General features: G+C 54.4%; 45 protein-coding genes and 4 tRNA genes (2 of these 49 cut by a window edge). 17 read left to right on the top strand and 32 right to left on the bottom strand.

Going from position 1 to position 57,671, the window contains the following annotated elements; all coding sequences use genetic code 11:
• Both Q3Y58_RS09705 and Q3Y58_RS09700 read right to left on the bottom strand, forming a co-directional pair.
• Positions 1-904 carry the 5' portion of an HlyD family type I secretion periplasmic adaptor subunit gene (locus Q3Y58_RS09705; RefSeq protein ID WP_274216938.1) on the bottom strand. 413 nt of this gene lie to the left of the window's left edge, so 904 of the gene's 1,317 nt are visible here — the first part of the coding sequence; the start codon lies at positions 902-904; the stop codon falls past the left edge of the window.
• Positions 891-2,633 (bottom strand): type I secretion system permease/ATPase, encoded by a 1,743-nt coding sequence (locus Q3Y58_RS09700; RefSeq protein ID WP_319622073.1) that lies wholly within the window; start codon positions 2,631-2,633, stop codon positions 891-893. The genes Q3Y58_RS09705 and Q3Y58_RS09700 overlap by 14 nt, the downstream gene beginning before the upstream one ends.
• An 855-nt stretch (positions 2,634-3,488) precedes the next feature.
• On the opposite strand from Q3Y58_RS09700, the gene Q3Y58_RS09695 reads away from it, so the two are divergent.
• From Q3Y58_RS09695 to Q3Y58_RS09675, 5 genes are all read left to right on the top strand, one after another.
• Complete coding sequence (locus Q3Y58_RS09695) at positions 3,489-4,478, top strand: sulfurtransferase (RefSeq protein WP_319622072.1); 990 nt, start codon at positions 3,489-3,491, stop codon at positions 4,476-4,478.
• Positions 4,479-4,544: 66 nt separating this feature from the next.
• A complete protein-coding gene (locus tag Q3Y58_RS09690) occupies positions 4,545-6,338 on the top strand; it encodes an FAD-dependent oxidoreductase (protein ID WP_319622071.1) in 1,794 nt (597 codons plus the stop codon).
• Positions 6,339-6,340: 2 nt separating this feature from the next.
• Positions 6,341-7,111, top strand: coding sequence for a (Fe-S)-binding protein (locus Q3Y58_RS09685; RefSeq protein ID WP_319622070.1), 771 nt, complete (start codon positions 6,341-6,343; stop codon positions 7,109-7,111).
• A 103-nt stretch (positions 7,112-7,214) separates the two neighbouring features.
• Positions 7,215-7,892 carry a TVP38/TMEM64 family protein gene (locus Q3Y58_RS09680; RefSeq protein ID WP_274216943.1) on the top strand — a complete coding sequence of 226 codons (678 nt, stop codon included), beginning with the start codon at positions 7,215-7,217 and terminating at the stop codon, positions 7,890-7,892.
• A gap of 98 nt (positions 7,893-7,990) precedes the next feature.
• Positions 7,991-8,632 (top strand): tyrosine-type recombinase/integrase, encoded by a 642-nt coding sequence (locus tag Q3Y58_RS09675; RefSeq protein ID WP_319622069.1) that lies wholly within the window; start codon positions 7,991-7,993, stop codon positions 8,630-8,632.
• 96 nt (positions 8,633-8,728) lie between these two features.
• Here the strand turns inward: Q3Y58_RS09675 and Q3Y58_RS09670 are convergent.
• Together Q3Y58_RS09670 and Q3Y58_RS09665 are read right to left on the bottom strand one after the other, a co-directional pair.
• A tRNA-Arg gene (locus tag Q3Y58_RS09670) sits at positions 8,729-8,805 on the bottom strand.
• Positions 8,806-8,891: 86 nt separating this feature from the next.
• The gene (locus Q3Y58_RS09665; RefSeq protein WP_274216944.1) at positions 8,892-9,197 is read right to left on the bottom strand and encodes an ETC complex I subunit; all 306 of its coding nucleotides are present in this window, start codon (positions 9,195-9,197) and stop codon (positions 8,892-8,894) included.
• A 424-nt stretch (positions 9,198-9,621) separates the two neighbouring features.
• Here Q3Y58_RS09665 and Q3Y58_RS09660 point away from each other — a divergent pair, with 424 nt between their 5' ends.
• The gene (locus Q3Y58_RS09660) at positions 9,622-11,109 is read left to right on the top strand and encodes an inorganic phosphate transporter (protein ID WP_319622068.1); all 1,488 of its coding nucleotides are present in this window, start codon (positions 9,622-9,624) and stop codon (positions 11,107-11,109) included.
• A 159-nt stretch (positions 11,110-11,268) separates the two neighbouring features.
• On the opposite strand, the gene Q3Y58_RS09655 is transcribed toward Q3Y58_RS09660, so the two are convergent.
• From Q3Y58_RS09655 to Q3Y58_RS09640, 4 genes are all read right to left on the bottom strand, one after another.
• A tRNA-Pro gene (locus Q3Y58_RS09655) sits at positions 11,269-11,345 on the bottom strand.
• A gap of 20 nt (positions 11,346-11,365) precedes the next feature.
• Positions 11,366-11,442, bottom strand: a tRNA-Pro gene (locus Q3Y58_RS09650).
• Positions 11,443-11,462: 20 nt separating this feature from the next.
• Positions 11,463-11,539: transfer RNA gene (locus tag Q3Y58_RS09645), tRNA-Pro, on the bottom strand.
• A gap of 352 nt (positions 11,540-11,891) precedes the next feature.
• Entirely contained in the window at positions 11,892-12,734 is an 843-nt protein-coding gene (locus tag Q3Y58_RS09640; protein WP_274216946.1) for a tetratricopeptide repeat protein, read from the bottom strand.
• A 671-nt stretch (positions 12,735-13,405) separates the two neighbouring features.
• Here Q3Y58_RS09640 and parE point away from each other — a divergent pair.
• From parE to Q3Y58_RS09620, 4 genes are all read left to right on the top strand, one after another.
• Entirely contained in the window at positions 13,406-15,490 is a 2,085-nt protein-coding gene (parE, locus tag Q3Y58_RS09635; protein ID WP_274216947.1) for a DNA topoisomerase IV subunit B, read from the top strand.
• A gap of 73 nt (positions 15,491-15,563) precedes the next feature.
• Entirely contained in the window at positions 15,564-16,289 is a 726-nt protein-coding gene (locus Q3Y58_RS09630; protein WP_274216948.1) for a sulfotransferase family 2 domain-containing protein, read from the top strand.
• A 183-nt stretch (positions 16,290-16,472) separates the two neighbouring features.
• Positions 16,473-17,918, top strand: coding sequence for a DEAD/DEAH box helicase (locus tag Q3Y58_RS09625; protein WP_319622067.1), 1,446 nt, complete (start codon positions 16,473-16,475; stop codon positions 17,916-17,918).
• A gap of 116 nt (positions 17,919-18,034) precedes the next feature.
• Positions 18,035-19,096, top strand: a complete 1,062-nt coding sequence (locus tag Q3Y58_RS09620) for a GGDEF domain-containing protein (protein WP_274216950.1) — start codon at positions 18,035-18,037, stop codon at positions 19,094-19,096.
• Here the strand turns inward: Q3Y58_RS09620 and Q3Y58_RS09615 are convergent, their stop codons facing one another.
• From Q3Y58_RS09615 to Q3Y58_RS09570, 10 genes are all read right to left on the bottom strand, one after another.
• Complete coding sequence (locus Q3Y58_RS09615) at positions 19,097-19,483, bottom strand: TfoX/Sxy family protein (RefSeq protein WP_274216951.1); 387 nt, start codon at positions 19,481-19,483, stop codon at positions 19,097-19,099.
• Positions 19,484-19,589: 106 nt separating this feature from the next.
• On the bottom strand, positions 19,590-20,261 hold the full coding sequence (gene tenA, locus Q3Y58_RS09610) for a thiaminase II (protein WP_319622127.1): 672 nt from the start codon (positions 20,259-20,261) through the stop codon (positions 19,590-19,592).
• Positions 20,262-20,266: 5 nt separating this feature from the next.
• Entirely contained in the window at positions 20,267-20,641 is a 375-nt protein-coding gene (locus tag Q3Y58_RS09605; protein WP_274216953.1) for a HesB/IscA family protein, read from the bottom strand.
• A 39-nt stretch (positions 20,642-20,680) separates the two neighbouring features.
• Positions 20,681-21,076, bottom strand: coding sequence for an SUF system Fe-S cluster assembly protein (locus Q3Y58_RS09600; RefSeq protein WP_274216954.1), 396 nt, complete (start codon positions 21,074-21,076; stop codon positions 20,681-20,683).
• Positions 21,077-21,084: 8 nt separating this feature from the next.
• Positions 21,085-22,332: a cysteine desulfurase gene (locus Q3Y58_RS09595; RefSeq protein WP_319622066.1), complete on the bottom strand. Its 1,248-nt coding sequence runs from the start codon at positions 22,330-22,332 to the stop codon at positions 21,085-21,087.
• Positions 22,333-22,336: 4 nt separating this feature from the next.
• Entirely contained in the window at positions 22,337-23,605 is a 1,269-nt protein-coding gene (gene sufD / locus Q3Y58_RS09590) for a Fe-S cluster assembly protein SufD (protein WP_319622065.1), read from the bottom strand.
• 16 nt (positions 23,606-23,621) lie between these two features.
• Positions 23,622-24,374 (bottom strand): Fe-S cluster assembly ATPase SufC, encoded by a 753-nt coding sequence (gene sufC, locus Q3Y58_RS09585; protein WP_274216957.1) that lies wholly within the window; start codon positions 24,372-24,374, stop codon positions 23,622-23,624.
• Between the two features lie 33 nt (positions 24,375-24,407).
• Entirely contained in the window at positions 24,408-24,899 is a 492-nt protein-coding gene (locus Q3Y58_RS09580) for a cupin domain-containing protein (RefSeq protein WP_274216958.1), read from the bottom strand.
• Positions 24,899-26,371 (bottom strand): Fe-S cluster assembly protein SufB, encoded by a 1,473-nt coding sequence (gene sufB, locus Q3Y58_RS09575; RefSeq protein WP_274216959.1) that lies wholly within the window; start codon positions 26,369-26,371, stop codon positions 24,899-24,901. The genes Q3Y58_RS09580 and sufB overlap by 1 nt, the downstream gene beginning before the upstream one ends.
• 126 nt (positions 26,372-26,497) lie before the next feature.
• Positions 26,498-27,670: a cysteine desulfurase family protein gene (locus Q3Y58_RS09570; RefSeq protein WP_319622064.1), complete on the bottom strand. Its 1,173-nt coding sequence runs from the start codon at positions 27,668-27,670 to the stop codon at positions 26,498-26,500.
• Positions 27,671-27,980: 310 nt separating this feature from the next.
• On the opposite strand from Q3Y58_RS09570, the gene Q3Y58_RS09565 reads away from it, so the two are divergent.
• Positions 27,981-28,637: an alpha/beta hydrolase gene (locus tag Q3Y58_RS09565; protein WP_274216961.1), complete on the top strand. Its 657-nt coding sequence runs from the start codon at positions 27,981-27,983 to the stop codon at positions 28,635-28,637.
• Positions 28,638-28,715: 78 nt separating this feature from the next.
• Here Q3Y58_RS09565 and Q3Y58_RS09560 read toward each other — a convergent pair whose 3' ends face one another.
• Positions 28,716-29,102: an NADH:ubiquinone oxidoreductase subunit NDUFA12 gene (locus tag Q3Y58_RS09560; RefSeq protein WP_274216962.1), complete on the bottom strand. Its 387-nt coding sequence runs from the start codon at positions 29,100-29,102 to the stop codon at positions 28,716-28,718.
• Positions 29,103-29,203: 101 nt separating this feature from the next.
• Positions 29,204-29,884, bottom strand: a complete 681-nt coding sequence (locus tag Q3Y58_RS09555; RefSeq protein ID WP_319622126.1) for a response regulator — start codon at positions 29,882-29,884, stop codon at positions 29,204-29,206.
• Positions 29,885-30,600: 716 nt separating this feature from the next.
• Between Q3Y58_RS09555 and Q3Y58_RS09550 the strand changes: the two genes are divergently transcribed.
• The gene (locus tag Q3Y58_RS09550) at positions 30,601-34,272 is read left to right on the top strand and encodes a vitamin B12-dependent ribonucleotide reductase (RefSeq protein WP_319622062.1); all 3,672 of its coding nucleotides are present in this window, start codon (positions 30,601-30,603) and stop codon (positions 34,270-34,272) included.
• 549 nt (positions 34,273-34,821) lie between these two features.
• On the opposite strand, the gene Q3Y58_RS09545 is transcribed toward Q3Y58_RS09550, so the two are convergent.
• The 4 genes from Q3Y58_RS09545 to Q3Y58_RS09530 form a co-directional block, all read right to left on the bottom strand.
• On the bottom strand, positions 34,822-35,847 hold the full coding sequence (locus tag Q3Y58_RS09545) for a DUF1254 domain-containing protein (RefSeq protein WP_319622060.1): 1,026 nt from the start codon (positions 35,845-35,847) through the stop codon (positions 34,822-34,824).
• Positions 35,848-35,876: 29 nt separating this feature from the next.
• Positions 35,877-37,364 (bottom strand): DUF1254 domain-containing protein, encoded by a 1,488-nt coding sequence (locus Q3Y58_RS09540; protein ID WP_319622059.1) that lies wholly within the window; start codon positions 37,362-37,364, stop codon positions 35,877-35,879.
• Positions 37,365-37,557: 193 nt separating this feature from the next.
• Entirely contained in the window at positions 37,558-37,881 is a 324-nt protein-coding gene (locus Q3Y58_RS09535) for a hypothetical protein (RefSeq protein ID WP_319622057.1), read from the bottom strand.
• Between the two features lie 225 nt (positions 37,882-38,106).
• The gene (locus Q3Y58_RS09530) at positions 38,107-39,000 is read right to left on the bottom strand and encodes a DMT family transporter (protein ID WP_319622056.1); all 894 of its coding nucleotides are present in this window, start codon (positions 38,998-39,000) and stop codon (positions 38,107-38,109) included.
• A gap of 260 nt (positions 39,001-39,260) precedes the next feature.
• Between Q3Y58_RS09530 and Q3Y58_RS09525 the strand changes: the two genes are divergently transcribed.
• On the top strand, positions 39,261-40,928 hold the full coding sequence (locus tag Q3Y58_RS09525; RefSeq protein WP_319622055.1) for a formate--tetrahydrofolate ligase: 1,668 nt from the start codon (positions 39,261-39,263) through the stop codon (positions 40,926-40,928).
• A gap of 30 nt (positions 40,929-40,958) precedes the next feature.
• Here Q3Y58_RS09525 and Q3Y58_RS09520 read toward each other — a convergent pair whose 3' ends face one another.
• The 4 genes from Q3Y58_RS09520 to Q3Y58_RS09505 all read right to left on the bottom strand — a co-directional run bounded on the left by Q3Y58_RS09520 (position 40,959) and on the right by Q3Y58_RS09505 (position 45,638).
• Complete coding sequence (locus Q3Y58_RS09520; protein ID WP_319622054.1) at positions 40,959-42,023, bottom strand: heparin lyase I family protein; 1,065 nt, start codon at positions 42,021-42,023, stop codon at positions 40,959-40,961.
• 123 nt (positions 42,024-42,146) lie between these two features.
• Positions 42,147-42,683, bottom strand: coding sequence for a regulatory protein RecX (locus Q3Y58_RS09515; RefSeq protein WP_319622053.1), 537 nt, complete (start codon positions 42,681-42,683; stop codon positions 42,147-42,149).
• A gap of 71 nt (positions 42,684-42,754) precedes the next feature.
• Positions 42,755-43,567 (bottom strand): ferredoxin--NADP reductase, encoded by an 813-nt coding sequence (locus tag Q3Y58_RS09510; protein WP_413697802.1) that lies wholly within the window; start codon positions 43,565-43,567, stop codon positions 42,755-42,757.
• A gap of 430 nt (positions 43,568-43,997) precedes the next feature.
• Positions 43,998-45,638: an EAL domain-containing protein gene (locus tag Q3Y58_RS09505; RefSeq protein ID WP_319622052.1), complete on the bottom strand. Its 1,641-nt coding sequence runs from the start codon at positions 45,636-45,638 to the stop codon at positions 43,998-44,000.
• 163 nt (positions 45,639-45,801) lie between these two features.
• On the opposite strand from Q3Y58_RS09505, the gene Q3Y58_RS09500 reads away from it, so the two are divergent.
• The 3 genes from Q3Y58_RS09500 (at position 45,802) to Q3Y58_RS09490 (ending at position 50,040) form a co-directional block, all read left to right on the top strand.
• A complete protein-coding gene (locus tag Q3Y58_RS09500; protein ID WP_319622051.1) occupies positions 45,802-46,722 on the top strand; it encodes a sugar kinase in 921 nt (306 codons plus the stop codon).
• A gap of 93 nt (positions 46,723-46,815) precedes the next feature.
• Entirely contained in the window at positions 46,816-47,988 is a 1,173-nt protein-coding gene (locus tag Q3Y58_RS09495) for a hypothetical protein (protein WP_319622050.1), read from the top strand.
• A 39-nt stretch (positions 47,989-48,027) separates the two neighbouring features.
• Positions 48,028-50,040: a hypothetical protein gene (locus Q3Y58_RS09490; protein ID WP_319622049.1), complete on the top strand. Its 2,013-nt coding sequence runs from the start codon at positions 48,028-48,030 to the stop codon at positions 50,038-50,040.
• An 87-nt stretch (positions 50,041-50,127) separates the two neighbouring features.
• Here the strand turns inward: Q3Y58_RS09490 and Q3Y58_RS09485 are convergent, their stop codons facing one another.
• Both Q3Y58_RS09485 and aspS read right to left on the bottom strand, forming a co-directional pair.
• Positions 50,128-51,909 carry an ABC transporter ATP-binding protein gene (locus tag Q3Y58_RS09485; protein ID WP_274216972.1) on the bottom strand — a complete coding sequence of 594 codons (1,782 nt, stop codon included), beginning with the start codon at positions 51,907-51,909 and terminating at the stop codon, positions 50,128-50,130.
• Between the two features lie 127 nt (positions 51,910-52,036).
• Positions 52,037-53,821, bottom strand: a complete 1,785-nt coding sequence (gene aspS / locus Q3Y58_RS09480) for an aspartate--tRNA ligase (protein WP_319622048.1) — start codon at positions 53,819-53,821, stop codon at positions 52,037-52,039.
• 291 nt (positions 53,822-54,112) lie between these two features.
• On the opposite strand from aspS, the gene rnd reads away from it, so the two are divergent.
• Positions 54,113-55,357, top strand: coding sequence for a ribonuclease D (rnd, locus tag Q3Y58_RS09475; RefSeq protein ID WP_319622124.1), 1,245 nt, complete (start codon positions 54,113-54,115; stop codon positions 55,355-55,357).
• A gap of 52 nt (positions 55,358-55,409) precedes the next feature.
• Here rnd and Q3Y58_RS09470 read toward each other — a convergent pair whose 3' ends face one another.
• Positions 55,410-56,936, bottom strand: coding sequence for a Ppx/GppA family phosphatase (locus Q3Y58_RS09470; protein ID WP_319622047.1), 1,527 nt, complete (start codon positions 56,934-56,936; stop codon positions 55,410-55,412).
• On the bottom strand, positions 56,929-57,671 hold the 3' end of the coding sequence (locus Q3Y58_RS09465) for an RNA degradosome polyphosphate kinase (RefSeq protein WP_413697801.1). Its footprint extends 1,474 nt past the window's final position; the window shows 743 of its 2,217 coding nt (coding positions 1,475-2,217); the start codon falls outside the window, past its right edge; it ends in the stop codon at positions 56,929-56,931. Before Q3Y58_RS09465 ends, Q3Y58_RS09470 begins: the two co-directional genes overlap by 8 nt.

Here is a 57,671-nt window from a genome sequence, read left to right as displayed (position 1 = left end):
CCAACTGGTGAACCAGTCCTGATGTTGGAGAGATGATCTCGATGCGGTTCAGCCGGTCTTCAGCTGCGGTTTTCTGTTCTTCCAACTGGGCAATTTGGGAACGGGTATCCTGCAGTTCGGACAGAACATTTTCAAGAAAGCTTTCATCCAACTGAAGGATTTGAATGCGGCGCTCGCTGATCCCTTCTTTGGTTTGGGCAATCTGGGAAATCAAAGCCCCTCGATCACCAACCAACTCAGCTCTGTCACGCTTGATCGCGGTCACCTGAGAGGCATTGACCAAACGCTTTTCCATGAGCGTTTCAAAGTCTGCGAGCTGGTCTGAGATCAGCGCAATGCTTTCAGCCTTTGCATCTCGCTGCACTTCAAGCCCCTTGATCTGCTCTTCAAGCTGAGAGATCTGCTCTACCAACTGGCGCTTCCGCCCTTCCAAAGCCCGTGCGCGGGCCTCAAACAAGGCTCTTTCACCATTGACCGCCGTCGCTGCGTTTGGGCTCGTGAGTTCCCGCGCTGTCAGGTGGAGTGGGAACTTGACTTCATCCAGCTGCTGCCACTCGGCATTCAGGCGCGCTTCACGTGCATAGAGTTGGTCCAGTTGCTTGGAGGAAATCTCCAAGTTCGCCCGCACGACCGTGTCATCGAGGCGCACCAACAAGTCACCCGCCTCAACACGGTCGCCCTCTTCCACATAGATTTTGCCAACAATGCCGCCTTCCTGATGCTGAACCTTTCTCGGTTGCCCTTCGACGACCACAGAGCCAGAGGCAATCACGGCACCGCTGATTTCTGCAACGGCTGACCAGCCGCCAAGCCCACCAACAAGAACACCGACCATGGCGAGGCCGAGCCAAGTATGCTTGCGCCGGGAGGCACGTGCTTTTTCAAGAGCCCTATTTTCTGTCATGAGCAACGGCCCCCACTGGTGCTGGCTTTCCTACGCTCGCACCAACCTTTTGTAGTACTTCATCTTTCGGTCCAAACGCCACTTGCTGACCTTCTTTGATCACCAAGAGGTAGTCCACCGTCGCAATTGCACTCGGTCGATGCGCGACCACGATCACGATACTGCCCTTTTCACGAAGCGCCTTGATGGCTTCCATAAGCGCGGCTTCACCCTCTGAATCGAGGTTCGAATTGGGCTCATCCAAAACAACCAGAAAGGGCTCTCCGTAGAGTGCCCGCGCCAAACCGATGCGCTGTCTTTGCCCCGCAGAAAGACGGGCTCCCCCATCCCCCACTTGAGTGTCGTAGCCATCCGGCAGACTTGTGATGAGATCATGAACATTGGCCATTCGAGCGGCACGCAGAACATCCTCATCCTGACGCTGAGCGCTAAAACGGGCGATATTGTCAGCAATGCTGCCATCAAACAACTCGACATCTTGAGGCAGATAGCCGATCGCTGCGCCAAGACGCTCCTCACTCCACTGAGTGGGCTCAGCCCCATCAAACCGAACGGATCCGCGCAAGATGGGCCAGACGCCGATAAGCGCCCGTATCATGCTTGTCTTTCCGCTGCCAGACGGGCCGATCACGCCCAAGCCATCCCCTGCGCGCAGCTGGAACGTTGCCCCCTTGAAGGTGAGCACCTTCTCGCCGGGCGCTGCGGTGGCAAGATTTTCAACGGCAAGATTGTCCTTGGGGAGTGGCAGTTCGGTCTGCGGCTCCTCCTCATCCATGGCCTGCAACGCTTGTTCGAGCCGGGTACGACTTTGACGAGAGGCCAGAAACCCGCGCCAATGAGCAACTGCCTGTTCAACAGGTGCAAGCGCACGCGATGTAATGATCGAGGCTGCAATCATTACACCGGGAGAAACTTCTTGCTTGATGGCCAGCCAAGCCCCTACGCCAAGCACAGCAGATTGAAGGATGAAACGCAGGGCTTTGATGACTGTTGCAAAGAATGACTGCCGGTCCGCCGCCTTCGACTGGACGTCATAGTAGTCTTCATTGGAGCGCTGCCATTGTTCCACCAGAGTTTGGTTCATGCCCATGGCCCGGATCACCTCCGCATTTCTGCGGGTGCCGTTTACAAAGCCGCTACGCTGGCCGTTCATAATACTTAGGGCGCGGCTAGGCTCACGTGAGAGAAGCTCATTCGCGATCACCAAAGCCAGAATGACCACGGCGCCTCCAAGGGCAAGTATTCCAAGCCAGAAGTGAAGCGCGAAGACGATGGCCAGATAAACTGGCATCCACGGCACATCGAAGATTGCCGATGGTCCCTGACCGCCCCAGAACTGGCGCATGGTTTCAAGATCCCGGACCGGATCCACGTTCTTGCCTTGCGCACCGAGCCGCAGAGGAAGCTTCAAGCTGGCAGCATAAGAGGCTGCGGAAAGCTGCGCATCGATCTCCTGAGACACGCGGTTCAAGCTTCGTGCCCTGATGCCCTCCAGCAAAGCAAAGAAGACATAGAGCACACCTGCGAACACTGCGATGACGATGAGTGTGGGGACGCTGGCACTGGACAGCACCCGGTCATAGATCTGCAACATGAAGATCGGGCCTGTCAGCATCAACAGGTTGATGACCAGACTGATAGCCCCGATTGACAGGTATGCAGAGCGGCAGGACTTGAAAGCCTCTGTTATGGGAGAGCGCTTTGACCTACGGGAAACTGATTGAAGCATCAAACAACTCAAATCGATAAAAGATGGGGCAAACAATAGCCAGAAGATGCCTATAACGCCATGATATTCCTATTACACATCTGTATAAGTCATGGCTTGTACCCGCTGCCCACAGACTACCGCAAGCTGCTGGAGTTCATTGGTTAAAATTAGAGTGTTCGAGCCAGTATCCAAAACACTCGGCAATGCTGCACATCAGAACTATCCTAGGACAGATGGCCGGTTATTGTTGCCCGCCAGTTCTGTCACTCTGAGCTAGAAAGTTGCATGGCGTTTTTGCGCTTCAGTGGATGTTCGATCCGTGATGTGGGTCTCAAACTCTTCTTGCCATGCACTTCGGTTCCCCGAACCTCATGCATCCATGCTGGCTTTAGGTGCGCCCCGCAAAGACCGCAGAGGATCGCCTGCCGGATTAAACGTTAAACCCTTCCCTGAATTCAACTCAGAGAAACGGTGTAGGAGGCCCTATCTGCGGCAAACGACTTCTGCATCACAACTGCAACTCACTCGCATTTTCAAATAGTAATAAATAAATCATCCAAAAAGAAAATATTCGTAAGTAATAACCGAAACGGCTATCAACAGAGGCCAAACAAATCAGTAGTTTTTATATTTTACAAATCAAAAAAGCCAATAATTTCAATATAGTAGTGTCTATTACTTATATTGCCAATATCATATATCTCATCGCAATATCCAGAAGGAGCTAACACCAGGCACGGAGTGAACCAAGAGCCTATCCATGAACCGCATTGCAGCATGTTGGTCTGGGTCTCTTGGTAAAGCCTGTTAGTGAGGGAGTTTTGGGGTTTTCTGGATTTGGAGCAGGCCCCATCAAAAAAAGGCGAGATCATCATGTTCAAATCCACTACAAGCAAACTGGCATTGGGGGTCGTTGCACTGGTCGTAGTCGCGGGCTATCCAGCTTACCGCTACATCTTCGGGGCAACTGTTGTAGACGTTGATTCAACAGAACAAGCGCAAAAGATTGAAGACTACGCAAATCCAGCAGCATTTACGACACCACTTCAACTCGCAAAGATGATGAAGGAAGACGACAAGCTGATCGTCATTGGCGCGTTGAACCCTGCAAAGGGCGATACCCCGATCAGTGGATCCTTTACATTCTGGCGGGGCGATTACTCTGCGCAAAAGAGCGCCTATGACTACGGCGGAATGCGCAATACAGCAGACGAAATGGAAGACCTGCTGAGCCGAATTGGCGCCACTCCAGACAGCCCGATTGTAGTATATGCAGCCAACAAGCATCATGACGCCGCCCGCCTCTACTGGCAGCTCGGCCTGCTTGGCCATGAAAACGTAAAGTACCTTGACGGCGGCCTAAACGCATGGCTTGGCGCAGAGCTTCCTGTCGGCAATGCAAATCCAACAGTTGAGGCGACGGACTACGTGGCCCCAAACAAGAATGAAACCAAGCTTGCCACCATCGAAATGGTACGGAATGCGATTACAGATGATGACTGGGTCATCATCGATACCCGCGGTACCGACGAGTTTGATGGCACAAGCGTCAAGTCCGGTGCATATGGCCCAGGCGCCATTCCGGGCGCTGTCCACATCAACTGGACCAAAGCCGTCAACGAAGACAGTACCTTGAAGACCGCTGCCGAGTTGAAAGCTCTTTACGGTGATCTCATCAAGGGCAAGAAGGTCATTTCCTACTGTCAGTCTGGTGTTCGGTCTGCCCACACGACAATGGTTCTGGAAGAAGTGCTGGGAGCAGCAGACGTCTACAACTACGACGGATCCTGGATTGAATGGAGCCACGCTTTTTATGAGGAAGGCCGCGAAGGCATAGAAATCATGAATGGCGGGAAGAGCTGATCCCAAGAACAGGGGCATCTCTAACGAAGAGATGCCCTTTCCTCCTCATTCAAGGGAACGGTAGAAATGAAACACGTCAACTTCAGTCAGCCTCTTTATGACACGGCTCAAGAAATCGTGGAGGGCTGCATGGGTGATGCAGCTCCCGCCTGCCAGAGCGCATGCCCTATGCACACTGACGTGAAACAGTATGTGAAACTGGCCGCCGAGGGCGAATACCAGCAAGCTGTCGACGTCATCAGACAAAAGATTTTCATGCCGCAGGTGCTTGGCCGCATTTGCGCGCATCCTTGCGAGGCTGCGTGCCGTCGCAATGAAGAGTTCTCGCAGCCGATCAGCGTTGCCGCGATCAAGCGATTTGTAGCTGAAAAAGCGGACAAGAAAGAGAACTGGAACCTCACTCAAGCTCCAGCAACGGGCAAAAAGGTTGCCGTTGTTGGTGCCGGACCGGCTGGTGCACAGGCCGCTGTTGAGCTGCGCCGTCAAGGCCATGCCGTGACCATCTTCGAGAAACTCAAGGTGTTTGGCGGCATGATGCGTGTGGGCATTCCTGAGTACCGCCTACCGCGAGATGTGATCGACTTCGAATATGGCTATCTGGACATGATGGGCGTTGAGGTGAAGTTTGGCGTTGAGGTTGGCAAGGACATCACCTTTGCTGAACTGCGCAGCGACCATGACGCGGTCATTCTGGCTCATGGTGCCCATGTGGGCTCCATCATCCCGATCAAAGGTCACGAGGCCGAGGGCGTCTATTCGGCCGTTGAGTACCTCAAGGAAATCTCCGAGACACGGGCGTTCCCGCGCGCTGGCAAGCGGATCCTCGTCATTGGCGGTGGCGACGTTGCCATGGACTGCGCCCGCTCCTCTTGGCGCATTGGTGCCGATGAGGTTCATCAGTGTTCTTTGGAGGAAATGGAGGCCCTGCCCGCCAGTCAGGTTGAAATTGACGAGGCATTGGAAGAACGCGTTGCTTTCAACGCTGGTTGGGGGCCGAAGGAAATCCTTGTTGAAGATGGCAAGGTGGTCGGCGTGGTTCTTCAAAAGGTGTTGCGCATCTTTGATGAAGACGGAAATTTCTCACCGGCTTACAGCGATGAAACCCGAAAGGTCGCTGTAGATACAGTGATCTTCGCAACCGGACAGGTTGTCGCCGACATTACAGACGGTGCTCTGGAACAAGGACGCGGGGGCCGCTATGTGGTCAACAAGGATACCCTTGCCACATCCCTGCCAGATGTTTTCGTTGCCGGCGATGCCTCTGGCGGTGCCATTGTGGTTGAAGCCATGGCACTTGGCCGCAAAGCTGCCCTCAGCATCGAACGCTTGTTTACTGAACGCGCTTTGGAGGCGGATCGGAACCTTGAAGAGGAAGGCGCCTATAAGACCCGCCTTGATGTTCCTCTGCCGGAAGGTACCGTTGACACGCCGCGCATTCACCACAACACCCGTCCGGCCGAAGAACGCAAGCGGGACTTCATTCAGGTAGATTTGGGGCTCACCGAAGAGCAGGTCACGAGCGAAGGGGATCGCTGCCTCCAGTGTGAATGCAAGCTCTGCATGAAAGAGTGCGTGATGATGAACGATTTTGGCGATTGCCCAAAATCTCTGTTCAGCGACTTCATCGAGAAAAAAGAGATGGAGCCGTTGCTGGCATACTCATGCAACGCATGCGATCAGTGTACGATTGTCTGCCCAAGAGACTTCCCGATGAAGAGCATCTTCATGGGAGCCCGCGCAGACTTCGTGAAAGCCAACAATGGCCACTCGCCTATTCCGGGCCACAAGGCCATCGAGATGCACCAGAAACTTGGTTTTTCTCGGTTCTTCACAATGGCAAAGAAAGCAGTGGGGCGGTAACGATGACAAACAAGATATTCATGCCGGGCTGCAGCCTGCCCTCTTACAATCCAGAGGCCGTCTCCAAAACAGCTGCCTATCTGAAGTCCGTCTACCCAGACATGGGTGCCGTGCAAAAGTGCTGCGGCAAGCCAACGGCGGCAATTGGTCAAACAGAGAAGTTCAAGGAACGCTTCGCTGACCTGCAGAAGGATTTCGACAAGGTCGAAGCAGAAGAAGTGATTGTGGCCTGCCAGAGCTGCTTTGGCATGATCACGAAGAACGCCAGCGGCCAAAAGCCGGTATCTCTCTGGGCGCTGCTGCCGCAGATCGGCCTGCCGCCTGAGCTGGTAGGTAAAGCAAAGAATAGTGACGTGACTTTCACGATTCACGATTCCTGTTCCACCCGTTTTGAAACCGAGCTTCAGGATGGTATTCGCTGGGTCCTCCAGGAACTTGGCTACAAGGTCGTGGAACCCAAACACACGCGCGAGAATGCCCGTTGCTGCGGCTTTGGCGGCATGGTTGTTCCGGCGAATCCCGATCTTGCAGATCGCGTCATTAAACGCCGTGTAGAAGAGTTTGAAACCGACTACGTGGTGGTTTACTGCGCGGCCTGCCGTGCCTCCATGATGGGCATTGGGACGAAGTCCTGGCACATTCTGGACCTTCTGTGGGGGCCTGTGGTGATGCAGGGCGACGAGCCTCCTGCCAACGTACTGGCCAGCCCCGTCAAATCCTGGATGAACCGATATCGCAGCAAGGTTGGCCTCAACCGCTGCATGGCTTGCTAAGCCAAGTGATAACCGGAGCGCCCGTGGGGAGGAAATGGGCGCTCTGGCTGCTTGAACCAACGCCTTTGGGCCAACTCTACTAATCAATTGGAAAGATAGGCCAATGAAATATGTCTATATCGTCATTGCCGCAATTGTTGTCGCCGCGCTGATCTACGCTGCCAAGCAGACGGGAATGCTGGCACTTCTCACTGATGTACAGGGACTACAGGCCTGGATCTCCAGCTTTGGTGCCTGGAGCTACATCGTCTTTTTCCTGGCCTTCATCGCAGCCTGCGTGTTCATGCTGCCGGGAAGCGCCTTCACAATCGTTGCGGGTATCGCATTCGGGCCCATCATTGGAGCCATCATCTCGCTTCTGGCTGCAACCGCCGGCGCAACCGCCGCGTTCATCGTTTCACGCTTTCTGGCGCGTGGTCTCATCCTTGACAAGTTCGGCTCCAACCCGATTTTCAAGAAAATTGACGACGGCGTGAAAGAAAATGGCATGAGCTTCCTCATCCTGACCCGTCTTGTACCGGTGTTTCCTTTCAGCTTGCAGAACTATGCCTACGGCCTCACAGGTATCAGTTTTTGGACCTATGTGCTTGTATCGCTGGTGACCATGGCCCCTGGCGCCTTCATCTTCGCCTACATGGCAGGTGACATTGCCACCAACGGCGTCTCTGTGATGTTGCTGGTGAAGTTCGCAGTGGCTGGGCTCATTCTGTTCGGCGTGTCTCTCATTCCAAAATACATTGCCAAAAAACGTGGCATCGACCTTCAGGCACTCTCCAAGTAGGACCTGAATAAGCCAACACGAAACGCCGCTGCAGCCCTTGCTTCAGCGGCTTTTTTTTTGCACCTACTTGGCGCAAAGCGGACAGGATCTGGTCGGTAATGAAACGCGTGTTCAACGTTGCCGAAGATGATGGTCTAATCGTCAACAATCCCTGCGACGGTGGCGGCCGGCTTTACAGCGGATCACGCGCTGCAATCATCTGGACACCAGATCAGCTAGCCAAAGCTAAAGCACAAGCGCCTCTGCATATCCGTGATGCACTTGTCCTAGCAGCCGAAACAGGACAGCGCCAAGCTGCCCTTTTGGAACTACTTTGGTCACAAGTTGACACTGATCATCTGCGCATAACACAGAACAAAAACAGAAAGCCCGTCAGCATTCGCCTATCCCGCGAACTCCGCGCTCTCTTGCAGGACATCAAACGGCGCCAGACAACCAACAACCAAAACTCAACACACGTGCTCACAAACAGCCGCGGATTGCCCTGGACCCAAGATGGCTTTCAGACCTCTTGGCGAAAGGCCATGAAAAATCTGAAGATTGAAGGCGTCACCTTCCATGACCTGCGCGGCACCGCAATCACCAGATGGGCTGCAGATGGAGCCACTGTCCCGCAGATTGCAGCCCTGTCCGGCCATAGCATGAGAGATGTGGAAAAGATCTTGGAAGCGCACTATCTGGCCGACCACCAGCGCCTCGGTGACGCGGTCATATTAAGAATAGACGGCGAACAAAAATAGCCCATTTCTGGAAAACATTTTGGAAAACAGGTCCGGAAACAGCTCAGCGCGCCATCCCGACAAAATGCTAAACAATTGATTTATATAAAGAAATAATGGCGACCCCTGCAGGATTCGAACCTGCGACCATCGGCTTAGAAGGCCGGTGCTCTATCCAGCTGAGCTAAGGGGCCGTATCGCACGCGAAGGCCTTGCCCACACGCGTCTTGCTGGTGTGGCGTTTCATAAGCCACTCACCAAAATATCTCAATGCCCAATTTCAATGAGTCCACGGCGCAGCGCGGTCATAGCGAAAATTGTCTGAGTAGGACGCGATACGCACCTTGCGCGGCTGCTTTTCAACCACACGATAAGGAATCTGATTGCGCTGTGCGAACTCAATCGCCTCTTCTTTGGTCTGAAACGTCAGGCGAACCTGCTGCTTCATGTCCGAGGAGGTTGTGTAGCCCATCAAAGGCTCAATGCTCTTAGCTGCGGATGGTTCGAAGTCGAGAACCCAATTCTCGGTCTTTGCCTTTCCGGACTGCATTGCGGTTTTGGATGGCCGATAGATGCGCGCAACCATGTTCGAGCCCTGCCCTTCAATTCTTTTGGAAACGGCCTCACGATGAGGCTTCAGGTCGTTTTTTCCGAAATTTCTGTTGCTTGTCAATGAGCCAATCCAACTAGCCACCGTATTTGCCCCGATTAGCCAGCGAATCTGTTCCCGCTGAACTGTTCTTAAATGCAGAAGAGATGCACTGGTTGCTCCTGTCGAGGCGATATCCGTGAATTGGGTGCAAGTGCATTGTGACGACGGCATTTAGTTGTTGCCTGCCGCGTTTTTATCGAGCTATGCCACCGTCATAAAATTGTAACATTGCAGCTTAAGCGCCACTGATCACTCCCCTTTCGCCAGTATTGCGACATTTTGGGATCAGCGGCCCCTGGAAAGCTCGTAGTGGGACAAAATCTTCACTTAAAAGCACTGCCAGAAAGCCAGAATCTGCATGAGCAACACAACGCTTAAGCCCACACTGGATAAAGATCTCGAAAAGGTTTCCCGCCTTCAGGGTGCCAACACGTTTCTCACTGCCCGCTTTGCAGCACCAAGCCTGAGCTTTGTGTTCCTCCTGCTGGCCATGGGTATATCCAGCATTTACATGACCGGCGAGCTTGGCACCGGAATTGTCATTGCAGCAGCCGGTGTTGGGGCCTATCTGGCGCTGAATATTGGCGCAAATGATGTTGCCAACAACGTCGGCCCCGCCGTTGGTTCTCAAGCACTTTCCATCACCGGAGCCCTGATAATTGCCGCTATCTTTGAAAGCGCAGGAGCGCTGATTGCTGGTGGCGACGTGGTTGGCACCATTTCCAAGGGCATCATCGACCCCGCCACCGTATCGCAAAGCGATGTGTTTGTACGCGTGATGCTGAGCGCCCTTGTCTCTTCAGCACTCTGGGTCAACCTGGCCACCTGGATTGGCGCACCGGTCTCCACCACACACGCGGTTGTTGGCGGTGTGATGGGCTCTGGCATGGCGGCATCAGGCTACAGCTCGGTCAACTGGGATACGATGGGCTCAATTGCCGCCAGCTGGGTAATCTCTCCAGTTCTCGGCGGCTTGATCGCAGCCGCATTCTTGTTCTTCATCAAGACTTTCATCATCTATCAGAGTGACAAGATTGCTGCTGCCCGGCGCTGGGTCCCTCTCCTCATTTCAATCATGGTGGGCGCTTTTTCAGCATACCTAGCCATGAAAGGCTTGAAGAAGGTTATTTCCATTACGTTGTGGCAAGCGCTGCTTTTCGGTTTCGCTGCAAGCATCCTCAGCTATCTTGTCGTCAAGCCGCTGATTGCGCGGCAGGCCGAAGGACTGGAGAACCGAAACCAATCGCTGCGCAAACTGTTTCGTATGCCGCTGATTTGTTCTGCCGCCCTTCTTTCTTTTGCCCACGGCGCAAACGATGTTGCGAATGCCATCGGCCCCCTGGCGGCCATTGTGCATACTATCAGCGCTGGAGAGGTTGCCGCCAAGGTTTCCATTCCGCTTTGGGTCATGGTCATCGGCGCCTGTGGCATCTCGTTCGGCCTGTTGCTTTTCGGCCCAAAACTCATCCGAATGGTGGGAGAACAGATCACCAAGCTCAATCCAATGCGCGCGTACTGTGTAGCACTCTCCGCAGCCATCACAGTCATTATCGCCTCTGGCTTTGGTCTACCTGTCAGCTCGACTCATATTGCTGTGGGCGCGGTGTTTGGCGTTGGCTTCTTTCGAGAATGGTACACCCGCTCCTCCAAGCGCCGCGTGGACTACATGCACTCAGAAACCGGCCGCAGCAGCTATACTCAGCTTACAGCCAAAACCAAGCGCCCAAAGCTGGTGCGGCGTTCGCATTTCACAACGATTGTGGCGGCCTGGGTGATCACAGTTCCGGCTTCAGCCGGTGTATCGGCCATGGTCTATGCCGCGCTTACCGGCCTCCTGATGCCGTGAGCGGTCACAAGCAAGCAATGCAATGAGAACGAAGCTCGCCTCAATGGCGGGCTTTTCTTTTGTTCTTCCAACAGTTTCTGCGAGAAGAAACGACAAAATCGCCATGAGCCGTCGGAACCGGCGCATTGCGTTGAGCATGAAAGGATATTTTTGGAGAAATGGTCGGGGCAGCAAGATTCGAACTTGCGACCCTCTGGTCCCAAACCAGATGCGCTACCAGGCTGCGCTATGCCCCGACTACAGAGATTTCAAGAAATGGTCGGGGCAGCAAGATTCGAACTTGCGACCCTCTGGTCCCAAACCAGATGCGCTACCAGGCTGCGCTATGCCCCGACAGCAGAGATTTGAAGAAGTGGTCGGGGCAGCAAGATTCGAACTTGCGACCCTCTGGTCCCAAACCAGATGCGCTACCAGGCTGCGCTATGCCCCGTGACTTCTTCAGTGCCCTGCACTGTTTCTTGAGGGGCCTTATATTCAGATGACAGGTTTATGGCAATACCAAAAATGCGATTTATCCAAAACGTCGGTGGATCAATCTTATTGGGATTGTAGATAACCGGATAACTCCTAAGCCTCTGAGAGATATCTGAAAAAAGAGGCAGGTCCAGCCTGCCCCAAGGTGTTTCCAGAGTTCCGCCAAACCAAAAAGAGATAAGGCGACACGTAAAACATGAGTTTTACAATCATATTTATAGCCAGCCGCAGCCTTTCCTGTCAACCGAACCTTAGAAAACTAAAAAGCCCGGCATGGCGCCGGGCAATTCAATTGCTGAAATTCTGATTTATTGGCTCGCAGCAGCAGCTTGAGCTTGCGGTCGGTGAACGGACAACCAGTTATCCGCCCATTCGGCGGCGCGGCGGCGCTCATTTTCAGAAGCAAGCGCGAAAGCGCGCTCGTGGGTCTTTACGATCCAGTCATCGGTGCTCGTTGTGACCTGCCTGCGGGCTAACGTCATCCACTGAAGACCGACAAGCTTGGCATTCCGCATGGAACCAGAGGTATAAATCAACTCACCAAACTTTGCCTGGGCCCCCACGTGCCCTTTGGCGGCTGCAAGCTTCAGCCAGCGCGCGGCCTGACGGGCATCATGCAATGATGTATCCGGCGACAGATAAAGGTTGCCAAGGTTGAACTGCGCGTCTGCATCACCAAAGTAAGAGGCCGCATAGGTAAACAACTGGCGTGCTTTTGCAACATTCGGCTTCACCGGGCTGTCGCCAATGCCAGTCATGTAATAGGAACCCAGCGCGACGATGGAATCCGCCACGAGAGAAGCTGATGGCGAATCCCGACGATCCTCCGAATAGGAACTCGCTACCTGAGAAAAATACCGGAACGCGCGAAGGTCATCTTCCTTCACACCATCGCCAACTGCATACATCTGGCCGAGTTTCCAGGCTGCAAGTGGCTGGCCATGCTCTGCTGCATAATGCAAAGGATCAATCGCGGCTGCCTTGTCACCTGCGAAATAGGCCTTAGCACCCATCTGCAGTGCCTGAAGTGGCGTAATTGCGCCAGTAGACTTAGGCGTTGACTTATCGAGTTTCTCAATAGCTTTCAGCGGGTCATCATTTTGATGATCGATGCCCTGCGCATACGCCGCCTGCGTTGCGCCAGCCAGCATCAAGACCGCTGCACAAAGTCCTGCACCTGCACCCATAACGTGTCGAGCACGTTTGTTATGTCTGCAAAAATTACTCATGACCCAGTATGGCTCACTACCCTTTATTGCGTGCGCATATGACGCCCGCTACTCCCCTCAAGCTAAATGTCAAAAGTGTCAATTTTGGCACTAAAACCCATCGAGCCTGCGGCTTTATTAGGCCCACCAAGATTCCTGACAAATTTACCCCTGTCAGAAACTAGCAGAAAATTGAACAAGTTAACAATCAAGCGGGGCCAAACTAATCTGGAAAATTTGGAGAAACTGTGAAGACGATGATGCTGAGGCGGATCATATCTGCGCGCTGTTGCAGATCCGGCACACTACCCGTATGGCGCTACCTACGAACAAACACACCCAAACTAGGTGGAATAAGGGCTGAATAACTTGGGCACGTCGCCCACAGCTTTGTTAAACGCCTTAGACAAAACCGTGGATCTACCGCTATAAAGCTCCCTGAGGATGAATGGGGCTGAAATCATTTTACAGGACGGAAACTGCGAAATCTTGTTTTCCGTGTGTACAGAGCTTCTTCGCGGAGCTCTTTTGGAAAAGTGCCCAGCCCCAATTTGCGTTGCCGTCCCTTTATCGACGCGGCTGCAAACCTGTTTCAAAGAGAACCAGAACTGACCATGAGCTCAAAAGACGACCTTTTTGCAAACGTAGACCTGACTGCCTTGGACACAACGCCAAAGCCAGAAGGGACATCCGTGCAGGGAGGAGCTGCGCCAACCAAGCCGAAGGCAGCCAGCAAGCCGGCCCCAAGAAACGGCGAAGCAGGCGCTGAGCAAGCCTACTCGGCAGCAGATATTGAAGTTCTGGAAGGTCTGGAACCGGTCCGGCGCCGCCCAGGCATGTACATCGGCGGCACCGATGACAAGGCCCTGCACCATCTGTTCGCGGAAGTCATCGACAACTCCATGGACGAAGCGGTTGCGGGTCACGCAAGCTGGATCGACGTCAACCTCGACAAGGACGGTTATCTGACCGTCACGGACAATGGTCGCGGCATTCCGGTTGACCCTCACCCGAAGTTTAAGGATCGGTCCGCTCTGGAAGTGATCATGACCACGCTTCATGCCGGTGGTAAGTTTGACAGCAAGGTCTATGAGACATCAGGCGGTCTGCATGGTGTGGGTGTGTCTGTTGTAAATGCCCTTTCAGAAGAACTGGTGGTGGAGGTCGCTCGAAACCGGCAGCTTTATCGCCAGATCTTCAGCCGCGGCATCCCAACGGGCCCCTTGGAACATGTGGGTGATGTACACAACCGCCGCGGAACTCAGGTGCGTTTCAAGCCCGACCATCAGATCTTTGGCAAGAGTGCCCGCTTCCGTCCAGAACGCCTTATGAATATGGCGCGCTCAAAAGCGTACCTGTTTGGCGGCGTGGAGATTCGGTGGCGGTGTGCGCCCGAGCTTTTGGAGAACGTTAAGAACGTTCCCTCTGAAGCTACATTCCATTTCCCTGATGGCCTGAAGGATTATCTGGCAGAAACACTCGCTTCTGAACGCCGTGTCACAGATGAGAGTTTTTCTGGTCGCACTTCAGCAACTGGCAAACACGGTGCCGTTGAATGGGCTGTTTCCTGGTTTGCAGGCGATGGTTTTGTGAATTCATACTGTAATACGGTACCAACACCTGAAGGCGGCACTCATGAGGCCGGTCTGCGTTATGCATTGCTGCGTGGCCTCAAAGCCTACGGCGAGCTCACTGGCAACAAGAAAGCCAGTGTAATCACCGGCGATGATGTCATGACTTCTGCTGGTGCCATGCTGTCCGTTTTTGTGCGTGAACCCGAGTTTGTTGGCCAGACCAAAGACAAACTGGCCACGAATGAGGCGACCCGCATTGTTGAAAATGCCGTGCGCGATGCCTTTGACCATTGGCTGACAGCCTCTCCAAATCAGGCAAACAAGCTCCTTGAGTGGGTCATTGACCGAGCTGACGAACGGCTGCGACGCCGTCAGGAACGGGATGTGGCGCGCAAGACCGCTGTGCGAAAGCTGCGCCTTCCGGGCAAGCTGGCGGACTGTTCCACCAGTCAGGCGCAGGGAACTGAACTCTTTATTGTTGAGGGTGACTCGGCGGGCGGCTCGGCAAAGCAAGCGCGGAACCGCTCTAACCAGGCTATCCTGCCCTTGCGAGGAAAAATCCTGAACGTTGCCAATGCAGGGCGTGAAAAGCTGGCCAGCAACCAGCAGCTTGCTGATCTTATTCAGGCACTCGGCTGCGGCACCCGCTCCAATTATCGCGAAGAAGACCTGCGCTATGAGCGCATTGTCATCATGACTGATGCGGACGTGGACGGGGCGCACATCGCCTCACTGCTGATTACGTTCTTCCACCGCGAGATTCCTGAAATCATCCATGGCGGGCACCTGTATCTTGCCGTACCGCCGCTTTACCGCATCAGCCAGGGCGGCAAGACGATGTATGCCCGAGATGACGCGCACCGCGATGAGCTTCTGGCAAAGCACTTCAAAAAAAGTGGAAAAGTCGAAATCGGCCGCTTCAAAGGTCTTGGTGAGATGCTTCCGGCGCAATTGAAAGAAACAACAATGGATCCAGCCAATAGAACGCTGCTGAAGATTGTTGTAAGTGACGAGCATGCCATTGAGACAGGTAGTTCTGTCGAAAAGTTGATGGGTAATAAACCCGAGGCGCGCTTTAACTTTATTCAAGAACGTGCAGAGTTCGCCACTGATCTCGATATCTGAGTATATGACCGCCCCGATCTCTTAAGGTAAACAGGATTTAGTTTTAACCTCTTGAGATTCGGGTCGTCATCGGATGCTTCGAGCCCTTTACAGCCTTTATGATCGTTCACGGCGCCCTTTACGCGACCGGGTGTTTTTCATTCTTCCCAACTTGAAGATGGCCTACGGGCGTATACCCGGCGCAAGTGGATGTGCAGGTGATCCGATTTTGCGCCGCTTGAACTCCATCGAATTTGCCCTGGAGCACGGATCTCCTGACTTCAAGCCAGACCCTGAATTTCCCTATGAAGCGTTAGAGTGCGTCAAAGCAAGAGACTTGCTGCGCACACCCAACAGGCTGATGACCATTGCAGTCCTCAAACATCCGTTGCATCGCCTGATGTCGTGTTATCGCCAGCACTTTGGTGCTGAGGGCATCCCCTCGCCCCGTCTTGAACATTACGGCCTTGATCAGTCGACGAGCTTCGGAGGCTTCGTGCGCCGTATATGCAGGGTGCCCGATTATCGGGCAGACAACTATTTTCGTAGCCAGATCGATATTTTAAGCCATAGGGGACAGTTCGTACCAGACTTTGTCCTAACAACAGATCATATGGAAGAAGGCCTACAAGGTTTACGTGCAATCATTAGCCGCCGTACCGGCGTAGATATGGGCAGTTTCGAGCGCTCCGAGCTTGAAAATTACTTTTCAATCAGTTTTCCTAGCCACAGCAATGCTGAAGAGGTTGAGTTTCATCTCGCAACTCGGTACAAGAGCGACCTAGAAATGTTTACTCGACATGCTGCAGGTTCAGCTTAGGGCGGTATTTTAAAATAGCGTTCGAGACATGACCCTATGGAAGTCGCATAGAGCTGCGGGTCACATCCGATTATTACGGAGTGAAACGTAGATCTGCGGAATGTCGAGCCAATAGACGAATTCTGGTCCAATTAAGGTGTAGGCACTCAGACTTTTAGTTGCCGCCGCAAAGATCGCGTACATATGTCATTTTCTTCACTAGGCCTCAGCGAGAAAGTTCTCTCTGCAGTAGAATCTTCTGGATACAAAGAACCTACCGAAATTCAGGCACAAGCCATCCCGCATGTTCTTGAAAGAAAAGATGTTCTTGGGATCGCGCAAACGGGCACAGGTAAGACGGCATCCTTCACCCTGCCGATGATAACGCTTCTCGAAAAAGGCCGTGCGCGGGCTAGAATGCCACGCACCCTCATTCTGGAGCCAACCCGCGAACTTGCCGCGCAGGTGGAAGAAAACTTTCAGCGTTACGGCATCAATCACAAGCTCAACGTTGCGCTTTTGATTGGCGGCGTGTCCTTCGCAGAGCAGGATCGTAAACTGGAAAAAGGCGCCGACGTGCTTATTGCAACGCCAGGCCGCCTGCTTGACCACTTTGAGCGCGGCAAACTGTTGCTTCAAGGCGTCGAGATTCTCGTCATCGATGAAGCAGACCGCATGTTGGACATGGGCTTCATCCCGGATATTGAGCGCATCTGCAAGCTCATCCCCTTCACGCGTCAGACGCTGTTCTTCTCAGCCACCATGCCAAACGAAATTCAGCGTCTGGTGGATACATTCCTGCACAATCCAGAACGTGTGGAAGTAGCGAAGGCTTCATCAGCAGCAGATACAGTGACACAGCGCCTCGCCGGCACCGGCTTTGAAGACTATGAGAAGCGCGCCACGTTGCGTGAACTCATCGACAACGCTGAAGACCTGCAGAACGCCATCATTTTCTGCAACCGTAAACGCGATGTCGCCACCCTGTTCCGCTCTCTGGACAAGCATGGCTACTCTGTTGGCGCTCTTCATGGGGACATGGATCAGATGTCGCGCATGGCGATGCTGGAAAGCTTTAAGACCGGCAACATCAAGATCCTCGTCGCCAGTGATGTGGCGGCACGCGGCCTTGATATTCCGTCCGTATCTCATGTGTTCAACTTCGATCTTCCAATCCATGCGGAAGATTATGTGCATCGCATCGGCCGTACGGGCCGCGCGGGTCGCGAGGGTGCCGCGTTTTCAATCGTGACAGGCGACGATGAGAAAGCTCTGGACGCCATCCAGAAAACCATTAACCGCACGTTGGAATGGATTGGTGAGCCTGTCGACTTCGAAGCAGCTGCTGAGGAGAAAAAGGCTCGCAAGAAGAATCGCCGCGGTGAAAAGTCCAAATCCGTCAAGGAAGGACGCCGTGGGAAAAAAGATTCGAGCGCAAAGAAAGATAGCCCGAAGTTGAATACAGATGAATCTGTGGAATTTTCTTCAGCCAGCGAAATAGATTTCCAGCCGATTCCGATCTCTCAACCCGTTCAAAGACGCAGTTCAAATCGGCGAAATTCCGGGAATGGTGAAGGTTTAACCTTCAAAGAAAGTGGCCACATTCCCGCGTTTCTGCTCAGGGACACCAAGCGCAAGGTCGCTTCGTAGCTCCGCGGAAATGCACCTTAATTTTAAATTAGGTATATACTAATAATGATCTTTCAGAGGGTTGGTGATCAAAGCAGGCACTGGGGCAGTGTCTGCTGCTAAACTGCGAGAAGCTTATGAGCAATGGGGACGATTTTCTGCGTACGATCGCTTATGGCGAGACCGCGCTAGATTTCATCAAAACCAATAGTTTGCCTGCATATCCGCGCAACTATGAGCTGTGGTACAGCTACGCTTCTGGCTTCAATCAGTCCCTCAATCGGGCCATCAATAAAATCATCGAGAAAAACGGCAAGATCACCGCTGATGAAACGCAGAAGATCTACAACCGTTTTCTGTCTCCCAACCGCTTGGGGGAGCGCATCGATGACGTTGGCGAACAGATCTCGATTGAGGTCAAAAATCTGCTGGCATCGATTGATAGCGGCAAGGTCGCAACCGACGAGTACGGCGGAAGGCTTCGCACCGCACTTGAGTCACTTCAAGAGGTGAATACGCGGGAGGAGCTTGAGCAGGTCATTCGCGGCCTGATCAATGCAACCACCGCCACAGCTGAAACCAACGGCGATCTCAAGAACCAGCTCATTTCGGCGCGCAAGCAGATTAGCACCCTAAGGGATAGCCTTGAGGCCATTCGCTACGAAAGCCTCACAGATGAGCTGACAACCCTCAACAACCGCAAGCATTTCGATCAGTCTTTGGAAAAAGAGTTGCAGGAAGCGGCCAATACTGGCCGCCCGGTTGCCCTACTCCTAACTGATATTGATCACTTTAAGCAGTTCAACGACAACTATGGTCACCAAACCGGCGATCAGGTACTGCGACTTGTGGCGCTGTCGGTAAAACAAAACATCAACAGCCACGACATCGCCTGCAGGTACGGTGGAGAAGAGTTCGGCATCATCATGCCGCATTGTACGCTGGAGAAAGCCAAGGAAGTGGCTGAACGTATTCGACGAACAGTGACCTCCAAGGAACTTGTAAAACGATCCACCGGTGAAAATCTGGGGCGTATTACAATCTCGATCGGCGTTGCCATCTCCCACCCCGATGACACACTGCATTCGATCGTATCGCGAGCAGATGATGCTCTTTACACAGCAAAGAATGCTGGGCGAAATTTGGTGAGATCTGAAAAAGACATCGACCGCGGCCCCGCCAAAAATCACGTGGCCTGATCACTCCTCATAGACTGGCCGAACGTTGAACTCCGTCCATTTAGCGAAGTAACGATGCCTTGCCTTGTCTGGGTTTTTGGAGACAGCTTTGGCTTTTTCCGCCCACTCTTTCAGTGTTTGATGTTCCAACTGAACGAAATGAGGAACTGAGTAGTAAGGCAAAGCGAAGAAACTACCAAAGCATTTGTGAATGTAGGGGGTCTGCCCTTGCTTCAGGTAGTCGGCGACGTTGCTGCACCCTGCCCTCAGATAGAGCTGACTTTCCTTCACCAAACCGAACATGGTGGCTTCATGGAAGATGCCTGTTCCCCCAAACATCTCCCGCGTTCGCACTCCGTCGAGAGTCTTCAGGTAGTTCAATGCAATCCTACTGAAACCAACTGTCATAACACCACGCCATCCACCAACTTTCCCAATGATGGACTCGTGCGACCGATTATCGCAATTAGCCGTAGGACTGATTAAAATTTATCTTATGCAATTTCCACAATGTTCATCGAGTAGGTAAGCGCTTCAGACCCATTTGCCAAAAATCTGTCTCCAACCTTGTCGCTTGATCAAAGATGGTCACGAGACGCTGGAACTGGTCGGCCTCAATATGGCTTGGTGCAAGTTCATCCAGCTCGGCGATGGCGTGGCTTCGAAGCTCCTGATACTCAGCACCGGCATATTCGCTTATCCACTCAGCATAAGGGTTGTCTTTTGCCAGCGCCCCAGGCACCTCGGCCAGGCGTTCCGCAATTTCACCATAGCCAATGACGCAGGGTGCCAGTGCAATCTTGAGATCGAGCAGATCACCACGCATACCGGCTTCTAGAACATAGCTGGTATAAGCCAGCGTTTCTGTCTCCAAGGGTGTTTGCTCAAGATCTGCGGGAGACAGCCCCCACCTTTCGCAAATCCGGACATGGAGATCCATCTCCACCTCGAGCAGTCCCTTGAGCCCGAGAAGATTGCTACGCATCTGCTTGAGATTTCGGCTTTTATAAATGGCGAGCGCATAGGCGCGAGAAAAGTCGATCAGGAACAGATAATCCTGGACCAAATAGGTCTGGAATGCTTCCTTAGGAAGGGTCCCTGCGGCCATCTGCTCCACAAAGGAATGATGAGTGTACTCCCGCCAGCTTTCGCTGGCGGCATCTTTTAGGCGATCAAAAAGTTTCATGATGTTCAATTCGCGAGCGGCGCGCCTTCAGACGGGCGAAGCTCAACAGATTCACCACAGCCACAGGCAGACACCTCGTTAGGATTTTTGAAGGTAAACCCAGAACGGAACTTGGTTGTTTCAAATCCCATTTCGGTGCCAAGGAGGTACAGGACTGCTGACGGATCAACGAACACCTTCACGCCTTTGTCCTCAACCAGATCATCGCCCGGCTTGTGTTCAAAGGCCAAGCTCATATCGTATTCCATGCCGGCACAGCCACCCTTCTTGACACCAATGCGCAAACCAAGCGCGCCGTCGGCATCACTCAGCAGCTCGCGCACTTGCTCTGCGGCTTCGTCGGTCAGAGACAGAACCTGAAACTTGGCTGCATTCATCATAACTGTGCTGTTCCTCTCTCAGAGGGCCTCATACCCGTATTAGAAGAAGTTCAACGCCACACGCGCTTCGTCAGACATGCGGCTGGGATCCCATGGTGGATCAAACACCATGGATACATCCACGTGCCCAACGCCTTGTACGGAGGCGACTGCGTTTTCAACCCAGATCGGCATTTCTCCTGCAACCGGGCAGCCCGGTGCCGTGAGGGTCATGTCAATCTTAATGGAACGATCGTCTTCGATGTCCACCTTGTAGATTAGGCCCAACTCATAAATATCGACCGGAATCTCCGGGTCATACACGGTCTTAAGCGCACCGATAATGTCGGTAGTCAACCGCTCCAACTCATCTGCCGGAATGGCAGATTGCTGAGTGACTTCGGTGGCCTTGATTGGCTCGCCGGAGAACTCACTCACTGCTGGCTGTTCACTCATCGCTCTTCCTATCCAAATAACCTCAGGGCCTTGTGCAACGCTTCGACCAAAACATCAACTTCTCTAGTTGTGTTGTAGAGACCAAAGCTCGCCCGGCAGGTGCTTGTTACACCATATCGTGTCAACAAAGGCTGTGCGCAATGGGTTCCGGCTCGAACCGCGACGCCTTCCCGGTCAATCACCATGGAAACGTCGTGAGCGTGGACCCCTTCTATTTCGAAGGAGAAGATTGCGCCTTTATTCGCCGCATTGCCGAAAATCCGCAGAGAGTTGATTTCCGAAAGCCGCTGTTGGGCATAGTCTCTCAGCACCAACTCGTGGTTCGCTATGTTTTCGCGACCGAGCGCTTCAACATACTGAATCGCGGCTCCTAGGCCAATGGCCTGCACGATCGGCGGTGTGCCTGCCTCAAAACGGTGTGGCGGATCTGCATAGGTAACCGTGTCTTCGTAGACGTCCTTGATCATCTCACCGCCGCCATTGAACGGGCGAAGACGATCAAGAGCCTCAGGCTTACCGTAGAGAACGCCGATACCGCTTGGCCCATAGAGCTTATGGCCGGTAAAAACATAGTAATCACAGCCAATGTCCTGAACATCGACCGGCATGTGGACGGCCGACTGGGAACCGTCCAGCAAGACCTTGATCCCGCGATCCTTGGCCAGCCCGCAGATCTCTTTTACCGGAACCACAGTGCCAGTTACGTTGGACATGTGGGTCACGGCAATCAGCTTGGTACGATCTGTGATGAGCTGCTCAACCGCATCAACGGTCAGATTGCCCTCCTCATCAATCGGTGCCCACTTGATGACAGCGCCTTTGCGCTCCCGCAAGAAATGCCAGGGCACGATGTTGGAGTGGTGCTCCAGAATGGAGATGATGATTTCATCGCCTTCTTGGATCTCATCCGCCAAGCCATAGGAAACCGTGTTGATGGCCTCCGTGGACGACCGGGTAAAGACAATCTGGTCGATACTTGAGGCGTTCAGAAAGGCACGTACGATCTCACGAGCGCCTTCGAAGTTATCCGTCGCCGTATTGGACAGATAATGAAGCCCACGGTGAACGTTCGCATACTCGTGGGAATACGCCTTTGTGATCGCATCAATTACCGCCTGCGGCTTTTGCGCAGACGCGCCATTATCCAGATAAACCAACGGCTTTCCGTGAACTTCACGAGACAAGATCGGGAAGTCCTTTCGGACTTCCTCGACATTGTAGCCTGTGTTTACTGGTTGGCTTGAAGGGATATTCATTTTCTCATTCCTCAGAACCGAGCAACGCGCGCAGCTGTGTTTCCAGCAGAGCAACAACACGCTCGTTCTCGATCTCTTCAATGGCCTCTGCCAAAAATGCCAGTACAAGCATTTTGCGCGCTTCGGCCTCAGGGATCCCGCGGGCTCGCAGATAGAACAACAGATCTTCGTCGATCTCACCGGTGGTGGAACCGTGCGCGCACTGTACATCGTCGGCAAAGATCTCAAGCTCAGGCTTGGCGTTCATCTCAGCTTCCTCAGAAAGCAAAAGAGACTGCACCATCATCTGGCCATCTGTCTTTTGTGCATCCGGCCGCACAATGATCTTACCCTGGAAAACCGAACGTGCCTTATCTGCAATGACGGACTTGTAAAGCTCACGGCTCTCGCAGTTCGGCACCGCATGATCCACAAACAACGTCACATCCGAGTGCTGGGTATCGCCCAAAACAGAGATGCCTCGCGCACCAAGGTTGCTCTCTTCGCCCTCAAACTCAACAAACAGCTGAGTACGAGACAGATCGCTACCGGCATTCAGTGTGAAGTGGTTCACATCTGCATGCGCACCAATCTTCAAGGCCACACTGTCCAGATGCTGCGCCTTGCGGCTTTCATCCTGCAACTTGATGAAGGTTGCGGTTGCCTTGTCCCCAACACGAATTTCTGTAGCCGCGTTCGTCTGGTACACCGCATCCGCCTCACCGACAAACCGTTCCACGACAAGGACCGATGCGCCGTTGCCAACCACGAAGCGATTGCGCGGATATGTTGCCTTCTCCGCACCAGTGGTGATGTGGGAGATCTCGATCGCGGTGGCGACTTCCACTCCCTCAGCGACCTCGATGGACACACCCTCCTGCTGGAACGCTGCATTCAAGCTGATGATGGCATCCTTGGCCGGAAAGAGTGAGGCACCCTCTGCAATTGGAGAGATCGTTACACCTTCCGGAAGCACACCTGAGGACAGATCCGCTCGATAGTAGCCATCCACGATGGCGATACGAGCAGTTGCACCATCATCCAGAAGCTCTGGCAGTGCAACGGCTTCACCAGCGTTCGCGGCTGGCGCAAACGCCTGCCGCATCTTGGCGCGCAGATCGGTGTAGTGCCATTCTTCCACTCGGCGATGAGGAAGCCCGGCCTCTTTGAACTCGGCAAAGGCTTTCTCGCGCGTTTCTGCAGAAACGCCACCCTGATCCTTTGCAAGACCTGCAAACTGTTCAATCAGGCTGGCTTCCGCTTGGGTTTCCTGAACCCGTACTTCAGCGTTCATATTTCACCTCACCTAATTAAGCAGCTTCTTCGCCGACGTAATCCGCATACCCATTGGCTTCCAGCTCAAGTGCCAGCTCTTTGCCACCAGACTTCACGATCTTGCCCTTTGACAGAACGTGAACAAAGTCCGGTACGATATGGTCAAGCAGACGCTGGTAGTGAGTGATGACGATCATGCCGCGGCTTGGGTCGCGCAGCTTGTTAACGCCTTCAGACACGATACGCAGGGCATCAATATCCAGACCTGAATCCGTTTCATCGAGCACACACAGAGTTGGCTCCAGAAGCGCCATTTGCAGGATTTCGGCGCGCTTTTTCTCACCACCGGAAAAGCCAACATTCAGCGGACGGCGGAGCATTTCGGGGCTCACATTCAGGTCCTTTGACTTTTCCTTGACCAACTTCATGAATTCTGGTGTCGGAAGATCTTCCAGACCACGAGAGCGACGCTGAGCATTCAGCGCGGTCTTCAAAAAGGTCATGGTTGCAACACCTGGAATTTCGATCGGGTACTGGAAGGCCAGGAACATACCGGCAGCCGCGCGCTCATCGGCGCCGAGCTCAAGCATGTCTTCACCGTTGTAGGAGATTGACCCCTCGGTGATCTCATAGTCTTCCTTACCGGCCAGCACGTAGGAGAGAGTGGACTTGCCGGAACCGTTTGGCCCCATGATTGCGTGCACTTCACCCGGCTTTACAGTGAGGTCGATGCCACGGAGGATTTCGTTGCCTTCTACGTGGGCGTGCAGGTTTTTAATCTCTAACATTTCTCAGATCCTGTTTAGTCTGACGCGCCGCTTTTAAGCTTCGCCGTCCCAATAGTTGACGTGGTTTTCACTTTCTCTCCCGCAATGACGCAACCGTCCTCCGGGCTTGTAACTGGTGACCTGAAACTTGCCGGAGTCTGGGTATTCGCAGACTTCCGTCTCAGATTTGTTGGCAATGGCCAGATATTTAAGGGTCATTGAACCTGTGTTGATGATCTGGTGCGCGGTCTCAGGACCGCCTGTTGGTGCACCAAGCACATCTCCTGCGGAGAATGACACTTTGTTTTGCCCGTACCTGTATGTGCCTTTCCCTTCCAAGATAACGAAGATCTCCTCTTCATTGTGATGGCAGTGAAAAGGGCAAGCAGACTTGCCGGGCTGTACTTCGTTGTAACCGATGCCAAGCTTTTTCAGCTTCAGCAGGTCGCCAAAGGCGGCATCCTTTGCTGAAAAGAAGTCGCCCTGGCTCCAATCATCAAGAGCAAGCTCAGACAGAGTAGCAATCGGCATGTCCGAGGCACTCATCAACCTACTGATCCCTCAAGACTGATCCCGATGAGCTTTTGTGCTTCCACGGCAAACTCCATTGGAAGCTGCTGGATCACGTCACGCACAAAGCCATTCACGATCAGCGCCACAGCTTCTTCCTCATCAAGACCGCGGGCCTGACAATAGAACATCTGATCATCAGAGATCTTGGAGGTGGTTGCTTCGTGCTCGAACACAGCCGTTGCGTTCTTGCTCTCGATGTAAGGCACGGTATGCGCGCCGCACTTGTCACCAATCAACAGCGAGTCACACTGAGTGAAGTTTCGCGCGTTTGATGCCTTGCGGTGCGCTGAGACCTGACCGCGATAAGTGTTCTGAGAAACACCTGCGGAGATGCCCTTCGAGATGATACGGCTTGAGGTATTCTTGCCGAGATGGATCATCTTGGTGCCACTGTCCACCTGCTGGTGGCCATTTGAAATGGCGATTGAGTAGAACTCACCAACGGAGTTGTCACCGCGCAGGATACAGCTTGGGTACTTCCAAGTGATGGCAGAGCCTGTCTCAACCTGTGTCCATGCGATCTTGGAGTTCTTGCCACGGCAATCTCCACGCTTGGTCACGAAGTTGTAGATACCGCCCTTTCCTTCTGAATCGCCCGGATACCAGTTCTGAACAGTCGAGTACTTGATTTCCGCATCATCAAGCGCAACCAGTTCCACAACAGCCGCGTGCAGCTGGTTTTCGTCGCGCTGAGGTGCCGTACAGCCTTCCAAATAGGAGACGTAGGAGCCCTTTTCAGCGATGATGAGCGTGCGCTCAAACTGGCCGGTGTTCTGCTCGTTGATACGGAAGTAAGTGGACAGCTCCATGGGGCAGCGCACGCCCTCTGGGATGTATACGAACGAACCGTCAGAGAACACAGCTGAGTTCAGCGTGGCATAAAAGTTATCGGAAACCGGTACAACGGAACCGAGGTACTTCTGGACCAGCTCTGGATGCTCACGAATGGCTTCAGAGATCGGACAGAAGATCACGCCAGCTTTTGCCAGCTCTTCCTTAAAGGTGGTCGCGACAGACACACTGTCGAACACGGCGTCGACTGCAACGCGGTGCTCAGGCGCAACGCCTGCGAGGATTTCCTGCTCTGAAAGCGGAATACCAAGCTTCTTGTAGGTCTCCAGAATTTCCGGATCCACTTCGTCAAGGCTCTTGAGGCCTTCCTTGGCTTTAGGCGCCGCATAGTAGTGCAGCTCCTGAAACTCCACAGGCGGGTAGTTTACGCGGGCCCAGCTTGGCTCTTTCATGGTCTGCCAGCGCTTGAAAGCCTCAAGACGCCAATTCAGCATCCACTCCGGCTCTTCTTTCTTTGCAGAAATGAAACGAATAATGTCTTCGTTCAGACCTTTTGGAGCCAATTCGGACTCGATGTCTGTCACGAAGCCGTACTTGTATTGATCTACGTCGATCGCTTTGACCTGATCAATTGTTTCCTGGACTGCCGCCATAATCTACTCCGTATGCGGGTTATCCGCTTGGAGAACGCTTTTGCGTTCCGTTATTTATCTTCGACTGTTTGCCAACTTTGACGTTGGTTTAAGTGCCCTAATTCGTTGTAGTCACTGGACCGGCATTCAGACCGCATTGGCCTGTTTCTGCCGTGGGCCCATGCGCTCGTAAATGCGCTGCCACGCCCTCAACGCCGTATCCAAATCTTCCGGTCTTGTCGCCCAACCCATACTCAAGCGGATCGCACCGCGAGCAGCCTGTTCGTCAACCCCCATCGCGGTGAGGACATGGGACACACCCACCTTGCCGGAGGAACACGCCGATCCGGAAGAAACCGACACGCCTGACAAATCAAAAGAGATCAGCGCGGTCTCTGCTGGAACGCCCGGCACAGAAAAGCAAGTAGTATTACCTAGACGTGGCGCATTTTCACCAAAAATCAAGAGGTCTGGGTAGTTGGATTTCAATTTGTTTTCAAAGTCTTGCTGATATTCCACCAACCTCAGAGAACCACGCTCTGAACAAGCCGCTTCGCTTGCTGCTGCAAAGCCCGCGATGCCTGCCGTGTTTTCCGTACCCGCACGGCGCCAACTTTCCTGACCACCGCCAGTAAAGAGAGGCGCTGGACGCAGAATGCCTTTCGCCAAGACAAGCGCACCTACCCCTTGAGGGCCACCGATCTTGTGCGAGGAGATTGAAAGCGCCTGACAGCCGATCATGGCCATGGACAGATCAAGGCGCCCGGCTCCTTGAACCGCGTCTACGTGAAACAAGTGACCGGCGTCCTCAACAATCACACCGATCTCTTTCAAGGGCTGTATGACGCCGGTCTCGCTGTTGGCCGCCATAACTGACACGAGAGCTGTTTCGCCTTGCGGCACGGTCGCCAGGCTGTCCTGCAGTGCCGCAAGATCCACACGCCCATCGCCATCCACCGGCAGAACATTGACGTGATCTGCAGCAAACCTGCCACCAGCAAGAACAGAAGGATGCTCAACAGCGCTTACAAACAGGTGCTTCACGTCAAACGGCTTGCCATCTCTCATCCAGACAGGAGAAAGTGCTGTGACGTTTGCTTCAGTCCCACCGCTGGTGAAGATGACGTTCTGCGGATCCCCATCAACCAAAGCCGCAACACTCTCGCGTGCTCTTTCAATAACGCTGCGCGCGCCGCGGCCATTTGCATGGATGGAAGATGCATTTCCGGGAGAAGCAAAAACCTCCCGCATGGCCGCAAGAGCCTCTTCGCGCAACGGGGCTCCGGCATTGTAATCAAGATATGTTCTGTTGTTCTTCAAGACAGTAATCTCTGCTTGCTCTTTGACCCAATTGCACCGTTACCCGTCTTACAAAGCGATGCCAGCTCCAGCAAATCGACGCTTTGTGAGAAGTTGCGAGAATCATTCAGGGTTCTTGCTTGCGATATACCGCGCACTCATTTAAATGAGCGAGTAGGTTTGTTGGCGAAGCACCAACCTCTTTCGAATAATTCTAAACTGGACCCTATTAAACCTGCGTTTCTGAGTCAAGTTTTATCGGAAAGCAGATGCGCGGTCTATACATTCAGCTGTGAAAACAGCCCGTAACCTAGAGGGATTTCTCGCGCCTATGCCTGAGGTGATCTTTAACGGCCCTGCCGGACGACTGGAAGGACGCTTCCATCCTGCGAAACAGCGCAACGCGCCGATCGCACTGGTACTGCATCTGCACCCGCAATTCGGCGGCACGATGAACAACCAGATCGTCTATCAGATGTACTACATGTTCGCGAAGCGTGGCTTTGCGGTTTTGCGTTTCAACTTCCGTGGCGTGGGCAGAAGCCAAGGTCAGTTCGACCATGGTCAGGGTGAACTTTCTGATGCCGCTGCGGCGCTTGACTGGGTGCAAACTGTACATCCAGATGCACGCGCTTGCTGGATCGCTGGCTTCTCCTTTGGCGCTTGGATCGGAATGCAACTGCTTATGCGTCGCCCGGAAGTAGAAGGATTTATTTCCGTCGCACCACCAGCCAACCTTCACGACTTCTCATTCCTTGCACCTTGCCCCTCTTCCGGCCTGATCATCCACGGCGATCAGGACAAGGTCGTGCCGCAAAAGGACGTGCAGGCTCTGGTGGATAAGTTGAAAACCCAGAAGGGTATCACGATCGATCACCAGATCATTCCGGGAGCAAATCACTTCTTTGAAGACAATGTTGATGTTCTGATGGAGGACTGCTCCTCGTATCTCGACAAGCGCCTAGGACTGATCAACGAAGAAATGTAAGGCCCTCGTCCTCAGGGCGAAGACCAACAAAAAACCCGGCTCTGCAGGCCGGGTTTTTTCGTTGTTCGAAACTTTTCATCAGTCGCCAGGGGACCAGGCTTCATAGTCGCCAGTCACACGCGGGCGGCTCTCCGGTGTAAGGATGGAGCCTTTTGGACGATACGCGTTGGGCGTACCCGTCATGTTCGGCACATATGCAGCTTCCCATTCGCGGGGCTTGTAGCTGTCCTCGGTTGGCGGCACGTCGGTTCGGTGATGCATCCACCCATGCCAGCCAGCAGGAATGCGAGAAGCCTCTGCCGTGCCATTGTAAAGCACCCAGCGGCGCTTACCTGCACGCTCACGGTAGTACTTGTTGCCAAATTCGTCTTCGCCGACAAACTCACCCTTGCGCCATGTGAAGAAGCGCGTTCCCATGGTCTGGCTATTCCACCACGTGAACAGCTCGAGCACCCATTGCTTCATAGCGGCAGCTCCTAATCGTTTTTCCGCTTACCGGTTCGCTTTGGGCGCGAATATGGCCCCATGACACGCGTCTGTCCACCCTTTGCGCCTAGTAAAAGAGACTATGCACCGGAACCAGGGTCTTTTGGACGCCGCCCTTCGCCAAATGCGCGCGACGAACGCTCCTTTTGCGTACGAGGCTCGTCACGCTGCGCATCACGATCTTTATCCGCCTCAAAGTCAGGATGAAGGATCAAGGAAGCAAACTCGTGCGCGGCGAGCTTGGCCTTTCGGTCAATCATCTCCTTGTTGGCAGTCTTGTTCATTTCTTCTGCCCTGAGCAATGCCGCGTATTTTTCCTCACCTTGATCGAGAAGTTCCCGGACGCCCTCCACGATAAGACCACCATCGTCGGATTCGATGATTTTCCGAGCGTCCCTGGTCACCCATTCCAGAGTTTGCTGCAGACCGGCGGCGGAGAGCGGCTTGGCCAATACATGATGCGCCCCTGCCCGCATCGCCTTGCTGATGAGGCCGCGCGTCCCATGAGCGGTCACAAAGATAAGCGGAACATGGGTAAGTGGTGCCATCTTCGGGTTCCGCAGCAGGCACAACATCTGGTAGCCAGAGACGGGCTGCATATGCCAATCACTCAAAATGAGGTTCGGCGGATCCGCAAACATCTGTGGCACCGCTTCTTTGGGAGAATCGAAGATGCGGAACCGTTTCACCTTCATGGTATTCATGAGGCTTCTCAGAATCGTCTGTGCCGCGCGCGAGTCTTCAACAATCGCGACATCCAACTCCGAAATCTGCTTGCCATAGGCTCTATGGTGCTCGCCCAAATCGCCGACCTTTCTGCCAAGACCCCGCGCCTTTGCGCGGTTCCGCTCTGATATCCCAAAACAATTACCAGCACAGCCTTGTGCCAGTATAAAACACAGGCGTTTTCCACCCGTTTTCTGCTGGTCAATCCATTAGAATTTCTCCCCAGCTTAATTCAATGGGCACAGCTTGGTAAATCCACTCACTTCCACATGCTGAAGCACACCGGAAAACAGCCATTACAGCAACCTTTACCGGCCATTTGTTAACCTGGCTAAACCACAATATCTGGTGGGGCCAACAATTTTTAAAGCACCACACTTAGCGCCCCACCGCTTGACGCCTATGTCCGATTCAATCTACTTTTGCCCGGTGTTCGGGGTCGGGGCAAATCGGCGCGTTCTTGCCGAGCGTTCTCTATAAATACGAAGTTTGATCGGTGCTTGCGTTTCTTAAAATGAAATCGAGCAGCCGTAGACTTTTGCGCGAGCAAGACCTACCTATTGTGTGTTAACCAAAAATAAACACAACATATGGTAGGGCTTGCGCAGATTTATCGTGAATGTGTCTCGACCATACTATATTGGCAACCAGCTTCGTGATTAACACCTGATCCAGCGGCGGAGACGGGCGCGAAGCAAATTTCTTACCCGTCACCAGTGTGGCATGCTGGTGGCTTGTTAAGGGGGCATGTATGAAGATCGAACGGCGCTATACGCAGGAGGGGCAATCCCCCTACGCCGATATCGAGTTCCGCGAAGCAACGAGCGAAATCCGCAACCCGGATGGTTCCGTTGTGTTCCGCCTGGAGAACATTCAGGTACCAACTCAGTTTTCACAGGTCGCCTCCGACATTCTTGCGCAGAAGTACTTTCGCAAAGCCGGTGTGCCGGCCCGCCTGAAGGCCGTGGAGGAAAACTCCGTGCCTTCGTGGTTGTGGCGCAAAAAGCCTGATACCCGCGCTCTGAAGGATCTGCCTGAAGAAGAACAATTCGGATCTGAAACCGACTCCCGTCAGGTATTCGATCGTCTTGCCGGCACTTGGACCTACTGGGGCTGGAAAGGCGGCTACTTTGACAGCGAGGCCGATGCTCAAGCGTTTTTCGACGAACTACGCTACATGCTGGCGACCCAAAAGGTGGCGCCGAACTCTCCGCAGTGGTTCAACACCGGCCTGCATTGGGCCTATGGCATTGATGGTCCAAGCCAAGGCCACTACTACGTGGATCATGAAAGCGGCAAGCTGACCCGCTCTTCTTCTGCTTACGAACACCCACAACCGCACGCCTGCTTCATTCAGTCCGTAGACGACGACTTGGTGAACGAAAACGGGATCATGGACCTTTGGGTTCGTGAGGCACGCTTGTTCAAGTACGGTTCTGGTACCGGCTCCAACTTCTCTCGCCTTCGCTCTTCTGGCGAAAAGCTTGCTGGCGGCGGCAAATCCTCCGGCTTGATGAGCTTCCTGCGCATTGGTGACCGCGCAGCTGGCGCCATCAAGTCTGGTGGCACCACCCGCCGGGCTGCCAAGATGGTGGTGGTCGATGTGGACCATCCTGACATTGAGGAATACATCAACTGGAAGGTGACCGAAGAGCAGAAGGTTGCGGCTCTCGTGACCGGTTCCAAGATCTGCCAGAAACACCTTCAGGCGGTCATGCGCGCCTGCGTGAACTGTGAAGGTTCAGGCGACGATTGCTTCGACCCAAAGAAGAACCCTGCCCTCAAACGCGAAATGCGGGCGGCAAAGAAGGCACTGGTTCCAGACAATTACATCCAGCGCGTGGTTCAGTTTGCGCGTCAGGGTTACAAGACCATCGAGTTTCCGACCTACAACACGGATTGGGACTCTGAAGCCTACCTGACCGTAGCGGGCCAGAACTCCAACAACTCCGTTCGCGTGACAGACGGCTTCCTCGACGCTGTCACCAACGACGGCGACTGGGATCTCGTCGCCCGCGTCAAGGGCGACGTTGTGAAGACCGTCAAGGCAGCGGACATCTGGGAACAGATCGGTTATGCCGCATGGGCTTCAGCTGATCCGGGCCTTCAGTACCACACCACCATCAACGACTGGCACACCTGCCCCGCTGGTGGGGAAATTCGCGCGTCCAACCCCTGTTCTGAATACATGTTCCTGGACGATACCGCGTGTAACCTTGCATCCTTGAACCTGCTTCAGTTCCGCATGGAGGACGGCTCCTTTGACCACGAGCGTTTTGAACACGGCGTGCGTCTTTGGACCATCGTTCTGGAAATTTCCGTTCTGATGGCCCAGTTCCCTTCCAAGCAGATCGCGCAGCTTTCCTACGAGTACCGCACTCTTGGTCTGGGCTATGCCAACATTGGCGGCTTGCTCATGACCTCCGGCATTCCTTACGACAGTGAGGAAGGACGTGCGCTGTGTGGTGCCATCACCGCGATCATGACCGGCGTTTCCTACGCCACCTCCGCCGAAATGGCTGGCGAGCTTGGGGCGTTCCCGCGCTATGAGGAAAACGCAGAGAACATGCTCCGCGTGATCCGCAACCACCGCCGCGCCGCCCATGGCGAAACCGCGGGCTACGAGGGCCTGAACACCCTTCCCGTTGCGCTGGACCACAAGTCATGCCCTGAACCGATCCTGATCGATCGCGCCAAGAAAGCATGGGACAACGCCTTGTCTCTTGGTGAGAAAAACGGCTACCGCAATGCACAGACCAGTGTGATTGCGCCAACCGGCACCATTGGACTGGTGATGGACTGTGACACAACCGGCATTGAGCCAGACTTTGCGCTGGTGAAGTTCAAGAAGCTTGCCGGTGGTGGTTACTTCAAGATCATCAACCGCGCGGTTCCGGAAGCGTTGAGTGCACTGGGATACTCGGCCTCTGAAATTGCCGAGATTGAAGCATACGCTGTTGGTCACGGGTCCATCAATCAGGCACCGGCCATCAACCCAACAACGTTGAAGGCCAAGGGCTTTGATGATGAGGCACTTGAAAAGCTCGCAGGGTCTCTGGGTTCTGCGTTCGATATCAAGTTTGTCTTCAACCGGTTCACCTTTGGCGATGCTTTCCTGACGGAAAAGCTCGGCGTTCCAGCGGACAAGCTCGACGACTTCGAGTTCGACCTGCTGGCCCACCTTGGTTTCTCCAAGGCAGACATTGAAGCCGCCAACACCCATGTGTGCGGTGCCATGACCCTTGAAGGTGCGCCGCACCTGAAGGAAGAGCACTATCCGGTGTTTGACTGCGCGAACCCATGTGGTCGTATCGGAAAGCGCTACCTGTCCGTTGAAAGCCACATCCGCATGATGGCAGCGGCCCAGCCGTTCATCTCCGGCGCGATCTCCAAGACCATCAACATGGCAAATGCGGCCACCGTTGATGATTGTAAAGATGCCTACATGCTCTCTTGGAAGCTTGGTCTGAAGGCAAACGCCCTTTACCGCGACGGCTCCAAACTGTCTCAGCCGCTGAACTCTCAGCTGCTTGAAGATGATGAGGAAGAAGCCGAAGATGTTGTTGAGGCCATTGCTGCTCAGCCACAAGCTGCCCGTGCTGAAGTGATTGCAGAACGCATCGTGGAGCGCATTGTTGAACGGTCCGTGCGCACCCGCGAACGCCTGCCGAACCGCCGCAAGGGCTACACCCAGAAGGCATCGGTTGGCGGCCACAAGGTCTATCTGACCACTGGCGAGTACGAGGATGGCCGCATCGGTGAAATCTTCATCGACATGCACAAGGAAGGCGCGGCTTTCCGCTCGTTGATGAACAACTTCGCGATTGCCATCTCACTTGGCCTGCAGTACGGCGTGCCGCTTGAAGAATACGTTGACGCCTTTACCTTCACCCGTTTTGAACCTGCGGGCATGGTAATGGGCAACGACGCCATCAAGAATGCAACCTCCATTCTTGACTATATCTTCCGTGAACTGGCCGTGTCCTATCTGGGTCGCAACGATCTGGCCCATGTACCGCCAGAGGCGATCGGCTCGGCAACCGCTCTGTCTGAAGGGGACGCGGAAACTGAAAGCCAGCCGGCTGTGGTCTCTCACGGTCTTGTCCGCGGCCAGACCGAACGCTTCCGTCTGGTACCGGGTGGAGAGCCTGCCGGGCTTGCCGATGGCGAGATCGCAATCAAGAGCCAGGCCATTGCCACAGCGTTCAGCCGTGATGGCAGCGCATCGGCAGCGGCAGCGGTTGTGCAGGAAGTCGGCTTGGCAGAAGCGCAACCTCAGCCATCCGTCGCCTCTCAGGTCGCGCAGGCCCGCATGAAAGGCTATGAGGGCGAGAGCTGCTCGGAGTGCGGTAACTTCACCATGGTGCGCAATGGCACCTGCCTGAAGTGCGACACCTGTGGCTCCACCAGTGGCTGCAGCTAACGCTTCAGCCCCTTGGTGTCCCGAGCTGCATAGGACGCCCAAATTAGGCCAATAAGCGGCTCAAACGGCGTTAGATAACAAAAGAAACCCGCCCATCAGAGACGATCGGGCGGGTTTTTTGGTTTCATGGGGATGATGTGGGGTTTGGGGGCGATAGGAGACTGACAGATTTTTGCATCAGCAATTGGCGAAGCGGACACCCCTAAAAAAACAGTTTCTCGAGCCTGTTGTTTCGTCGCGCAATTCCTCAATTGACAAGTTTCACCAGCACCGGCGATCTTCTGAGGCCGTCACCTCAGTCCTAGGCGCGCAGCGGATATGCAGATAACGGAGCATACGGGAACCATGCAGGGATCCACGCTTGTTCCGACGTGTTCATTCCCACTGGCCCTGTGCCAGACCTGAACGACACTTCCAACCGCGGCACGTTATGAGGCGTTGTTTGGCAGAAGAATTACGCGGATCTGGCAAGGATGTGTTTCCACTCTCCCCAATTCCCCGCCCGCATTTCTGACTGACCCAAAGGGCCGTGAGACATGCCAGGTCGGCTCACTCCTTTGTCAAAATCGGGATCGCCATGAGGCCTTCGATTTCAATCCTAGTCGCTTCGACATCCAGCGGCTTGTACAGGCGGAAGGTGCCATTCCAGCCCTCGCTCACCGTCACGGAGTGGTCCGTGTCGCAGTTGAAGTCGATGGTCATGGTGCCGTCGCCATTGTCCTTCATGCGGTTGTGGCCGATGTAGAAATTGTCGCCCTCGATCCAGGACCCGGCATTGTAGGTGGTAAGCGAGAAAAAGCCGCCATTGTCGTAGTCAAGGTTGGGCCTGGGAAAGGTAATCGTCTGGCAATCTTCGGCTGAGCCCTGGCCATTGACGGCAGGGGTGTACTGGGCATGTTGCGGCGGCAAACCACCCCAGCCCACGGCGGCCCCGTAATAGTAGTCGTTTTGCACAACGTCATCGAGCGTTGCCCCGAAGGCGTTGAAGCCGTCGAGCGTCGCCGTGCCGTTGTTCACCTCATCAATCAGTTTCTGGCGGAACGCTTCGACCTCCTCCGCATCAAAGCCTTTGGAGGGATAGGGATTGGAGGATTTGGCGTCGATCACCATGGCCGCCTGGGCCGCCTTGGTCTCGTCCAGATCATCGCTGATCTGGGTCCGTGCCAGGATGTAGATATGGGTGCCGCCGGTCAGGCTGTCCGGCGTGAGGTCGACGGTTTCACCTGCATAGATCACGCCGTGGGTGAGATGGTTCTCGTCCATGTAGTGAATGAGCTGGAGCGCGCCGTTGGCCCGCTCGGGAATGGAAAGCGTTGCCCCTTCCGACACATCCACGACCGCCAGCGAGTAGACCACATCGGCATTGGAGCGGATGATGGTCTGGTTTTCTTCCGTTACCGGATCGTTATGGGTCCAGGTGTTCACCGGCGCTTGCGCCTGTTGGGCCGCGAAGTTCCAGTCGGTCTCAGCCACAACATAGTTTTCCGGAGTGACCGGCTCGGCCATGGCGGCCACGGGTGTCCAAAAAGCCAGTGCAGCGGCAGAGACGGTCAATTTCATGAGTGTCTTTTGCATAGTGAAGTTCCTGTTTGGCAATCGCCTGATCAATTGACTGGCTCAAAATCCGGCAGGGCGAAGCTTTTGTCGAAGAAGGCCTCTTCCGGTCCGTAGAGACGGAAATAGACAAACCAGCCGTCATCTTCGGCGGTAGCAAGATGATTGCTTTCCATGCCCTCCGGAGCACTCGGCCCGATGAACAGATCAAGGCTGCCATCTTCGTTGCGCTGGAGCTGCTCCATGCGGCTGTCGAGACTTGCGTCGGTGACCTCCGTTCCGCCGTTGTCGTAGGGCCGCCGGGTGTCCTCGGAGTAGAGCGTCAGGGACCAGAAATTCGCCACGGGAACGTCCGCCGGAACGCTCAGCTTGTAGGTCTTGTCGGCGCGCACCAGCTCGCCATTGGCGTCGCGTTTGGTGGTCATATAGACCTGACCCACGCCCGGCTTGGGGTTCACCATGCCTTCACTTGAGGTGACGGCCTCATAAAACCACACGCCGCGCTCATCCAGTTCCACCCGCTCATCGGTGATCTGCGGCACCGTAAAGTCAAAGCTCTTATACCAGGACGTTCCCTCCCACCAGGGCTCGGCAAAGCGCGGATTGGTCTGCATGTTGCGCAGCATCAACTCACCCATTGTGGCGCCACGGGTCAGGATCTTCGCCTGGCGCTCATCCGGGGCAAAGGGCTCGCCTTTCTTGATGCCGAGCGGTTCCAGCATCGCCATCCAGACCTTGTCCTGGTCGCGGACCGGCTCTTCCTGAAGAACCGCATGGAGCACTTCCCAGTAACCAAGGCCGCGGGGCGGAGTGGCCGACCAGACGGGATCCTTTCCGATGATCGGGGTGGCCGGCTGTGGTTCTTCTCCATGACGGGCGAGTTTCAGGCCGGCCTTGACTGCTTCAGCGGCTTCCGGTGACGCATCGAGAATGCGCACGCCAATGAAGAGATTGTTAGTGGCACTTTGCAGCACGAAGTCGGCCTCGCCTTCATAGGCCTTCAGATCGTCTTCCGGGCCAACGATGAGGTAGGTGCCGCCTTCACCCCTGTCCGGACCGGTCTGTCCGATGTCGGCGACCGGACGCTGCCAGGCATCCATCAGCATGCCCGCCATCGGCGCGGCAGGCACTTCGATGAAGACCGGCCCTTCCGCCAAATTGGTGAAGTTGATGACATACGGCGTGGTGAGGTTCGGCGTCAGAATGCCGCCCTTTTCGTTGAGCGACACCAGCACGGCAAAGTCGGTGACCTCACTGGCCCCGAAAGCCTCGTTCTGGGCGATCTGCCATTGCTTGTAACCGACCAAAGGTGCTGCCCAGATAAAGGACTGGACGGCACGCTGATAATCCATCTCGTCAAAGAGGGCCTGAACGCTGGCCTCGGTGACAAAATTGTCTTGAAGCTCAATAACGCCAGCCGGTGTTTCGATCGTCTCGTCCCCGGACAGCGTCGCGTTGTCCAGCGTGCGAACGTCCTGCGCCACGGCAGAAACGCCGGTTAAAAGGGAAAGGCTCAGGGCGAGGCAAGACAGCTTCATGCTTGGAACTCCTTTTCAATTCGGCCGGACCCTATCCCATGTTCCGCGTTGACCGGCGCAAAATGACCTAACGTCATTAATTCACCGTGAATGCTTGCCGGCTGACGCCACCTTGCAGGCTCTTCAATTGCGCATGATCCATCTCTCCGGCGGGAAACGTTTCGACTAACTGGTTGCATAAAACAGGCCATAGCTACTGTTGAAAATATTTTGTTGCAAAACAGATATTTAGGAGAAGGATGTCCATTTTGACCGCGCCGCCCTCACTCAGAAATAGAAAGCTATTTTGCAGAATTGGAATCGCCGTCCAAGGCAAAAGCTCAGGCTTTCCGGTCATCTGACCAAGGCGCGGCGTACGACCGCTGTCGCCCAGAATGGTCAGACCGTTGGGGACTTGGCAGGGCCGCACTAACCCTTCATTTAAATAAAACCTTGGCAGACATTTCGAAGAACCTGAGCCAAGGCTGAGATATTGGTGGTTGAAGCCAATAGGAGGCTCAAACGGCCCTGAAACCAAGGAAACCCATCAGTGGCTTGCGCAAACAAGACGACTAATGGGTCTATGAGCCCTAGCCGGATCTGTTTGTTCCGGCACTTTATTGAGCCGTGTCGCGCTTTGCTTCAATCAATGAGAAGCATGATCTGACAGGACTGAAGAGGCTATTGATGCCGTTTCGGCATGTGCATGATGCAAAGCTTTATCAACTCTAGATAGATGGATGCAAATAAAAAACTTTCCACTTTAAGACGTGAAGATCAAACCACAACCAATGACCACCAGAGCGGCGCCGATCCACGCGCCCATGGCTGGCTTTTCTCTGGTTCGCCACCACAGCATGGGCAGCAGCAACGCCGGGCTTGTGGCGGACAGTGTTGAAACGATACCCACCTCACCACCTTCCAGTGCAAACAGCAGCAGGGTCATGCCCAGGCCCATTCCTAAGAATCCAGAGAGCGCTGTGCGCCTGACAATCTGTCCTGTTAATGGGTTGGCCAGTTTGAACCGAGGATTTGGCAGTTGCATGAGCATCGTCAAACAGGTGGCTGCCACAAGGCAGCGAAGCAATGCGACCACAACAGGGTCGGCGCCTCCCTGCATCACCGGGCGGATGACAAGTGACCCAAGAGACTGGGAGAGCGCAGCCACAAGGCCAAGCGCAACGCCAACAACCACGGGCCCTTTGATGCTTTCCCATTGGTGAAGCTGATCTTTGCGCTTGCCGAATACGATGGCCAGAACAACGCCCACCACAACAGTCAGAATGCCGATGCTTGCCAAGGCAGAAAGATCTTCTCCCAAAAAGATCCAACCAAGCACGGCTGAGATTGGTGCGTTCATTGCGAACAGGATCGAGGTCCTGCGCGGCCCCATGCGGTTCAACGTCAAAAACAGGGCGGTATCGCCAAGGAAGATGCCGACGAAACCGGAGATCAGGATGATATCCAGTGTACCAAAGTCAAAGTCCAACAAGGCACCGGACACCAGCGCATACGCCAGTGTCATGGCCACGACGAACCACATACGTACGCAATTGAAACCGATTGCGCCAAGATGTGCGGAGGGGCGTGAGGAGATTAGTCCGCCGACTGCCCAGCAAAGCGCTGCACCAAGCGCGGCCATTTCGAACATAAACATGGGAAAACTCAAAAAGCGTTGGGACCAAGATTGTTAGTACGCACAAGGGCGCAAGGAAAGACTGCATTCCGGTTCCCCACCCAAATCTTGCATATGTTGCAGGTGTCGCCCGAAACGGCTCCATTTGCGGGCCAAGTTCGACGGCCGATTGGCTCACGCATGGCGTTTGTCCCATTGCATGGAATTTCGGTGTTTGCTAAACCGCGCTGAACCCTGCCATAGCCCTCGCGGTAACGCGCGAGAGATCAGACTGGATCCGCATGAACGATATTGCCATCGCCCGTGCCGCTTCCCTTAAACCGATCAGTCAGGTCGGTGAGGAACTCGGCATTCCGGAAGACGCCATCGAGCCCTTTGGTCGATACAAAGCGAAAATCAGCAATACCTATTTGGAGGGCTTGGCCGATCGCCCCCAGAGCAAGCTCATTCTGGTTACGGCGATCTCGCCCACAGCCGCAGGTGAAGGCAAAACAACGACCACCGTCGGGCTGGGAGACGCCCTCTCCCGCATCGGCAAGAAAACGGCGATCTGCCTGCGCGAACCCTCCCTTGGACCCTGTTTCGGGCTGAAGGGCGGCGCTGCTGGCGGAGGCCATGCGCAGGTGGTGCCCATGGAGGACATCAACCTCCATTTTACAGGCGATTTCCACGCCATCACCAGCGCCCACAACCTGCTTTCGGCCATGATCGACAACCACATCTACTGGGGCAATGCGTTGGAGATTGATCAGCGCCGCATTGTCTGGCGCCGGGTTGAGGACATGAACGACCGGGCTTTGCGTGAGATCACCACAGGCCTTGGCGGTATCAAGAACGGACATCCCGCAACCAGCGGTTTTGACATCACCGTGGCCTCTGAGGTCATGGCGATCCTGTGTCTTGCTGAGAACCTGAGCGACCTTGAAGAGCGCCTTGGCGATATCGTTGTGGCTCACCGCCGTGACAAGTCTCCTGTCACCGCGCGGGACCTCAATGCGCATGGGGCCATGACAGTGCTTTTGAAGGAAGCGTTGCAGCCCAACCTGGTTCAGACCTTGGAAAACACGCCTGCGCTCATCCACGGCGGCCCTTTTGCCAACATTGCCCACGGGTGCAACTCGGTCATTGCCACCAAAGCCGCCATGAAGCTGGCTGACTTTGTGGTGACAGAAGCCGGTTTTGGTGCCGATCTTGGCGCGGAGAAGTTCTTCAACATCAAGTGCCGCAGCGCGGGCCTCGAGCCTCAGGCGACGGTTGTGGTTGCAACGGTGCGGGCGCTGAAAATGCATGGCGGCGTGGCCAAAGACCACTTGGATGCGCTCAATCAAGACGCACTGCGCGCGGGCTGTGAGAACCTAAAGCGCCATATCCGCAACATGCAGCAGTTCGGCGTACCAGTTGTGGTGGCCATCAATCAATTCACTTCGGATCAACCGCAGGAGTTTGATCTCATCCGTGAGGCAGCCCGCAATTGCGGTGCCGACACAGTTCTGTGCTCTCACTGGGCGGAGGGCTCCAAAGGCACCGAAAAACTTGCAGAAGCGGTGGTTGCGCTCATGGAGACAACGCCAGCACAGTTTGAGCCGCTCTACACTGTTGAAAGCTCCATCGAAGACAAGCTGAACGCAGTTGCAACCCGGATCTACGGCGCAGAAGGTATTTCGCTCGGCAAAAACGCCAAACGTCAAATCAAAGAGATCGTGGCTCTCGGAAAAAGCACTCTTCCGGTGTGCATCGCCAAGACGCCCTATTCGTTCTCAACGGACCCTAAGAAAGTTGGTGCGCCATCCGACCACACACTTGACATCCGCGAGCTGCGTCTTTCAGCCGGGGCCCGGTTCATTGTAGCCCTTACCGGTGACATCATGACCATGCCGGGCCTGCCCAAACGTCCCGCAGCAGAACGCATCCGCCTCGATGAAAACGGCCAGATCGAGGGCCTGTTCTAGACCGGAAAATGTCATGGCGTGAGGGCGAGGCTAGTCCACATCCTCACGGCTATGACCGCGGCGAAAGCGGTCGAAATGGAGCACGGCCTTGAAATCGTGGCGGTCCGGGTCCCGATAGTGACCAAACTTGAAATACTGCGTCGGGCCTGCAAACTCATCATTTCCGATGAAGCCGGTAACTCGGGCGATAAACCGGTCGTTGGCCCAAATCTCGATGATCCCTTGCCCTTCCCGGCTCCCTTTAATGCGATAGCGCATATCCACCCAGCCTTCAGTGGGGTCTGGCAGGAAGGGGTTATCGGAGAGTTCAATATGAATGCCGGGATCATTCTTGAACTGAGCCTTGTCGTTCAAAAACGGAAACTTCGTTACATCCTGCGTCGCAATCGCTTCCTTGTACTTTTCAACCGCAACCTCATAGCTCGCAACTTCGCTCGATGCGATGGCCTTGTTCGCCTGCCTCAAGGCGTAATTGGGATCGAGCAAAAGCAACTGCTTGAACTCATTGCGAAATAGCGCAAAGTCCTGTTCGAAGCTACCAGCGGACTTGGCCACAAGCTCCCGGGTTTCATTGTGCTGAACAGTGATGTGAAAGACGCCATTGTCAAAACGCTGCGCCAGGAACGGGCTGCCACCGCTGTCTTCCTTCCACTGGCCAATCACCCATCTTGTGCTGCCCGTGTTCCAAAACCGCCCTTCAATGCGAAAGCTGAAGGAATACCAGACCTCTTCACCAAAGTTACAGCGTTTGTCATTGGCCACCCATAGCTCATGCTTCAGGTTCCCCTCTCCGTCTACCTGGTCTTCACCACTAATGGAGATGGCAAGCGACGAACCGCCCTGTCGCACGGTGATCTTGTCCAAGTTATAGGCGTGAGATGGCTGTATCCGTCGGGGGTCCCAGACTTCTTGATCGGGGAAATGGGCGAAGTCATCGGAAAGTATGGCGCACTCGCGCACCATCTGAGGCTTTTCATTTGCCATGCCTTCCCCGGAACCGGGGGTTTTGCGCGCTTCAGCGCTTTGCCCCATGATACTGGCAAGGAGAAACGCCGCGAGCAGTCCGTGAAGAACCCGTGACTTGTCGAGCGCCATGTGCGGCCCCCATTTATTGTTATAGGTCACTCTGCCAGAACGCGGAGAAGCCAAAGCGAAAGGCTAGGCTCACCCAACGTTCTGAAGGTACTATGCTGCTGATTTTGGAAGAAACAATGAAGGTCAGGGCAAAAAACCATCAAGAAGCGCATTCTCGGCTTCTTCAAGGCTCAAGTCCCTGATGCGGCGGATGGTGTCATAGCCAAAGCCGGCGCGCGCAAACTTGGCTATTTCCCTCGCCTCATCGACCTGTGTATCCGGCCGGGCAAAAGGACCCAAGCGCCGACGCCTTGCCAGTCGCAGACATGCCAGATCTTCATCGTGATCGGATTGTTCAAGCGCATCCTTGGCAATCTCGTCAGCCACACCCTTGGCCTTGAGCTCCATTTGTACGCGCCTTGAGGACTTACCCCGCGCAAGCCCTGCATTGGCTTTGACGCGAGCGAACTCAGCATCGTTGACGAAACCGTGGCCGACAAACCATAACACTGTCTCAGAGATGTCAGAGAACCACTCTTCCGGTTCCTGCTCCAACGCTTCGGCCTTCCGACGCGCTTTGCGAACCAAAACCTGCCGAAGCTGTTCTTCGGATGCAGCGTGCTTGGAAAGATAGTAGGCGGCTGCGTTTTTCAGATACTTTTTACGTCGTTCCGGCGACAAAAAAGGCCCCTGTTCAAGTCTCACCAGCAATCAGAACTGGTCACCTGAATAGAGGCCTTTCTAAAATACTTCTAGCCTACGAAAGCACGTTCCACGACAAACTCTGCTGGCTTGTTGTTGGCACCTTCGGTAAGACCGTTCTTTTCAAGAAGCACTTTGGTGTCACGGATCATTTCCATAGAACCACAGATCATGCCGCGATCCACCGCAGGATCCAGTTTGGGCACACCGAGATCATCAAAGAGTTTGCCGCTTTCGATCAGATCGGTGATGCGACCGGTGCGCGGATAATCTTCACGGGTGACCGAGTTGTAAAGGCGCAGCTTTCCTTGGGCCAGCTCGCCGATCAGCGGATCTTCGCCAATAACGGCAACAAGGTCTTCACCATACTTGAGCTCATCCACATTGCGACATGTGTGCGTCAGTATGACTTCCTCGAACTTCTCATAGGTTTCGGGGTCGCGAATGAGGCTCGCAAACGGCGCAATGCCGGTGCCTGTCGAGAACATGTAAAGACGCTTTCCTGGCACCAGCGCGTCATTGACGAGAGTACCAGTTGGCTTCTTTTTCATGAGAATGGTATCGCCGACCTCGATCTTTTGGAGATGCTGGGTCAACGGACCGTCTGGCACCTTGATCGAAAAGAACTCCAGTTCCTCATCCCATGACGGACTGGCGATTGAATAGGCGCGGTACAACGGCTTGCCATCGATCATGAGCCCGATCATGACAAACTCCCCAGAACGGAAACGGAAGCTTGAAGGACGCGTGATGCGGAACTGAAACAAGCGATCGGTATAGTGTTTGACGGCAGTGACTTTTTCAGCGTGCACGTTTTCCGGAATCGCCGCAGCCAACTCCTCACCTCTCATGATGACATTCATCTGTGTACCCATATTCTGAACGTGGTCGTCTCGGTGTTCTTGGTTATAGCTTCAGAACAAGCACCGTTCGACGTCAGCGCTGACCAAAATGAGGCAGCCTGTAGAATAATCATCTATGTCAGAGCGGTTGACTAGAACACCTCTACTTTAAAGCGCCTATAGCAAACCACGATTGGTATTACCACACATTCTTTCGCACCAAGGTCTTCCCCGCACAAAGAACCACAGGGCTTGGTTTGGATGCGAGGTAACCCAGTACCCGACCCTATCAAACGGCAAAAGAAAGATCCTCAATCATAGTTATGGAATATTTTATGATTATGCTCAGAGTGATGGCTCAATTGCGATGCCAAGCGTCGTGGTGCCAAACAGCGCGCATTAAGGCAGCGCTACTCTTAAGGCTACCAAAACAATTCAGAAGGAGGATTAGTTAGGAGCCAGCAGCGGCAGGCTGAGCTTCTTCTTGACGGGCTTCATAGTTCCTGTCGAGTTCCGCCACGATATTCCGAGTACCGGTTTCATGCTCCTCAGCAAACTTGAGGAACGCCTCGCCCGGAAGCGGTGCTGCAAAGATATAGCCTTGAGCGGCGGTAACACCCAGCTTTCGCAGATGAAGGATCTGCTCATAGGTTTCAACGCCTTCTGCGATGATGCCCATGCCGAGGTTTTCTGCAAGCTCAACAATTGCGTCGGCGATCCGTGCGGTACTCGTCTCCTGCCCCAGTGGATCAACGAACATCTTGTCGATCTTGACGATATCCATGCCAAGCTTCTGCAGATAGGCCAGACCGCCGTGCCCTGTTCCCACGTCATCAAGCGCAATGCGCACGCCCATGGCCTGCAGTTCGGCAATGATCTTCTTTGCGGCATTGATGTCATGCAGTGGCTGACGTTCTGTCACTTCCAGAACCACCTGCTCCAACTTGATTGGGCTGCCCTGAAACAGTTCTCCAACGTCCTCGACAATGGTTCGATCTTTGAAGTGTCCAGCGAACAGGTTTATGGAAATCTTCAGATCCGGCGTTGCTTCATAAAGATCCCCTACCTCATCGATGATCTGAACCATCAAGCGGCGCGTCATTTCAAAGATGTGGCCGGATGTCTCGGCATAGGTCATGAACTGGCCAGGAGAAACCATTTCGCCATTCTCACGGCGCCAGCGCATGAGCACCTCACACCCCTGCAAAACGCCGGTCTCAATGTCGATTACAGGCTGATAGTAGGGAATGAACTCGTTGTTCTTGATGGCAGCGACGAACTCATCTTCACTCTCGTTGTGAGGCTGCCATGAGTACCAAACAGCAATGACAAGGAACAGCACGGCCACTGTTGCACACACGATCGCAGTGATTATCTGCAAACGGCCGACCAGTGATAAAGCCGCGTAGCCGTTAATGTCTACTCGCGCCACCAACGGATACCACGTTGAGAGCGAAGTTTGAGAAATGATCGTTGTATCGCTCTCGCCCTCCGGCAGATTGAGACTGCCGACCGTGGCCCAGATTGTCTCCGGTCCGAGCCTTACTTCTGTCCGCACCGCGCCACGCAGATATTCAGGCCCTGGCTCAATGTTGAGCGCCAAGGGAGACACTTCAGAAAAAAGGCGCCATCCGTTGGGCGTGCGCAGAGAGATTATGGCTTTCTTGATGCTGTCATAGCCTTGATCGGTCATCCCGATGCCAATCAGCGGGGCTCCATCATCCAGCATTGTAAGGATAGGTTTACCGCGCAATGACCGACTTGGCACCAGACACATCGGCTTACCGCTTGCATCTGCGATGCCGATGGATTCCATGTACGCCGACTTGCTAACGACTTCCCGCAGTGCATCCAAGTGATCGCGGCGGCACGTCACCACGCCTGCAGTTTCCAAGGACTGCAGTTCCAAGACAACTTCGTTGATTGTCAGTTCTGAGCGGGTGATGAAACGCTCGCCAATGGAGCGCGCTTCCTGCTTTGCCTGCTGAAGGGCAAAGTTTTCGAGCACATAGTTGGCCACGATCAAGGGGCCAAGCGAGAAGATCAACGCCAGGCACAGCGACCGAATGAAGCTGGTATAACGTCGTGACAATGGGTGATCCTAGATCTATGTGCGCAGCAATACCTCAGCTTCCTGTTTAACTATGAAAGAGTAAAGAAACTGCGAACTTCTTTAATCATTGTTTTGATCTTCCCGAATGTCCCCAGCGCATGGATGCGCTAGTATATCTCTCATCAGCTGCAGGGAGGTTTTCATGGAAGCCCTTTTTATCGGTCAAGCCTACATCGACATCGCGTTTCTAACCAAAGCTCTGCCGACCGGAGATGAAAAGACGCTGGCAGAAGACTATGCCGTCAGCTTTGGTGGAAATGCAGTAACAGCAGCGTTTGCATGCGCAAAGCTGGGCCTTGCGCCAGACCTCATGTGCACCGTTGCGGAGGATTGGCTGGCTCATATGTTCCGCGATATGGCGTCAAAGTACCGAATTCATCTTCACAGCCGGAAAGTGAATGAGAGCTCCCTGTCTTTCATCATGCCTCAAGGAGGCCACCGGGCGATTGTGCGCTGCCGAGATAACGACTTTCTGCATCCCTACCCGGAACTCTCCCTTGAGGGCTGCCGGGCACTGCATGTGGATGGCCACATGCCTGACGCAGCGCTTCACTACGCACAAGCCTGCCGGAAGAAGGGCATCCTGACTTCAATGGACGGCGGAGCCTTTCGCCAGGATACCGACGAAATTCTGGAGTTCATAGACGTAGCTATTGTTTCAGAGTTGTTCTGCGAGCAGATTGGCAAGTCATATGACGCGACGCTTGACTACTTGCGGTCCAAACGAGTGAAAGTCGGCGGCGTCACGCTAGGGGAGTATGGCATGTTGTGGTTTGAAGGAGACGGCGAGACAAGGCACCTGCCTGCCCTTTCCATACCGCCCTCCAAGACCATAGACACCAATGGCGCAGGCGACACCTTCCACGGGGCTTACATCTTCTCCTATCTGACAAACCCGACAGAACAGTGGGAAACCCATTTCCGCTTCGCACGTACCGCCTCGGCCTACTCCATTCAATATCTTGGAAATGAAGCTTCGCTACCCACCTTGCGCGACGTTGAAGACACCGAGGCATCTTTCACGATTTCGCTATTGGAACCGAAGCGAGACGGCTCTCCTTGAGGGCCGATGACCTTGTTTCGTCAAAATTTGATTGCAAGCAGGCGCCAAACCAGTTTCAGTAGCAGCCTCAAACGGCGCTTGGGAGGGCTAATCGTGAAAGTGGCATCCAGTTTAAGGAGCGCAGTCCTCACACTGTCGGCTGTGATCGTACTCTACTGCGGACCTGCTTCAGCAGAGCAGAACGCAGTCGCTGAAGCGTTCTTCCAAGTACTCAAGCAACGGGGTGCCACGGCCCTTGCCTATGACACAATCACCGTCACAGATGGCAACATTCGCATCGGCAATCTGCGCGCGACGCTTAACAACAGCGCCGAATATGCGTTGGTGTTTGAGGGTGTTGCCCTTGCCAAACCCAAGCTCCATGCTAACGGTGACCTATCGGTGGAAGCGCTTGCCATTGACGCGCTGTCCTACGGCAGCCCGGAACTGAGCTTCTCAGCCAACCGGGTGCTCACGACAGAAATGTACTTACCGCGCGCCCCCAAGTCCTCAGTGGACCAACACACCGACCTTGTTCTGTCCTACAGCACGGCTGCGGTACAGGGCATTGTGATCGAAGACTACACCACAGGAGCGATCGTCCCCATTCGCGAAATTACAGTGGCGCTGGATCGGGACCAAGGAAGTCTGCCGTCCCACGCACGTCTTGAGCTTTCAGGACTGCGCCCAGACCTGAATGCGCTCAGCACCGGTCAGCAGAGTGCTCTGGCGCGGCTTGGTATCAGCGAACTTTCTCTTTCAGCGGTTGCCGATGGCCTTTGGGAGTCCGAAAGCGGCACTCTAACTGTAAACGATGTTTCGATTTCGGCTGAAGACTATGCGACCTTGAGCCTTTCCGCTTCCTTTGGCGGCGTTACCGAGGAACTCATTCTCGAGTTCACGACCCTTGCCGCCCAGGAAAGCGTGATTGCGCTGGACCTGCTGCAAACCATTCAGGTCAGCTCGCTCAGCCTTCGTCTCGAAAACAACGGTCAGCTCGCCGACATACTGGATATGGAGGCCAACGCCCGCGATCAGGACCGTGAAGCACTGGCAAAGGAGCTCGGCAAAACGCTTGAACGGGTCTTGCTGCCCTTCAAAGCGCCCGAGTTCAATGCACAACTCATAAGTAGTACAGAAGCGTTCCTGCGAAAACCTGAGAGTTTTCAACTTAAACTTGACCCGACGGCTCCCGTTCCCGTTGCTCAAGTGATGGGAACCCTTATGCTGTCACCTTCCAGTCTTCCCTATCTGCTAGGGGCTACAATCACAGCGAACACCCAATGATCGCTGACGCACAACCCACTAACCGAGTTTCAAATTTGCATGCTTAAGTCATCCTCATTTTACAGCAGCGCGACGTGCGCCTCCGTGCTTGCGCTGAGCCTCGCTGCCACGCCTGCATTGGCCTCCGATGCCCGTTCCATCGTCGATGGCGTAATGGCCTCTTACAAGGCAGCAGGTGCCTCTGTCGCAAGCTACGAAGGCTTTTCAGAAGAAGGCGATACGGTCACGCTTTCCAACGTGAAGATGGAAGTGCCGATTTCCTTCACGTTCAAGGACTCCACATTTGAAATTCATGCCGCCTTCGACACCGCGACCATTGATCTCGTTGGGGCCGAAGAAAACGCCGATTCCTATAGTTTTGAGGAGATTGTTATTCCGGAACTCGGAGTGCACATGACCTTCAACTACCCTGATGACGCCGAGGATGCGGATCTTCCAACAAACAGCACCAGCAAGCTCGTGGAGTACCGGAGCTTTAATGTCAGCATTCCCAAAGAGGGTAGCTACCCGATCCTGACATCACCGTCGCTTTTTGAAAACTATGCGAAATTGCAGGCTTTCTTCTTGGCGAGTTCGGCAGATAGGGAGACGATTGCGAGCGCCGAAACACAGATGGAACTTCCCGGTGGGGGCAGTCAGACAGCGCGCTTGACAGGAATGGACTTCCTGGATCGAAGAGGTGGCAAGCTCGCCCGTTACGATGTGGCTTCCTATGAGACCACCGAGATTTTCCCAGAGAGCGCAGAGGCCGACCGGCCAAAGAAAATAGCCATTACCATGGGGCAAACGTCTGCACGAGATGTCAGTTCTTTGCCAATTCTCAGTTTCCTGGGTCTTTCGGAGCAAACTGAGGGTCTGCAGGAAGTAATCGGATCAATGTCCATCCAGGACATTAGAACCGCGGTGGAAACCAAGGATGAAACAGTCAACTTTAACGCAGATCTGGTGTCCATCTCCAAACTCAAGTATGCACCAGGTAATTTCAGCCGGTTGCTTCAAGTAATCGAAGACAACAAGGAAACCAATGGCGATTTTGAAGAGACTGCAGCTCGCAATGTCTTCAAACATATTGGCTCTTTCGCGTTTGACAGCTTCCTGCTTCAGGACATCTCTTTCGGCAGCGAAGCTGCCACAGCCAACTTTGGTGAGATTGCCCTGCGCGACTTCAGCGGTAAGGGTTTTGGCAGTATCCAGCTTACGGGCTTGGAAATCTCTTCTGTTCGCGATGAGCGCAACATGGCACTCGGCCACTTCGCCATCAGGGACGTAATCTATCCTGATCTCGTCGAGGTGATGCTGTCAGCCAAGGATGTGTCTGAAACACCAATTCAGGCTGCTCTGGATAAAGCTCCACAGATTGGCGCAATTGAACTTGGCGACATCAAGCTGGTGCAAGATGGCAAGGACGCGCTGTCGCTGAAAGGCATGGCGCTCTACCTCACGGATTACATCAACAAGATCCCAACAAAGGTCTCATTCAAGACCGAAGACCTCAATGTAATGCCGAATGAGTTTGACGGCGACGCCCTGGTTCCACTGGTTGGGGAACGTATCAAGCTTGACCAAAACACCGACATTACTTGGAATGAGGACACTCAAGAGCTGGTTCTCAACGACAGCATTGAGCTTGCAGAGGGCTTCAACGTTCAATTGAACGTTGAGCTTGGCGGCGTTGACCGTATGATCTTCGAAACGCCGGACGAGGCCGAAGCTGCACTGGTCAACATTACTCTGAACCGCGGCTCTATCCGCGTTACGGATGCCAAGCTGGTAACAAAGTTCATCAAACAGTCTTCGGAAGAATCCGGCATGCCGGAAGAAGCCATTGTCGATATGCTTGTGTCCGAGATGGTCAAGAATTTGGGCCCGGTTGCCAGCACCGAGTTTGGCAAGGAACTTCAGGACAAGCTCGCCCTGTTCCTTCTGAACCCGGAGAAGCTTGAGATCGAGCTGGCACCAGAACAGGCTGTTCCGGTAATGCAGATTGCGGCGAACGCCATGCTTGCCCCGCAGGCCCTACCAAAGGTTCTGGGAGCAACCATCAAGAACTAAGGCGCTACCGCCAATCACCACAAAACCAAAAAACCCGCGCCTCCATCCGGAAGCGCGGGTTTTTCTTTATCTTCAGGAACTTGACGGTCAGGACTGCGTTTCAGAGCGGAACTGCAATTCGCACAGACGCCGGTAGACCCCATCCATCTTGTAGAGCGCATCGTGGTTGCCGCTCTCGATAACCTTGCCAGCCTCCAGAACGTGAATGGTGTCAGCATCCCGCACGGTCGCAAGTCGGTGCGCAATCACCAGCGTGGTGCGGCCTTTCATCAGCCGCGCCAATGCGATCTGGATCTTGTTCTCAGATTCGGCATCAAGCGCAGATGTGGCTTCATCCAGCAACAGGATTGGTGCATTGGACAACATCGCGCGAGCAATGGCTACGCGTTGGCGCTGCCCACCCGAAAGCAGAAGCCCGCCCTCACCTACTGGACTGTCATAGCCCTTCTCCATGGCCATGATGAACTCGTGGGCATTGGCGTTTTTTGCTGCTTCCATGATGTCTTCGAGTGAAGCACCCGGGCGACCGATCTCAATGTTCTCGCGCACACTACGGTCAAACAGGAAAGTATCCTGCGTGACAATGGCGATGTTCTTGCGTAGTGACTTCACGGTGTACTGCGTCACGTCCTGACCATCGATCAGCACGGCACCGCCCTGCGGCTCATAGAACCGCTCGATCATGGCAAACACGGTTGACTTGCCTGCGCCAGACGCCCCAACCAGCGCAGTTACCTCGCCCGCTTTTGCGGTCAACGTCATGCCATCCAATGCTGGCGCTTCATCATAATGAAACTGCAAATTGTCGAGTTTCACCTCGCCTTTGGTGACATTTAGATCCGGAAGGTTCTTGTCATTTGGATGCGCTTCTTCCATGTCCAGCACTTCGTAGAGCAACCTGACGCCTACCAGCTGCGTGTTCAGGTTCACCTGCAGGCGTGCCAACCGTTTCATCGGATCGTAGGCAAGAAGAAGCGCGGTAATGAACGAGAAAAACGCTCCGGGATCCTGCCCGAGGTGGATCACACTGTAGCCGCCGTAGAGGATGATCAGCGCAATGGCAAAGCCGCCCAGCGTTTCCATCAGCGGAGAAGTTCGTGCCGTCAAAATGGCGATTTTGTTGGCCTGACGCTCCACATCAGCCACGGCGCTATCCATGGAACGCTGCATGTCACCTTCATAATTGAAGGACTTCACCACCCGGATCCCCAAGGCGGTCTCTTTGACCAAAGAAAGGATCTTGGACTGGGACACAAACTGGGATTTCGCAATCTTGCGCACGCGGCGCACAAGGTGCGCCACCGCAATAATTGCCGGCGGCATGATGGTGAGAGAAATCAGACTGAGAAGTGGATTCTGGTAGACCATCACCGCAACCAGTCCAATCACAGACATCACATCACGACCTGCTGCAAGGATAACCAGATCCATGACCTGCCGTGCAGCAGACGTGTTGTGCGAGAACCGGTTGGCGATCTCACCAAAGGAGGTGTGATCAAAGAACCGCATGCCAAGACTGTTGACCTTCTCATACATCCGGCGCTGGAGCTTGGCGATGATAGAATTGCCAATGCGGCTCAAAATGACTTGCTGGCCGTAGGTGGCCGCACCACGAATGGTGAAGATCGCGATCACAATTCCAGAGATGATGTAGACCATCTGGGCATCGCGGTTGATGAATACTTCGTTGATCACGTTTTTCATGATCGCAGCGCTGCCTGCGCCGGCTGCTGCAGAAACGGCCATGAACAGGAATGCCAGCGCATACCTGCCACGATAGTCCCGGAAGTTTTCCCTCATCAGCCGGCGGATCAGCGCGGGCGCCCCATCCGGATCAGCAAACAGTTTATCACCAATGGCTTTGAACACCTGAAGTCCTCAAGTATGAAACGCGGGAGTCACCTCGCGCTATATCGCAAAAAGGGCGACCTATAAACAAGGCCGCCCTCCAAATTGGTATGAGATTACAACATCGCGTTGCAACCTGCCCTACGACTTAAGCTTCTGGCAGGTTCAGGCGAATGTGCAGGTCACGCAGCTGCGCCGGGAACACATCGCTCGGTGCCCCCATCAGCAGATCCTGCGCCTGCTGGTTCATCGGGAACAGGGTCACTTCACGCAGGTTCTTTGCGCCGATCAGAAGCATCACGATGCGGTCTACACCAGCAGCCATGCCACCGTGTGGAGGCGCGCCATACTGGAATGCGCGGAACATGCCGCCGAATTTTTCTTCCAGCAGGCTTTCATCGTAACCAGCGATTTCGAAGGCCTTCTTCATGACCTCGACCTGGTGGTTACGGATCGCACCAGAACCAATCTCGAAGCCGTTACACACCACGTCATACTGATATGCGTTCAGCTCAAGCGGATCCTTGGAATTCAGGCCTTCAAGGCCGCCTTCCGGCATGGAGAACGGGTTGTGAGAGAAGTCGACCTTCTTGTTCTCCTCATCCCATTCGTACATCGGGAAGTCCACGATCCAGCACAGGGCGAACTGGTCCTCGTCAACAAGTTCCAGTTCTTCTGCCGCACGGGTACGTGCCTTGCCTGCGAAATCTGCAAATTTCTTTGGATCGCCAGCGGCAAAGAAGACAGCATCACCTTCGCCCAGACCGAGCTGAGTGCGGATGGCTTCTGTACGCTCAGGACCAATGTTCTTGGCAATCGGGCCAGCGCCTTCCAACGCATCGCCTTCCTTACGGAAGAAGATGTAGCCCAGACCTGGCTGGCCTTCGCTCTGCGCCCAAGAGTTCATGCGATCGCAGAACGCACGGGAGCCGCCCTTAGGTGCCGGAATTGCCCATACTTCAACCTTCGGATCGTTCTCGATCATGCGTGCGAAGACCTTGAAGCCAGAGCCTGCAAAGTGTTCGGTCACTTCCTGCATTTCGATCGGGTTACGCAGATCCGGCTTGTCAGAGCCATACTTGCGGATCGCTTCGGCATAAGGAATGCGCGGGAATTCCCCGGTGACGCGCTTGCCTTCGGCAAACTCTTCGAACACACCGCGGATGATCGGTTCCATGGTGGTCAGAACGTCTTCTTGAGTAACAAAGCTCATTTCCACATCGAGCTGGTAGAACTCGCCCGGCAGGCGGTCAGCGCGTGGATCTTCGTCACGGAAACAAGGTGCGATCTGGAAGTAACGGTCAAAGCCGGACATCATCAGCAGCTGCTTGAACTGCTGCGGTGCCTGTGGCAGCGCGTAGAACTTCCCTGGATGAATACGAGACGGGACCAAGAAGTCGCGTGCGCCTTCTGGAGAAGACGCGGTCAGGATTGGTGTCTGGAACTCGTTGAACGCCGCATCGTTCATGCGACGGCGCATGGAATTGATGATCTTGGTGCGCTTCAAAAGGTTTGCGTGCAAAGTTTCGCGGCGCAGATCAAGGAAGCGGTACTTCAAGCGAATGTCTTCTGGATACTCAGGCTCACCAAAAACAGGAAGCGGTAGCTCCTGAGAAGCGCCCAGAACTTCCATTTCACGGATGAACACCTCAATGTGTCCAGTTTCCAAACCTTCGTTTGCGGTCTCTTCAGACCGGCGCTTCACTTCGCCGTCGATACGGATACACCATTCAGCGCGCACGGTTTCAGCCAGCTTGAAGGCGGCGGAATCAGGATCAACAACGCACTGCGTCATGCCATAGTTGTCGCGCAGGTCGATAAACAGCAAACCGCCGTGATCGCGAACACGATGAACCCAACCGGAAAGGCGTGCCGTTTCACCTACGTGGGTTTCCCGCAGCTCTCCGCAGGTATGGCTTCGATAGCGATGCATAGCGTCCTCAGTGATAGTCTTAAAACTCGAATTTGAACTGATGAGTCCTGTCCCCTTGGACAGGTCGTCGGGTGGAAAAGCCATGTCATAACGGCAAAGTCAAGGGACGCAAGCAAAACACACGGCTTTAACGCTATTATTTCCCAGAATACGAAGTTTCGCCGTTCGGGAACTGCCGTATCGGGAAAGTTCCTGTCAATAATCTGCCTTTATCCGCCTCAAGAGCTGCCAGATTTAATTTTTGGTCGGGACAAAATGGCGACATTACGCTATAGCTCGCAAACCATGAAGATGATCACGACCACCGACGAGCTGGCTAAGGCCTGCGAACTGCTTGCACAATCCGATTTTGTTACCATTGATACCGAGTTTTTACGGGAAACCACGTTTTGGCCGAAACTCTGTGTCATTCAGATGGCGAGCCCCGATGACGCCGTGATCATTGACGCGCTTGCCGAAGGGCTCGATCTTGAACCATTCTTCGACCTGATGCGCAACGAGGCGGTGACCAAGGTGTTTCATGCCGCCCGTCAGGACATCGAAATCATCTACCATCTGGGCGGATTTGTACCCTCTCCGGTGTTCGACAGCCAGGTCGCAGCGATGGTGTGCGGTTTTGGCGATTCGGTTTCCTATGACCAACTGGTTCAGAAGATTACCGGAACCGCTATTGACAAGTCTTCCCGCTTTACGGACTGGTCACGCCGACCGCTCACCGAAAAGCAGCTTGCCTATGCGCTGGCAGATGTCACGCATCTTCGCAACGTGTATCGCTACCTCATCAAACGCCTTGAAGAGCAAGGGCGCGCCCATTGGGTTGGCGATGAGATGCAAACACTGACGTCGGAAGAAACCTACCGTTCTGATCCGGACAAGGCTTGGCAGCGGCTGAAGTTGCGGGTTCGCAAGCCAAGAGACCTTGCCATTTTGAAAGAACTGGCAGCTTGGCGTGAGTCTGAAGCCCAAGGCCGCGACACACCGCGTAGCCGGGTGCTGAAAGACGATGCGATCTATGAAATTTCCATGCAGCACCCCAAGAGTGCCGAAGCGCTGAGCCAGCTGCGCACGATCCCAAAGGGATTTGAGCGCTCCAAGCACGCGGACGGCATTCTGAAGGCGGTTGCGCGTGGCCTGGCTGTGCCGGAGGAAGAGCTTCCTGAACTTCCAAAGGGCCGCCCTGCGCCAGATGGTTCAGGAGCCGCTGTTGATCTTCTCAAGGTTCTTCTAAAGATGACGAGCGAGAACTCAGGCGTCGCGCCGAAAGTGATTGCTACTGTCGAGGATCTTGAAAAGATCGCCGCAGACGATGAGGCAGATGTTGCAGCTTTGAAGGGGTGGCGCCGGGAACTCTTTGGGGAACCGGCCCTGCGTCTCAAGCGCGGTGAAGTGGCAATCGCTTTCAACGGACGCCAAGTGGTGCTTTGCGAACAGGGTGAGCCTGTAGAGCGGGTTGTTCAGCCACGAGGCAATGGCAGCCGTCGCCGGAACAGAAACTCCCGGCCCAAAGCACCAGCCACAGCAGAGACAGGCGAATAACAAAAAGGCCCTCGATCTGGAGGGCCTTTTTGTTTGCATTGTTTTCCAGCCCTCAGGCCGCTGCGACTATTTCAGAGTCGAGATCCAACAGACGGGACAGCTGATTGAGCCGCTTGCGCAGACGTTCCCCATCAAAGGCTTCGTATCCCTCAGGAAGCGTCAAAACGAGCTTGTCTTCTTCCAGGCTCAACCCAAGCTGCGGCAGTACGCCTTCAATGGAGGCGCTTAGAAGCGAAGCCACTCGCAAGGATGCACCCAGAATACGGGCCATCTTGAGAAGCCGTTCGCTGCACAGCTTGTAAAGCTCAGGAGAGACGGCATCATCCACCAGCCCCTCATGGCGATAGAACACAGAGAGCGCAAGGTATGCCCGGCCCGGATGATCGATGCCAACAAAGCCTGCATTTGAGATTACATTGAGAGACTGTTCACCGCGATAGTCTGGATGGGCGCGCCATCCAATATCCGAAAGGTGACAGGCTGCTGTACGCAGGCGGCGCTCATAGTCGCTTTCGCTGACGCCGCACAGGTTAAACAAGCGGTTGGTCCACGCCACGAGTTCCGTGCCGTAGTTGGGCGAGCGCGCCCGCAAGAGACCAAGCTCCCTGGAGGCTTCGATCAGCGGATCCTTGGCCCGTTCGTCATCCGCCAGCATTTCGTAAAGCAGCCCTTCACGCACGCCCAAAGCGGAAAACACCACCCGCTCCGCCTTGCTTTGCAGCAACACCTCGCGCATCACCGTGGCACCGTAAGGCAACAGGGCGCGGCGGGCTTTGGAGATGAACTGAATGCCGCGCATGGCGACTTCTTCGTCGCGCATCACGCGTTCACAGAACGCAATAGCTGCATCCGCCGGAATGGAGTAGTCGTGCATGACATGAAGTGGGTAGCCTTCACGGAACAGATGCAGGCGCCCCAGAGAGCGCCAGGTGCCGCCGATTGCGAAGAACGTGCGCCCTTGCGCTTCTGTCAGCCAATCGGCTTTTCCTAGTTCCGTAGTGGCGATTTTTGCAGCCTTGGAAAGGCTACGCTTGGCGGTTTCCTGCAAGCGAATGCCGCCAAGGGGAAACGTCATGCCATGGCCAATGGTACCTTCATCAAGGTTCACCAGCTCGAGGCTGCCCCCGCCCAGGTCGCCCACCATGCCATCCGCTCGCCAAAAACCGGAGACGACGCCCTTTGCAGAGTAATGGGCTTCGTCTCGCCCTGAGAAAATCTGCACCGTCGTGCCGCAAATCTCTTCAACCCGCCGGATAAAGTCCGGGCCATTGGAGGCCTCGCGGGCGGCGGCGGTGGCCAGAATTCTAAGTTCTGTTACCCCGATGTGCTCACAAACGGCGCGGTATCGGGTAATCGCTTTTAGTGCGGCTTCAACACGGTCGTCGGCCAGACGTCCCGTCTGACCAAGACCACGGCCGAGGCCTGCCAACATTTTTTCATTGAAAAGAGCCGTCGGACTGCGCGACAGGCGCTCATAAACAACAAGTCGAATAGAGTTGGAACCAATATCAATGATCGCAACGGGGCCAGCGCCGATAAAGCGGCCCCGAATACACTCACCCTCTAAACCTTCAGGCACTTCTCGGGCGCTCCACAAACAGTTTTGGTCCATCCCCCTTCAGCGATGAACCTCTCCCAGACAATGACGGATTCGTCATGAAATACATGTGTGCATTGAACGGATCTTCATCAGGAGCCGCTATGATACGCTCATGGCTGCCATCTGGAAGCAGGCGCCAGCTCTGCTGATTGTCTTCTAGATTGGCGACCATAATCTGATCCAAAATCTGTTCGTGCACAGTTGCGTTGACCACCGGCGCGAGCGTTTCCACGCGGCGATCCAAGTTTCTCGGCATAAGATCCGCGGAGCCGATATACACATGTGCTTCGCGAGATGGAAGCCCATGACCATTGCCAAAACAGAAAATTCGGCTGTGTTCCAAGAAACGTCCTACGATGGATTTCACGCGAATATTATCGGAAAGTCCAGGAATTTCAGGGCGCAAGCAGCAAATACCGCGCACGACAAGATCAACTTGTACACCGGCCTGACTTGCCCTGTACAGGCAGTCAATAATACCGGGATCCACAAGCGAGTTCATCTTCATCCATACTTGAGCAGGACGACCGGCGCGCGCGTGCTCAATCTCGGCCTCAGTCAGATCGATGATCCGCTGGCGCAGTGTCATTGGAGAAATCTCGATCTTCTCCAGCGCGCCCGGCTCAGCGTAACCGGTGATGAAGTTGAAGATCTTCGCGGTATCACGTGCAATCTGAGGATCACAGGTGAAGTAGGACAGATCGGTATAGATCC

It is taken from the genome of Nesiotobacter zosterae (assembly GCF_033843645.1).
GTDB lineage: Bacteria > Pseudomonadota > Alphaproteobacteria > Rhizobiales > Stappiaceae > Pseudovibrio > Pseudovibrio zosterae.
Note: the sequence above shows the minus strand (reverse complement) of the source record. Positions and strands in the feature narration are given on the sequence as shown.

What these genes read in the sequence shown, in the direction of transcription:
- Q3Y58_RS09695 (WP_319622072.1), top strand. Translation starts at nt 3,489, where the DNA reads ATGTTCAAATCCACTACAAGCAAACTGGCATTGGGGGTCGTTGCACTG.
- Q3Y58_RS09620 (WP_274216950.1), top strand. Translation starts at nt 18,035, where the DNA reads ATGAGCAATGGGGACGATTTTCTGCGTACGATCGCTTATGGCGAGACC.
- Q3Y58_RS09605 (WP_274216953.1), bottom strand. Translation starts at nt 20,641, where the DNA reads ATGATGAATGCAGCCAAGTTTCAGGTTCTGTCTCTGACCGACGAAGCC.
- Q3Y58_RS09565 (WP_274216961.1), top strand. Translation starts at nt 27,981, where the DNA reads ATGCCTGAGGTGATCTTTAACGGCCCTGCCGGACGACTGGAAGGACGC.
- Q3Y58_RS09680 (WP_274216943.1), top strand. Translation starts at nt 7,215, where the DNA reads ATGAAATATGTCTATATCGTCATTGCCGCAATTGTTGTCGCCGCGCTG.
- Q3Y58_RS09690 (WP_319622071.1), top strand. Translation starts at nt 4,545, where the DNA reads ATGAAACACGTCAACTTCAGTCAGCCTCTTTATGACACGGCTCAAGAA.
- parE (WP_274216947.1), top strand. Translation starts at nt 13,406, where the DNA reads ATGAGCTCAAAAGACGACCTTTTTGCAAACGTAGACCTGACTGCCTTG.
- Q3Y58_RS09700 (WP_319622073.1), bottom strand. Translation starts at nt 2,633, where the DNA reads ATGCTTCAATCAGTTTCCCGTAGGTCAAAGCGCTCTCCCATAACAGAG.
- Q3Y58_RS09510 (WP_413697802.1), bottom strand. Translation starts at nt 43,567, where the DNA reads ATGAATGTCATCATGAGAGGTGAGGAGTTGGCTGCGGCGATTCCGGAA.
- sufB (WP_274216959.1), bottom strand. Translation starts at nt 26,371, where the DNA reads ATGGCGGCAGTCCAGGAAACAATTGATCAGGTCAAAGCGATCGACGTA.
- Q3Y58_RS09560 (WP_274216962.1), bottom strand. Translation starts at nt 29,102, where the DNA reads ATGAAGCAATGGGTGCTCGAGCTGTTCACGTGGTGGAATAGCCAGACC.
- Q3Y58_RS09600 (WP_274216954.1), bottom strand. Translation starts at nt 21,076, where the DNA reads ATGAGTGAACAGCCAGCAGTGAGTGAGTTCTCCGGCGAGCCAATCAAG.
- tenA (WP_319622127.1), bottom strand. Translation starts at nt 20,261, where the DNA reads ATGAAACTTTTTGATCGCCTAAAAGATGCCGCCAGCGAAAGCTGGCGG.
- Q3Y58_RS09500 (WP_319622051.1), top strand. Translation starts at nt 45,802, where the DNA reads ATGGAAGCCCTTTTTATCGGTCAAGCCTACATCGACATCGCGTTTCTA.
- Q3Y58_RS09545 (WP_319622060.1), bottom strand. Translation starts at nt 35,847, where the DNA reads ATGCAAAAGACACTCATGAAATTGACCGTCTCTGCCGCTGCACTGGCT.
- Q3Y58_RS09530 (WP_319622056.1), bottom strand. Translation starts at nt 39,000, where the DNA reads ATGTTTATGTTCGAAATGGCCGCGCTTGGTGCAGCGCTTTGCTGGGCA.
- Q3Y58_RS09675 (WP_319622069.1), top strand. Translation starts at nt 7,991, where the DNA reads ATGAAACGCGTGTTCAACGTTGCCGAAGATGATGGTCTAATCGTCAAC.
- rnd (WP_319622124.1), top strand. Translation starts at nt 54,113, where the DNA reads ATGATCACGACCACCGACGAGCTGGCTAAGGCCTGCGAACTGCTTGCA.
- Q3Y58_RS09595 (WP_319622066.1), bottom strand. Translation starts at nt 22,332, where the DNA reads ATGAATATCCCTTCAAGCCAACCAGTAAACACAGGCTACAATGTCGAG.
- Q3Y58_RS09540 (WP_319622059.1), bottom strand. Translation starts at nt 37,364, where the DNA reads ATGAAGCTGTCTTGCCTCGCCCTGAGCCTTTCCCTTTTAACCGGCGTT.
- sufC (WP_274216957.1), bottom strand. Translation starts at nt 24,374, where the DNA reads ATGTTAGAGATTAAAAACCTGCACGCCCACGTAGAAGGCAACGAAATC.
- aspS (WP_319622048.1), bottom strand. Translation starts at nt 53,821, where the DNA reads ATGCATCGCTATCGAAGCCATACCTGCGGAGAGCTGCGGGAAACCCAC.
- Q3Y58_RS09625 (WP_319622067.1), top strand. Translation starts at nt 16,473, where the DNA reads ATGTCATTTTCTTCACTAGGCCTCAGCGAGAAAGTTCTCTCTGCAGTA.
- Q3Y58_RS09520 (WP_319622054.1), bottom strand. Translation starts at nt 42,023, where the DNA reads ATGGCGCTCGACAAGTCACGGGTTCTTCACGGACTGCTCGCGGCGTTT.
- Q3Y58_RS09665 (WP_274216944.1), bottom strand. Translation starts at nt 9,197, where the DNA reads ATGGTTGCGCGCATCTATCGGCCATCCAAAACCGCAATGCAGTCCGGA.
- Q3Y58_RS09685 (WP_319622070.1), top strand. Translation starts at nt 6,341, where the DNA reads ATGACAAACAAGATATTCATGCCGGGCTGCAGCCTGCCCTCTTACAAT.
- Q3Y58_RS09580 (WP_274216958.1), bottom strand. Translation starts at nt 24,899, where the DNA reads ATGAGTGCCTCGGACATGCCGATTGCTACTCTGTCTGAGCTTGCTCTT.
- sufD (WP_319622065.1), bottom strand. Translation starts at nt 23,605, where the DNA reads ATGAACGCTGAAGTACGGGTTCAGGAAACCCAAGCGGAAGCCAGCCTG.
- Q3Y58_RS09490 (WP_319622049.1), top strand. Translation starts at nt 48,028, where the DNA reads ATGCTTAAGTCATCCTCATTTTACAGCAGCGCGACGTGCGCCTCCGTG.
- Q3Y58_RS09660 (WP_319622068.1), top strand. Translation starts at nt 9,622, where the DNA reads ATGAGCAACACAACGCTTAAGCCCACACTGGATAAAGATCTCGAAAAG.
- Q3Y58_RS09615 (WP_274216951.1), bottom strand. Translation starts at nt 19,483, where the DNA reads ATGACAGTTGGTTTCAGTAGGATTGCATTGAACTACCTGAAGACTCTC.
- Q3Y58_RS09640 (WP_274216946.1), bottom strand. Translation starts at nt 12,734, where the DNA reads ATGCTGGCTGGCGCAACGCAGGCGGCGTATGCGCAGGGCATCGATCAT.
- Q3Y58_RS09630 (WP_274216948.1), top strand. Translation starts at nt 15,564, where the DNA reads ATGCTTCGAGCCCTTTACAGCCTTTATGATCGTTCACGGCGCCCTTTA.
- Q3Y58_RS09550 (WP_319622062.1), top strand. Translation starts at nt 30,601, where the DNA reads ATGAAGATCGAACGGCGCTATACGCAGGAGGGGCAATCCCCCTACGCC.
- Q3Y58_RS09525 (WP_319622055.1), top strand. Translation starts at nt 39,261, where the DNA reads ATGAACGATATTGCCATCGCCCGTGCCGCTTCCCTTAAACCGATCAGT.